The sequence below is a fragment of the Robiginitalea sediminis genome (assembly GCF_002198115.1).
GTDB lineage: Bacteria > Bacteroidota > Bacteroidia > Flavobacteriales > Flavobacteriaceae > Robiginitalea > Robiginitalea sediminis.
Genome location: NZ_NGNR01000005.1, coordinates 1 through 57,671, shown reverse-complemented (window position 1 = coordinate 57,671; position 57,671 = coordinate 1). Strand labels below are relative to the sequence as shown.

The following is a 57,671-nucleotide window of genomic DNA, read 5'->3' as shown; positions in this document are numbered from 1 at the left end:
CCAGGCCCTCGCCCTTAACCACGGCCTGCCGGTTGGTCACATAGCCTTTGATCAGGGAGCGTTTCAGGACGCTCTGGTTAAAGGTGGCAATGGTGTAGTTCTGCCCGTTGCGGCCTTCCTCGGCCTTGGTTTGCAGGTTCAGCAGCCCCACCCGCAGGCGTTTGCCCAGGTTTCCGCTCAGGCGGGCCCCGAAGACGATGGGCACGGGCATCCGGTCTTCGTCCAGCCCCATCCGCCGGGTAAAAATAGGCCGGGCCGGGGGTGTCCCGAAGCTGGTGAACAGATCGTTGTTTTCCAGGAAAAACGGCCTGCGTTCGGGGAAATTCAAACTGAAGCGGGTCAGGTTGGTCTGTTGCACATCCACATCTACCTGGGAGAAGTCCGGGTTTACGGTCAAATCCAGGTTCAGGGAGGAGGTAAGGGCCAGTTTGGCATCCACCCCCGCGTCGAATTCGGTGTCGGTGGCCGGGTCTGCCACTTCCTTGTCTTTGTAGAGGGAGGTGCGGATATAGGGGATTACCGAGACATTGGTCCCGGTTTTCTGGGGTGGGGCATCCCATTGCAGGGCCCCGGTATAGCCCAAATCCGTGAGGTCGAAATTCACGGGCAAGGGGGTCCAGCTGTGGTATTTGTTTTCCTTCAGGTCATTGCGGAAGAAGTTGATGCCCCAGGTTTGCAGCCCCGCCTCAAAGCGCAGGGTTTTGAACGGGATGGCCATTTCCACAATCCACCGGTCGTCCAGGCGAGTCACTTCGGAATACCAGCGGTTGTCCCAGCTGAAATTCAGCTGGCCAAAGCTGTTCTGGCTCAGCAGGTCCTCAGATTGCACGTTGTACGGGCTCACCCCGAAGAGGAAGCCGTTGGTGCGCCGGTTCACCGGGTCCAAAACCAGGGCAAAGGCATCCCCGTCAAAAAAGCGGCTGTCGCGTTTCAGGGTCTGCACCACATACTCCCCCGTATCGTAACAGACCGCCGAGAGGTAGAGGAATCGGTCGTCGTAAGTCAGGCGTACCTCCGTTTTCTTCCCGGCCGGGATCCCGTCGGTGGGGTACTTCTGCCAGAAATCCGTGGCTACGTCGGCTTCCTCCCAGGCGGCTTCCCCCAGCAACCCATCCATGACAATGGGGGAGGAGGCCCGGCGGATGCGCAGCTGGTGGGATTCGCGCATGTCCCCGGGTTGGGATTGCCCTTGCAGCAGGCCCGTGCAAAGCAGCATCCCCGCAAGGGCCGGGATGGTTCTTCTCAGGAGCATAACGGGTTAGTCGCTTTTTCGGGCATAGGCCGCCGTCCGGTCATCGGAAATGGGGCCTTCCCAGTTCATGCCAAATCCAAAATCATAGGTATTCCCCTCCGTGTCCACGTGGGGGTCCATGTCTAAGGGCACGTCCTCAAATTGTTTTTCCACCGTGGCCATATTGGCCGGCATTTGCAAGGGGAGGAGTCCAGAGGGGGCTACCTTCCCGCCGAGGATATCCAGGACGGCCTGGTCGGAGACGTCGAAATTGACCACCAGGCCCTGGATGTCCGCCTCAAATTCGGACACCACGGTAGGGTTCGATAGTTTCAGGATTACCAGCATGGGTTTGTTGCCCATGGCCTTGCGCGTATCCTGGATGAGTTTCAGGTCGGTATGGTTGTGGGCGGTGGTGCTTTTGCCCTTGTAGGAACGGTTCAGTACGTCCCCTTCCCGGGCATCGCCTGCCAGGGAGGGATCCCGGGCTTCTGTTGCGGTATAAGGGCCGTATTGGAGGGAAATCGGGAAAAACCCGTTGCCGCCTGCTTCGGCATCTTCCGCACTGTACCCTGCCGTGCGCCCGTTGATGGGGCTGGTTATTACTACAATGGCCACATCTGCATCTTCGGGGGTGCCGGTCACCTCAAAATACTTCGAGGCCAGTTCCGGTTTGATGGGGTCTTCCCACCGGCCGGGGATTTCCTGACCGAAAAAGCTCCGGGAGGGCGGTACATACCGCTGTGGGATGTATACCTTGGTGTTTTGGGCCAGGGGCAGGACATCCCCCTGGTTTTTCAAGAGGACTACGGAGCGCTGCTGGGCCTCGAAACCGGCCTGCATAAACTCCGGGTTGCCCACAATGGCTTCGGTTTCGGATACGTCCAGATAGGGGTTTTCAAAAAGGCCCACCTGGAAAATATTGGTCAGCAATCTGCGGGCCGAGGTTTGGAAGCGCTCCTTCATAAAGTCCTCCCCGTGTTCGGCCACGCCCATTTGGTAGGCTTCCAGCACGGGTCCTGCTGCGTTGTTGCCACCAAACTGGTCACCTCCTGCCATTAATACCCTGTAGTGGCGCTCGGCTTCTGAAAGGTGTTCTACACCCCAGGGGGTGCGGCCAAAGGCGGCCATTCCCTCCTCCGGGCGTGTAACCCCCCAATCGGTACATACCACGCCGTCATATCCGTATTTTCCCCTAAGTTGATCGGTGATGAAATACTTGCTGAAAGCATTGCCCACATTGTCGCCCCCGGGGTCCTGCCCAGTGGAGATAGTGTAATAGGGCATCACGGCTGCAGCGCGGCCGGTACCCCCTTCCAATTTAAAGGCCCCTTCGGTGAAGGGGATCATGTGCATGGCCAGGTTGTTGCCCGGGAAAACGGCAAACTTTCCGAAGCCGTAGTGGGCGTCGCGCCCGCCTTCCCCGGAGCCGCCTCCGGGCCAGTGTTTTACCATGGCATTGACCGATTCGTATCCCCAGCCCTGTCCGGTTTGTTTTTCTGCGCTGGAAGTCTGGAAGCCATCCACGTAGGCGCGGGCCATATCGGTGGCCATTTCAGGGGTTTCCCCGAAGGTGCCGCTAAAGCGGTACCACCGCGGGTCGGTGGCCAGGTCTACCTGGGGGGAGAGGGCTGTGGCCATACCCAGAGCCCGGTACTCTATAGAGGCAATCCGCCCGAATTCCCGGACCAGTTGCGGGTCGAAGCTGGCGGCCAGCCCTATGGCATTGGGCCATCGCGAGATGGCGCCTCCGGCCCCCAGGGTAAATTCCTCGTCCGATTCCGCCTCGTGCCGAGGGTCGGTACTGTTGTTGGCCGGGATGCCCAACCCCAGACCTTCAACCAGGGCCTGGGCGTTGTTGTTCCACCGGGCAGCCACGGCAGGGCTTTCCACGGAGGTCAGCAGGACATGGCGCAGGTTGTCTTCGGTCAGGAACTTTTTTTGTTGGTCGGTCAGGTCCGATGCCAGGACCCCGCTCTCTTCAAAGGATTTTCCCCCGTAGGTGTCTGCCCCGCGGAACCCGCCTCCGGGCAGGCGCTGGTGGGCGCTGTAGAGCATCAGTCCGGCAATCTGTTCTATGGACATTCGCGCGGCCAGGTCCGTGGCCCGCTCCCGGGCCGGGAGCCTCCAGTCCTCATAGGGGTCCAGGGCCCCGTTGCGGTTAAGATCCTTGAATGCCAGGCGGTCTACCGTTAGCAATTGGATGCCGGATGCCGGGGAGTATCCCAGGTTCTGGCCGCAGGGGTTGGTCACCAAAGTAAAATCCGCTTTGGCGGTTTCCTCCCATTTAGGCCCGCAACTGCTGAGCAAGACAAGGGCCAGGCCGGTGAGCAGCAGGGAACTGAATTGAATTGTAACTTTTTTCATGGTTCGGGAATTGGTTCGTTGTTTTCATTTTGGCTGTCCCCTGTGGCGCCGGGTGGCAAAGTGTTCCCCTCCCCGGTCTGGGAGTCCGGCTGGGCGGGAATACGCCATTCTGTGGGTTTGGGGGCGGGCACATGCCCTTCCGGAATGCTACGCAGGCCCAGGGCAGCATAAAAGGCGGCAACCGCCCCTGCCGAGGCGATGCCTTTTCCGATAAGATCTTTTCGTTTCAAAAGTGTTTTGCTTCTTGGGGGTTGGGAAGCTACGGGCGTATCCTTGAGACGCCCGCGGCAAGAAAAGGTTTAACGCAGGGCTACAATTGGTCCAGGTAGTCGTGGCTCAGGGGGAGTTCGGCTTCCGGGTTGGGGGCCATATCCTGTTCCACAAAATAGTGTTCCACCCCGGTCGCCAGGGCGGTTTCCACAATGCCCTCCAGGTCCAGCACCCCGGTGCCTGCCGGAGCCATATTGGGGAAAAGGGCCATCCACTCCTGGGGGGTGCCGCCGTCTCCTGCAAAGTGTTGCAGGGCCTTCATGTCTTTCAGGTGGAGCATCCGGTAGCGGCCCGCGTATTTTTTAAGGTATTCCAAGGGGTCTGCCTTCCCTGCCACCGTCCAGAAAATATCCATTTCCAAAAAGACGTTCTCGGGGTCTGTGTGCTCAACCAGCCATTCGAAGGGGATGGTGCCCTCCATGGGTTGCAGGCCATACCCGTGGTTGTGGTAGCCAAACCGGACCCCATGCCGCCGTGCCTCGGCCCCGATGGCGTTAAAGGTGTCGGCCATCCGTTTATAGTCGTCCAGGGTTTGGCGGCGCGCCTCGGGGATAGCCGGAAGCACCACATAGGATGCCCCCATTTTCTGGGCGGCAGCGCCCAACTCTGTCATCCGGGTTTCCAGGGTATCCAGGTCCGTATGCATAGAGGGGATGCGCAGCCCGGCCTGGTTGGCCCAGACCTTGAAGTCCTTGGGGTCCTGCCCGAAGAACCCACTTGCTGAGAACCCCAGGGCAGGGGCCAGGCTTTCCCATTGCGCTTTTACGGCTTCCACGGTAAACGGGTAGGGGCCGTAGAGTTCTATTTCGTCATACCCCATGGCAGCAAGCCGCTCCAGGGTTTGCTGCGGGGCCTCTTCCAGCCATTTGGGAATGGAAAAAAGCTGGATTCCGATGTTTTCGATCCGCCCCAAAGGGCTGCTTTTTACGGGGTCTGCCGCCAAAAGGCGGGGCAGGGTCATGGAGGCCAGGGCTCCGAGGGCTGTCTGTTGAATAAAAGTCTTTCGTTTCATCGGTAAAAAGGTAGTGAGGGGAAGGGGGAGAACTGTTACGGACTATTCTGTGCATATCGCCGGGCGATTGCCTCCAGGTTTTCTTCAAGTTCATGGGCATCCATCCACCGGCCCTGGCGCATCACGCCCCTCAGGTCCCTGATCGCGCCGGGGTCTTCCAGCGGATTGGAACCAAGCAGAATGCACTCGGCCTGTTTGCCGGCCTCCAGGGTGCCTATTTCACCTTCCAGGCCAAAGAACCGGGCGGGGTAGAGGGTGCCCATGCGCAGGATTTCCGCATGGGGGATGCCTGCGCGCTGCATCCCGGCTATTTCATGGTGGAGGGAGAAGCCTGGTACGTTAAATACCTGGGGGGCGTCGGACCCGAGCAGCAACCCGTATCCGTCCCGGTACAAGCGGTAGATGAGCTGCAGCCGAAGCCGGTCGAAGCGCTCCCACTTTTGTGGGTCCCACTGCGGGCTTTCCATATACTGGGCCTTGGTACTCGCCCACCCGTCCTTTATGGCCTGTGGCATGTAGCGCATTTCGGGCTGGGCCAGCAGGCTGTCGGCATCGGTGGGGGCAAACCAGCGTTCAAACAAGCTTTGGGTGGGGACCACCCAGACCTGCTTCTCCCGGGTAAGGGCCACCAGGCCGGCCAGGTTTGTGGTGTCGGCCAGGTCGGTGAAGTTAAAACCGAAAAACCCGTTCTGGTCCGGGGCTACGCCGTCAGATTCCGGGACCAACCCTTCCAGGTAGCCGTCTACATGGTCTATGGTGGCATAACCACTCTCCAGGGCATGGCGGATCCCCACCGCCACCGGCACGTGCCCGGCAAAGGGGATCCCGGCCTCCCGGGCTGTGGCAACCAGGGTGTCGAAGGCTACCCTGGGGATACCCGGGTGGATTTTCAGGAAATCATACCCCTCGGCTGCGTATTGGCTCACCAGGGTGCGGGCCGCTTCTGGTGTGGGCACGGTATTGCCGTTCAGGGACGGGCTGGAGGTGATGATTCTGGGGCTGTTGGCCGCACCGGATTCCGCTGCCTCCCGGAGTTCCAGGTGGGCCGGGTGGCCCAGCATACCCCGGATGGTGGTTACCCCGCCGGCCATGTATAAAAACAGGGCGTCCTGTATCCATTGGGGGTCTGCCGGGGGGGAAGGGATATGGGCGTGCATTTCGGTTAGCCCGGGCATGAGGTAGCCGCCCCCGCCATCGATGATGTTTCCATAGCCAGAAGTATCTGCAGCAAGCGGTTCAATCCGCGAGATGCGGCCGCTGTCTATGACCACCTGCTGCCCTTCCAGGATGCGGCCATTTTCCACATCCACCAGGTGGACATTGCGGATTAGCAGGTCCCCGCCTGCTTGTTCGGGGCTTGGGCCGCCTTGGCATCCCCCCAGCAGGAGGACCAGACAGCAAACGGAAAAGAAGGTTACGTGCTTCATGGGTTACGCGATTTCTGGCCTGCCCGGCAGCAGGCGATGATTTCCCCGATGCGTTTGTCCCGGGTCTGCTGCCGCTTGGCCTGGAAGAGCCAGTACAGGTAGCTTTTCATATAGGTCCGGCTCAGGGACTGAAAGAAGGCCAGGGCCTCGGGATACGGTTTAAAGGCAGCCAGGAGGTCGGGGGGGATATCGCCGTTTTCGACCCCGTCCAGGGCCGTCCAGGAACCGTCCTGCCGGGCCTCCTGCACCCGGGCCAGCCCGCTGGGGTGCATCCGTCCGGCTTGCTCCAGCTTCGCGATATACCGCTTGTTGACCCGGCTCCAGGCGCTTCCCGGTTTCCGCGGGCAGAAATACTGCTGCCGCTTGCCCCCGCCCAGGCTTTTCACCGTAGAATCGATCCACCCGAAACACAGGGCTTCCTGCACGGCCTCTTCCCAGCGCATACTGGGCTTGGGGTGGTCTATTTTGTAGAAGATCAGGTACACCCCGGAGCGCTGCTCATGGTATTGCTCCAGCCATCCCCTCCAGGGGTCGGCATGCGAAAAATAAAGGGTTTCCAGATCCAATTTGTTTCAAATAAAACGGGGACTCTTAAAATTACGATAAAGTTCCGGGGAATTTGGAGCGGAATACGTGTAAATTGTACATTTAGCACTTCCGAACAAACAAACGCAAACGATTTCCTTAGATGAAAGCCATTCGAATTGTCCTGTTGGCCCTCCTGGTTGGGGCCTTTGCTGTTTCTTGTGACAAGAAGCGCCCCGGACCGCCCAAGGTTCTGGTGTTCAGTAAAACCATGGCATTCCGCCATGCCTCCATCCCGGCCGGAATAGAAGCCATTAAGGGGCTGGGGGCCCAAAACGGGTTCGAGGTAGATACAACCGAAAATGCAGACCGCTTTACCGAAGAGAATTTGAGGCAGTACAGCGCCGTGATTTTTCTCTCCACCACGGGGGATGTCCTCAATGCGGCCCAGGAGGCTGCCTTTGAGCGTTACATCCAGGCTGGGGGTGGCTATGTGGGAATCCACGCCGCCACCGACACCGAATACGATTGGGGCTGGTACGGCAAGTTAGCAGGGGCTTATTTCCAGAGTCACCCTGCAGGCACACCGGAGGCCGATTTTATCGTGGAGGATATGAACCACCCGGCCACTTCCTTTTTCCAGGATTCCGTATGGCACCGCACCGATGAGATGTACAATTTCAAGAACATGAACCCGGAGGTGAATGTGCTGCTTACCATAGATGAAAGCACGTACGAAGGCGGGGAGAACGGGGATTACCACCCCATGGCCTGGTACCACGAGTACGACGGGGGCCGCGCCTTTTACACCGCCCTGGGGCATACCGATGCCAGCTTTTCCGAGGACTTGTACCTGAAGCACCTGCTGGGGGGCATCCAGTATGCCATCGGGGAGAATCTGGAGCTGGATTACGCCAGGGCGCATTCCCAGATCCCGCCGGAGGCCAACCGCTTTGCCAAGGTACAACTCATCCAGGGCGAGTTCTTCGAGCCCACCGAAATGGCCATCCTCCCGGGGGAGGATATCCTCATTTCTCAGCGCCGGGGGGAAATCATGTTCTATGAGCAGGCCACCGGCGAGTTGAGACAAGTGGCCTTTCTGGATGTCTACCACAAGACCCTGCATACCCCCGGAGTCAATGCGGAAGAAGGGGTAATGGGCCTTCAGAAGGACCCGGATTACGCCAACAACCACTGGATCTATGTGTATTATGCGCCCACGGGCGATGAAGAGGTCAACCGCCTTTCGCGTTTTAAATTCGAAAACGGCATCTTCGACCTGGATAGCGAACAGGTCATCCTCGACGTGAAAAGTGACCGGGAGATCTGTTGTCATACCGGGGGCTCCATTGCCTTCGGGGGCGACGGCCTGCTTTACCTTTCCACCGGGGATAATTCCACCCCTTTTAACCAGGCAGACGTACCGTATGTGAACAGCGGGTTTGCCCCCCTGAACGACCTGCCCGGAAGCGAGCAGTATGATGCCCGTCGTTCCTCCGGTAACACGAACGACCTGAGGGGAAAAATCCTCCGTATCCGCGTAAACGAGGACGGCTCCTACGATATCCCGGAAGGCAACCTCTTCCCGGTGGGTACCGAAGGTGCCCGCCCGGAAATCTATACTATGGGCCACCGCAACCCGTACCGGATTTCGGTAGACCCTAAAAACGGCTACGTCTACTGGGGCGATGTAGGGCCGGACTCCCGGGCCGACAGCCTCCAAACCCGCGGCCCGAGGGGGTACGACGAAATCAACCAGGCGCGGCAGGCCGGCAACTTTGGGTGGCCGCTGTTTATCGCCAACAACAAGCCGTATGTGGACTACGACTATGCCACCGGACAGAGCGGGGAGGCTTTCGACCCGGAACGACCCATCAACGATTCCCGCAACAACACGGGGCTTCGGGAACTCCCGCCCGCCCAGCCCGCTATGGTGTACTACCACTACGAGGCCAGTGCGGAATTTCCCCAGGTAGCCTCGGGAGGGCGTAATGCCATGGCAGGCCCGGCCTATTACAAAGACCTTTACAACGGGGAAGGATCCCTGCCGGACTATTACGACGGCAAGGTCCTGGTCTACGACTGGATGCGCGGCTGGATGAAGGCGGTACACCTCTTTGAGGACGGGACCTTCAACAAGATGGAGCCCTTTGCAGAAGATATCAAACTGTACAACCTCATAGATATGGAGGTGGCCCCGTCCGGGCGTATCTACCTCTTGGAATACGGGACCGGCTGGTTTACCAAAAACGACAACAGCGGGCTGAGCTATATCGAGTTTAACGGGGGCAACCGCCCGCCCATGCTCGAGGGCCTGGAAGTGGACCTGACCTCCGGGCAGGCCCCCCTTACCATTAACGCAACCCTCAAGGCCGAGGACCTGGAAGGGGATGCTATGCGCTATCTCTGGCGGATAGGCGAGGCCGACAGCGTGGTCACCGACACCCCCTCCCTGGAATACACCTTCCAGCAGACCGGGGAATTCGAACTTACAGCCCAGGCCATGGATGCCGACGGGATGATTTCCGAAGCAGCCCGGGAGACCTTTTTCGTGGGCAACAGCAGGCCCGAGGTCCGCATCTCCCTGGAAGGCGGCAACGAGTCGTTCTTTATCCCCGGCGTTCCTGTGAAATACAACGTGTCTGTCATGGACGAAGGGCAGGAAGTGGCCCTGGAAGAGGGCAGCTACTACATTTCGGTCGATTACCGGGAAGGGATGGACGACAGTTCCCGCAACTTCGGGCACCTGCAGGCCACTGCGGCCATTACCGGGAAGGCGCTTACCCAGAGCCTGGACTGCAAGTCCTGCCACAAGGAGCAGGAGGCTTCCATTGGCCCGCCCTATATGCAGGTCTCCGAAAAATACCAGGAAGGCCGCCGCAACACCAATATCCGCTACCTGACGGAGAAGATCCAGCAGGGCGGCAGCGGGGTCTGGGGCGAAGTGGTGATGCCCGCCCACCCCGATGTCAGCACGGAGGAAGCGCGGCAAATCGCCACCTACATTCTCTCCCTGGCCGATACCCGCGAGCGGGCGCCATCGCTCCCGCCTTCGGGAACCATACTTCCGGATGCTTCCCAGGCAGCCAACACCATGATCCTGACGGCCACCTATACCGACCAGGGTTCCAACGGCATAAAAGCCCTTACCGGCGCAGCCTCCATCGCGATGACAGGGAATAGTATTTCCCCCAAAGACGATATGGAGATGGAAGGGATGCAGGCCATGTCCTTCGGGGCCATGGACCTGGCCCTGCTCAATGCGGGGGAAGGGTACCTGAAACTGGAAAACTACGACCTTACAGGGGTTAATATGCTCTTGCTGATGGCAGGCTGGCAAGCCCCACCCACCGCAGGGGCCGATTTTGAGATCCGCCTGGGCAGCCCGGAAGGGGAGGTCATTGGCTCGGGGGCTTTAACGACGCCCCAGGCCGGGCAGGGGACAGGTATCCCCGTGGTCTTCTCCAAGCCCCAGCAGGGCCGGCAGACCCTGTACCTGACCTACAAGCGGCACGAGAGCGAAGATCCCGGGTTGGTAGCTCTGGTGGGCATCCAGTTCCAGTAGGAAAACAAAAACCGAAGCATAGAAAAGGGGTGCCACCGGCGCCCCTTTTTTGTTTTAGTAGTTGTAAAGACTATTCCGGTATAGGCCCGTATACGGCATCCCGGAAATTCTTGTGCAACCCTATGGGGTCGTAGGGGAAGAGTTGGACGAAGAGCACCGCTGCCAGGTCGTTGGCCGGGTCTACCCAGAACAGCGTACTGGCGGCCCCATCCCAGAAGAATTCCCCAACTACCCCGTTGTTTTCGGAGGCCGAGGCCGGGGGTGCCACCCGCACGGCAAAGTCAATCCCGAAGCCCACCTGCCCCTTGCTCGGCAGCCAGGAACGCTCCTGTACGCTGTCCGGAAGGTGGTTGGTGGCCATAAGGGCCACGGTTTCGGGCCGGAGTACCTGTACCCCGTCCAGGCTGCCCTTACCCAGGAGCATCCGGGCAAAACGCATATAGTCGTCCAGGGTGGAGGAAAGGCCCCACCCGCCCCGCTGCAGGGGCCAGGCCTGGAAATGTTCAATTTTGGAAAGGCTGTCCGGCAACTGGGTCAGCGCTCCGTCCTCCTCCAGGCGGTACATGGCCGAGAACCGGTTGCGGTCGTTTTCCGGGACTATCCTCCGGGTATGGGTCATGCCCAGGGGGTCCAGGACCTGCCGGCGCAGGTAGTCATCAAAGGGTATCCCGGAGAGGCGCTCGGTCAGGAAGGCCTGCATATCCACGCTGGGGCCGTATTCCCATTGGGTACCCGGGTGGAACCAAAGCGGGATGGACGCAAAAGCCGCGGCCATCTCCTCCAGGGTTTTCCCCCGGTCCAGGGGGGCCGCCTCAGCCAGGGCCTCGCTCAGGCCCGGGATGTCCGGACGGTTGGGAAAGCCTGCGGTATGGCGGGTGAGGTCGCGGATGGTGATAGGGCTGCGAGCCGGCTCGGTTTGCATCCGTCCTTCGCTGTCTATCCCGGTGTACACCTTCATCGCTGCGAATTCCGGGGCATATTGGGCAAGCGGGTCGTCCAGGGCAAAGGCCCCGTCTTCGTAAAGGGTCATCAGGGCAGTGCCGGTAAGGGGTTTGGTCATGGAATAGATCTGCACGATAGTGTTTCGGGCCATCGGGATGCTGTCGGCCCGGTTGGCATAGCCATAGGCCCCGAAATAGGCCTCTTCCCCTTTTTCGAAGATGAGGGCGGAAATCCCTGCCACTTGCCCGCTGGCCACGGTGGCCTGCAGGAGGGAATCCACACGACCCAGGGCTTGGGGTGCCATTACCCGGGGGCTCTCGGGGGGTGTTTCTGTTCGGCACGAAAGGGCCATCAGTGCCACTATCGGAAGGAGGTGTGTTTTTTTCATCTTACAGGGGGTTCAGGTCAGGGGGTTACTGCTGTAGTAGTGATGTAGAAGTTCGGATCGAATTCCAGGGAGGCCCCTTCAGCCAGGGCTTCGGTTTTCCATTGGGAGGAGGGGAATAGCCATTGGGACTGCCCGTCCACAAAAACCCGGATGGGCATATCAAAACCCTCCACGGTGTCTGTATACCGGAAATGAAGTTTTCCCCCTTCCCTGCGGTACTCCAGGTTGGGGATCAGAACCGTGCGCAGGTACTGGTCAAAAAAGGACGAGAGGTCTTTTCCGGTCTTCTCGCTGAGGTAGTTTTCTATCTGCTGGGTGGTAACCGTCTGATGGTAGAAATCGGTATTGAGCCCCCTGAGGATGCTGCGCCAGAGCCCATCGTCCTCTAGCAATTGCCGTAAGGTATGCAGCATGTTGGCCCCTTTGTAGTACATATCCCCGGAGCCTTCCTGGTTCACCCCATAGGTCCCGATCACCGGGCGGTCGTTCTGGATATTGCGGCGCGTCCCGATAACGTATTCCGAGGCGGCCTGGTTGCCAAAGTGGTAATCCAGGTAGAGGTTTTCGCTGTAGGCGGTAAAGCCCTCGTGGATCCACATATCTGCAGCGTCCCGATAGGTAATGTTGTTGGCAAACCACTCATGGCCCGCTTCGTGGATGATAATAAAATCGAACTTCAGGCCCCAGCCGCTTCCGGAGAGGTCGTACCCCCGGTACCCGTTCTGGTACCCGTTGCCGTAAGTCACCGAGCTCTGGTGTTCCATCCCCAGGTAGGGGACTTCCACCAGTTTAAAGCTGTCCTCGTAAAACGGATAGGGGCCAAACCAGTGTTCAAAGGCCTCCAGCATCAGGGTTGTTTGTTTGAACTGTTCCCGGGCTTTTTCCAGGTTTTCCCGCAGGACGTAGTAATCCAGATCCAGCGGCCCCTTTTCCCCGGCGTAGGTCTCCCCGAAATGCACATAATCCCCGATGTTCACATTTACCCCGTAGTTGTTGATGGGGTTGGAGACAAACCAGTGGAAGGTCCGCGTGCTGTCCCCTTCCTCGATCCTAAGCAACCGCCCGTTGGAGACTTCAAAAAGAGGTTTAGGGACGGTTACCCGGATGGCCATGGAGTCTACCTCGTCGTACATATGGTCTTTATTGGGCCACCAGGCACTGGCGCCCAGCCCCTGGCAGGAGGTGGCCACAAAAGGCAGCCCCTTGCTGTCCTGCTTCCAGGAAAAGCCCCCGTCCCAGGGTGCGCGTACCGCCTCCCGGGGCGTACCCGAGTACCGGACCACCACCTCCCGGTAGGAGCCCGGCTGCTGGTCGGAGGCCAGGGCGATGAAGTGGGCATTCCCCTCGTGCTGCACCTCCAGGGGTTGCCCGTCCTGCCAGGCCGCTTCCAGCACTAACGGGGCTTGGAGGTCTACCTGCATCCGCCTGGCGGGTTCCAGTACGGTGTACCCGATGGTGTTGCTGCCCGAGATAAACCGGGCGCTCGGGTCCACTTCCAGACTCAGGTCATAATAGGTGAGGTCCCACCAGCTGCGTTCCGGGGTAATGCTCCCGCGCAGGGTATCCTGTCGGGTGAACCCCTCCTGGGCCGTAAGGTGAAGCCCGGCCAGGAAGCAAAGGGCCAGGGAATAAAGCGTTCTGCGAGTCATAGAATTGTATTAGCATTTGATGAATTACCGGAAAACGCCTGTAGGAAAGCGTACCGGACTTTCGTGCCCGTCGGCGCCTACGGCTGCTACCCCAAAGAAGAAATTATCGATAACGATCCCTTCCAGGGTGGTTTCCGTAGCGCCGGTTACGTAGCGGAAATGGTCCCAGGTGGGGGAGGTGGTATCCCTCCAGTACACCTTGTAACCCACGGCACCGGGAACGGCCTCCCACCGCAACCGGGCAGCCGGTTCCACCACCCCTCCGATTTCCACCTTCTCAGGAGCCGGAGGACCCGAGGCCAGGCTGGCCAGGGCAATGGCGTTGACAGCGGTTAGTTTGGCCGTATATCCGAAATCCACATATTCCAGCAGGTCCCCATAGCGGATGCCGTCTTCCACGCGGATATCCTGGTGTTGCTGGGTATAGTTCTCATGGGCTTCCATAATCCGGACCCCGGCAAACCCCAGGTCGTTAAAGGGCCTGTGGTGACCGCCCCTTCCGAAACGGTCCAGGCGATAGATCAGCATGGGGTTCATCTCCGGCATGTAGGTCCGGGTGGTCCGGTAGATATACCGCGCCAACTGGCGGGAAATACCATCGACCTCCCCTCCGTAAAACCGTCGTGCGCGCCGTTCCCTTTCGGTTTCCGTTGGGGGTACGGGTTCGGAGAAAATCCGGAAATCCCGGTTGGAGACCACCCCGTCTACCCCGCGGGTGTTCCCGATCATATCGTTGTTCAGGACCCCGACAAGGTTCCAGCCTTGTTCCTGGGCATAGGCCGCAAGGCCGCGCCCCCCGAAGAGCCCCTGTTCTTCCCCGGACAGCCCCGCATATACGATGCTTCCCGGAAATTTGTGCCGGGAAAGCACGCGGGCGGCTTCCAATACCCCGGCCATCCCGCTGGCATTGTCATTTGCCCCCGGGGAATCGGAGGTGAAATCGTTGGCATCGCTCACCCGGGAGTCGATATCCCCGCTCATCATCACATAGCGGTCCGGGTAACGGGTACCCCTTTGAATGGCCACCACGTTCACCACCCAGACATCCCTGGGGATGCGGTTGTTTTCCCCGGCCTTGACCAGGTTGCGCTGGTAGAAAACCTCCAGGCACCCGCCGCAGGAGGCAGATATCCGGTCGAATTCCGCTTTGATCCAGCGCCGGGCCGCGCCAATACCCCGGGTTTGCGACACGGTGTCGCTAAGGGTGTGGCGGGTACCAAATCCGGCCAGGGTTCCGATATCGGCCTGCAGCCGCTCCACCGAGACGGCATCTATGATATCGTACAAGCGGGTATCGGTTTGTGCGCCCAGGGTGGTGGCCGCAAAAAGACAGAGTGTAAAAAAGGTATTTTTCATTAATCTATGGGGGTAAATTTTCGTTCAAACCATTTGGAGTGCGCATAGCATAGGGGACCCAGGAGGGCATACACAAAGCCGGGAAGCCCGTACTCCAGCCCTGCGCCGAGAAAGGAAAGCAAAACAGATGCCAGTCCCATCAGCACATAGATAAAAAAATGCCGGGCATAGAACAGCAGGGTCATACCGCGGTCCAGCCCGCGTTCTTTCTTAAAGGCCCTGAAGTACATCAGGCTGTAGCAGAGGAAAATCAAGGCAAAGCCTATGCTGTACAGCTGGAAAAGGTCCGCCAGGCCCTGCCGGGTAAGGCCCTCCTCCCCAAGCCAGGATTTGACCAGGGATTTCAGGGGGAAGACATAGTACAGCACTACAAAGAGCAGAAGGCTGTTAAAGGTAATGATCCAGTAATCCACATAGCCGGAGCGCCGGAAATAGTTATAATGGACCACCCAAAGGGCAACCAGTACAAAAAAGCTTACCCCGAAGGCCACCAGGTCTGCCCACTGGGAAAGCAGTACCCGGACCCCGCTGTTCAGGTCGAAACTCACGACCATAAGGGTGGCGGCAAAAGCGAAGACGCCGTCGCTGAAGGCCTGCAGGCGGCTGCCGTGGTGAGGCACATTCATGGGGCTTCCGGTTTTTGGGCGACCATGGCCAGGTATCCCCCGTTCTCGCGAACGGCCAGGCGGGTGATGCGTCCCACCTCCCCGCCAAAGCGGTGCCAGGGTTGCCAGGTGGAATCGGTACCGGGCCGCAGGCGCAGCAATTCATTGGTGCCCCCGCAGATCAGGGACCCGTCCGGCAGCCATGCGATATCCTGTACCCCTTCCGGCAGGGGGACAATCCGCTCCGTAGCCCCGGAATTCGGGTCCATGGATCTGAGCCAGGTCTGCCCGTCTTCCACACTACTATAACTCACCAGGGGGCTTCCCGGGATCCGGGCGAGACTCCTGCCTACGCCTTTCTGGTAGGTATAGGCGCTTTGGTCCGAAGGCCGCGCGACCACCAGGTCCATGCCGTCCTCCCGCAAGACCGTGCATACCAGAAGGTCGGGGCCGGTCCACACCTGGTAGCCAATCTTCAGCTCTTCCATAACCACCTGCTGCCCGCCATTCTGGTAGCGGTAGAGGCGTTGCAGGCCGGTGGTGTCGAGCCGGATGGCCGCAACGGCATCGGAGTCCGGTATGGGCATGGGCGAATATTCACCGCCCCCGGGGGTGTCTGAAAGCCATTGCAGGCTGCCGGTAATGAAGTTATACCGTGCGATATCGGTCTGTCCGTTGCGGGTGCGGGCGTATAAGAGTTCCGGGCTGTCCGCCAGGAAAAAGGGCTGGTTGTCGTACCCGGGATTCCCGCTGATATTGGTGGCCTCCTGCAGGACATAGCGCCCGTCTTCCCGGGCCAGCCGGGCCAGGAACACCTCGGTATCGGGTTGTGCCCACAGGTGCCCCAGACTCCCTGAAAACAGGATTGTGGCCAGGAATATACTGCGGGTATAGGGCAGGATGCCGGACAACGGGCTCATAGAAGGTTAAAGTAGCACTTTCCCATGGGTTATCCAAGGCGTAAAAACGGTTCAGATTTCAGCGAATCGCCGGAGCAGCTCCCGCACGGCCCCTATGCCGTCCACATAGTATTTTGCATGGGTTTTCATCCGGCCGACCTTTACCGTCACGGCCGTTTCGGGCAGTTCCTGGAACATGAATTCGTCTGTCCAGTCGTCCCCGATGGCAAAAACGAAGTCGTAGGGTTTGCGGCCGATCATCCGCATGGCCGCACGGCCCTTGTTTACATTGCTGCTTTTGATTTCCATGACTTTGTTCCCATTGAGTACGCTTAAATCGTCGTTGGCGATCAGGGAGGTCAGCACGGTGTTCAGCTCGGAGGCCCGTTTTTGCCCGAAATCCGGGTCGGTATTGCGGTAATGCCAGGCCAGGGAATAGTTCTTGTCCTCGATAAAACTGCCGGGGGTCCGGTCCACAAAGGATTCCAGGACGGGCCGTATCTTATCCATCCAGGTGTTTTTGACATTTTCCAGCATGCTGAATTCCCTTCCTTTCTCCGAAATCCACACCCCGTGCTCCACAATCATGGAATACCTCCGGTCCGAAAACCACCGGCCGAAGGTGTCTTTGTCCCTCCCGCTGATCAGGAAGAAATCCGTGCGGCTCTGTTGGGCCAATTCATCCAGGAGGGCGTAGAGTTCCTCGTCCGGGGTTGCCTTTTGCGGATCGGTTCGGAAGCCTGCCAGGGTGCCGTCGTAGTCCAGGAACAAAATCCGGCTGCCGGCCTCCCGGTAGGCGCGCATCAGGTCCTCGGTCTTGTCCACACTAAGTTTCAGGGCTACGTGGGAGAAATCGGTGCTCTTCTGGGTTTTCAGGGAATCCACAAAATCATTCGCCCATTTCTCCACATTATAGCGTTCCAGCCGTTTCTGCATGGGGGCGTTGCGGGCGCGCTGCTCCTCCAGGGGCATGTTGATGGCCTGGTATAAGGCTTCGGCAATCTGCTCGAAATTGTTGGGGTTGATCAGTAAGGCCTCGTGCATCTCATTGGCAGACCCCGCCATCTCGCTGAGGATCAGGACCCCGCTTTGGTCGGTTCGCGTGGCGATATACTCCTTGGCCACCAGGTTCATCCCGTCGCGGATGGGGGTTAGCCAGGCAATATCGCAGGAAGTGTACAAATCTATCAGGCTTTCGAAAGGCAGAGAGCGGTAGAAGTACCAGATCGGGGTCCAGCTCACCGTAGACCACTCCCCATTGATGCGGCCGACCAGTTCGTCGATCTCCTTTTTCAGGCGCTGGTATTGGGGGACCTTGGAACGGGAGGGCACTGCGAGGATGATCAGGCGCACCTTCTCCCTGTACTGGGGGTATTTCTTCAGGAAATACTCGAAGGCTTTCAGTCGCTGGGCAATCCCCTTGGTGTAGTCCAGCCTGTCTATGGAGAGGAAATACTTGGCATTGGGAGTGGAGGCCTTGTGCTCGTTCAGGCGTCGTTGCAGGTCGGATTCCTTTCCTTTCCCCAGGCGGTTATGGTCCTGTGCGGCCTGGTGGAATTTGGCGTAATCGATCCCCATGGGGAAGGAATCGACCTTCACTGCCCGCCCTTCCAGGTAAATTTCGTTAAAGCTCACCTCCAGACCCAGCAGGCGGCGCACCGAACTGAGGAAGTGCCGCTCGTAGTCGTAGGTGTGGAACCCGATCAGGTCCGACCCCAGCAACCCTTGCAGGATCTCACGCCTCCAGGGGAGGGTCCGGAAAATCTCATAGGAGGGGAAGGGGATATGCAGAAAAAACCCAATGGTGAGGCCCGGCTGTCTTTCGCGCAGCATCTGGGGGACCAGCATCAGCTGGTAGTCGTGTACCCACACCAGGTCTTCCGGCCCGGCCTCTTCCAGGATTGCCTCGGCAAATTTGCGGTTTACCTCCACATAGGTTTCCCAATTGGCCAGTTCAAATTCCGCATATTCGGTGAAGTAGTGGTACAGGGGCCAGATCGTCCGGTTGCTGAAGCCAAAGTAGAACCCCTCCACCTGCTGGTGGGTGAGGGAGACCTTGCGGCAGCCATGCCCGGCCAGGGCAGAGTCGATTTCGGGTTCCAGCCCGTCCGGAATCTCCTCCCGCGTAAGTCCGCTCCACCCGATCCAGAGACTTTCCCCATCGGAGTGGACCGACTTCATGCCGGTTGCCAGCCCTCCTACAGAAGGGGTAGCTTCCAGCTTTCCATTGCTGATTTGCAATTGTACGGGTAGTCGGTTTGAGATTATGATAGTTTTGGGCATGGAATGCGCGATTTTGATGGAGTTTTGGTTCCTTTTTCTCTAAATTTCGTCAAATTGTGGCGGTTTACCCAAGAAAAGCCGCATTTTTAAAGAAAACGCACCCTATGGACAACCTGGATTACGGAATAATTGGAAACTGCCGGTCTGCGGCGCTGATCTCGAAAAACGGCTCCCTGGACTGGTGCTGCCTGCCGGAGTTCGACTCCTCCTCAGTCTTTGCGCGTCTGCTGGATGAGAAAAACGGCGGGCGTTTCGAAATCCTCACCGATGATTCCTACACTATAACCCAGCGGTACAAGCGGGATACGGCCCTGCTCATCACCCGTTATTGCAACGGGAAGGATACCTTCGAAGTCCGGGATTTTATGCCCAGGTATCGCAAACCCAACGGCAGCTACCATGCCCCGCCCGAGATTGTGCGGTATATCCGTCTGGTGCAGGGAGAACCCGTCTTCCGGGTCGGGTACGACCCCCGGTTGGAGTATGCCCAGGGGGTTACCGAAAACTACGTGAAGCACGGGTTTGTGGTAAGCCTCAACCAGGGCAGGCAGTACGATACGGTTTTCCTCTACACCTCCTTCAACAAAAACGCTGTTATGGAGGGCCGGGAGATCGTACTGAAGAAGCATGGTTTTTTCCTGGTCACCTATAACGAGAAACTCTACAAGCCCACCACCAAAAGGATGTATACCGAGATGGAGCGCACCAAGGTATACTGGCTTAACTGGAGTAGCCGGACACCGGACTACAAGGCGTACAACAAATGGATCCACCGTTCGGCCATAACCCTCAAGCTCCTGAGCTACGAGCGCTCCGGGGCCGTGCTGGCCGCAGCCACCACCTCCCTGCCTGAGACCATTGGGGAGGTGCGCAACTGGGACTACCGCTTCTGCTGGATCCGCGATGCCTCCATGGTCGTGAAGGTCGTCTCGGAACTCGGGCACAAGAACGTGGCCCGCCGGTACCTGCAGTTCATTGTAGACCTGATTCCGGATAAGGACGAGAAGCTGCAAATCATGTACGGCATCAACAAGGAAAAAAAGCTGAGTGAGTATACCCTGGACCACCTTGAAGGGTATAAGGGATCCAAGCCGGTCCGGGTGGGGAATGCCGCCTACAAACAACGCCAGAACGACATCTACGGCATCCTGATGGATGTGGTTTATACCCAGCTGGTGCGGTTTCCCAATGACATCGAACATGGGGAGGAACTCTGGGGCATCACCAAGGGCATTGTCTGGATCGTCCAGAAACACTGGAAGGAGCCCGACAAGGGCATCTGGGAATTCCGAACCGAGGACCGGCACTTCACCTTCTCCAAAGTCCTCTGCTGGGTGGCCATCGACCGGGCTATCAAAATTGCCCGGATCTTCAACAAATACCGGAAGCTGGAGCGGTGGACGGCCCTGGAGCAGGAAATCAAGAACGATATCCTGGCCAATGCCTGGAACGATGAGGTACAGGCCTTTACCCAATCCTATGGTTCCCCCCACATGGATGCCTCCGTCCTGCTCATGGAAAGCTATGGGTTTATCCATGCCAGGGACCCGCGCTTTGTGAGTACCGTCAGGGCCATTGAGAAGGAACTGAGCAACGACGGACTGCTGTATCGGTATAAAAACGAGGATGATTTTGGCCTGCCCACATCTTCGTTCACCATCTGTACCTTCTGGTTCATCAACTCCCTGTTCAAGATCGGGGAGGAAGAACGGGCGCGGGAACTCTTTGAACAGCTCCTTTCCTACAGCAACCACCTGGGCCTGTTCAGCGAGGATATCGATTTTAAGAGCAAACGGCTGCTGGGCAACTTCCCTCAGGCCTATTCCCACCTGGCCCTTATAGAATGCGCCGTAAACTTTTCCCAGAAAGACCGCACGGAGAAGATGCTGGAGTCCATGAAGAACTAAGAAGTGGCCAGGTACCTGCCGTGGGGCCTGACTTCAGAAGCATTCCGGTTAATCCTCGGCAAAATAATACCCTGTGTGGGTCGTGGTGCTGCCGAAGCGTAGGGCTGATCGATGGGCCTTTTTCCCTTAGTGCCGTACTGCTGGTATTATGCACCGCGCGTGGTTAATTTATCGGGTGGGGGGAGGGGGGCGGCCCCCTTTCGAATCCCCGGGTTTTCCTTCCCGTTTCCCCCGTAATTCCGTACCTTTATTAGGTTAACCAAAACCGATTTTTAAACCATGAAAAACCTTCGTTTTGCGAGCCTGGTTCTCGGGCTTGCCCTCCTGGCATCCTGCCGGCAGGAACCCCAGACAGAAGCCATTGCAACGGACGCCGAGACGTCCTTCGAATACGTTGTAGACCAGTTTGCAGACCTGCGGATCCTGCGTTACCGCGTCCCCGGGTTCGAGGAACTCACCCTGAAGGAAAAACAATTGGTGTACTATCTGGTCCAGGCCGGCCTATCCGGGCGCGATATCATGTGGGACCAGAACTACCGCCATAACCTGGCCATCCGCAAGGCCCTGGAACAGGTTTATACCCAATACGAGGGAGATCGCCAGGACCCCCAGTGGGAAGCCTTTGAGACCTACCTGAAACGGGTGTGGTTCTCCAATGGTATCCACCACCATTATTCCAACGATAAAATCCCGGCCGGCTTCTCCCCGGAATACCTTCGGGAGGTCTTGACAGCAACGGGCGCAGTGCTCGAGGGCGAGGCCTTTGAGGTCATCTTTAACGAGGCAGACAGCAAGAAGGTCAACAAGAAAAAAGGGACAGACAATACCCTGGCATCGGCTGTGAACTTCTACGGCCCGGATATTACCGATGCGGAGGTGGAGGCCTATTACAGCGCTGCGGACAAAGGTCCTGAAGGCCGCCCGATTGAAATCGGCCTCAATACGCGCCTGGTCCGCGAAGGCGGGAAACTCACCGAGCAGGTATACAAGGTGGACGGCCTCTACGGCCCTGCCATTGCCGAGATTATCGGCTGGCTGGAAAAGGCCCGTGGGGTTGCGGAGAACCCCCAGCAGGCCCGGACTCTGGAGTTGCTTATCGACTATTACCGCACCGGGAGCCTGGATACCTGGGACGAATACGCCATTGCCTGGGTGAATTCCACCGAGGGGAATATCGACTGGATTAACGGGTTCATAGAGGTGTACAACGACCCGAAAGGGTACAAGGGATCCTATGAGACCATTGTCCAGATCAAAGATTTCGAAATGAGCCGCCAGATGGCGGTACTATCCGAAAACGCCCAATGGTTCGAAGATCAGAGCCCCCTGATGGAGGAGCACAAAAAAGACAACGTGGTTGGGGTTTCCTATAAAACCGTCATCGTTGCCGGGGAAGCCGGGGATGCCTCCCCCAGCACACCTATTGGGGTAAACCTGCCCAACAACAACTGGATCCGGGTAGAACACGGCAGCAAGTCCGTTTCCCTGGGCAACATCATCGATGCCTACAACCAGGCCGGGGGTACCGGCCGCCTGAGGGAATTTGCCCACGATTCCACCGAGGTGGAATTGGAAATGGCCTATGGGGAACTTGGGGATAAACTGCATACCGCCCTGCACGAGGTGGTGGGGCATGCTTCGGGCCAGATCAACCCCGGGGTTGGCCAACCCAAGGAAACGTTGAAGAATTACCGCTCTACCATTGAGGAAGGCCGGGCAGACCTGGTGGCCCTGTACTACCTGATGGATCCCAAATTGCAGGAACTGGGCCTGGTGGACGACTACCGCAAGGTGGGCATGGCCGCCTATGACGGCTATATCCGCAACGGGTTGATGACCCAGCTCATCCGGATCGAACTCGGGGATGACATCGAGGAGGACCACATGGTAAACCGCCAGTGGGTTTCCGCCTGGGTGTTCGAGAAAGGCCAGCCGGAAGGGGTAATCGAAAAGGTGGAGCGCGATGGGAAGACCTATTTTGAAATCCGCGACTACGACCGCCTCAGGGAACTCTTCGGGAACCTGCTCCGGGAAACCCAGCGCATCAAGTCCGAGGGCGATTATACGGCCGCCCAAGAGTTGGTGGAAGGTTATGGGGTAAAGGTAGACCAACAACTGCATGCCCAGGTACTGGAGCGCAATGCCCGGTTTACCTCGGCACCTTACAGCGGATTTGTGAACCCGGTTTATGAGTTGGTTACCGACCCCGCCACCGGGGAGGTTACCGACGTGGTCCTGACCCAGCCAGCATCGTTCGAAGCCCAGATGCTCGATTACGCGGCGCGTTTCAGTTTCCTGACAGGGGAATAGCCTTCGCTATCCCCTCAATATGATCCAGAAGGGAACGGATATCCGAGATCCCGGTTAAGGGGTTCATCAGGCTGGTCCTCAGGTAGGACCGGCCCGATACACGGGTCTGAACTATGTAGTACGTGCCCGCTTCCAGAAGGTGTTGGCGGATGGCTCCATTGAGCTGGTCCGCTGTGGTATCGTCCATCCCGGGGGCCAGGTAGCGGAAGCACAGGATATTGGATTGGGGCAGGCAGGCCAGTTCCCATCCGGGCCTGCTTCGGATCAGTTCCGAAGCTTCGCGGGCCAGGTCGTATTGGCGCTCCAGGTAGGCGGTAAAGAGCTCTTCCCCATACGTCTTCCACACTGCGAACCAACTGAATATGCCTGTTAATTTGGTGCATTCAAACGTGCGTTTGGCCCCATTGTACCAATCTTCCTCCTCGCTTTCCGAGAGGAGGTAATCGGCTTGCTGGGAGAAGGTATTGTACGAATCGGCTCCATTGCGGAAGAGCAGGGCAGTGGTCAGAACGGGCATGCCCATCATTTTATGGCCGTCGATCACCAGGGAATCGGCCCCGGCCACCCCATCCATCAGGTGTTTATAGCGTTCCGAAAGGATGGCGGCCCCGCCATGGGCCCCGTCTATATGGAACCAGAGGTTGTGCTGCCTGCAGAAGGCAGCCAGCGGTTCCAGTGGGTCGTAACTGCCGGTTGCCGTACAGGGGGCGCTTCCGACCAGCGCAATGGGCTCCAGGCCTTTTTTAATGGCCTGGTCATAGGCCTGCTGCAAATACGCGGGGTCCATGCGGTAATTGGTGTCCACAGGGATCTGGATGACCCCCTCAGCGCCCATCCCCATAATCCGCGCTGCGCGGTCAATGCAGTAATGGGCGGCCTCGCTTACCAGGACGGCCTGTTTGGACGTGTATCCTTTATTCCAGACGTCCTCCCGGCCGCGCGAACGACGTGCCGCAAGCAAGGCGGTCAGGTTTGCCAGGGTACCTCCACTGGTCAGAAAGCCCCGTGCCTCCGGCCCAAAACCAGCCTTCCGGCACAACCAGTCTGTAAGCAGCCGCTCCATGGCGGTAGGGGCCATCCCCATTTCGTATATGGCCATCCCGTTATTCAGAACGCCCCCCACCAAAGCCGCCAGGGAAGCCAGGGGGATGGGAGGGGCTACCTGGTGCCCCATATACCTGGGGTGCTGGACCTTGGTGGTGCGTTCCAGGATACGTTCAAACAGGTCCTTAGGGTCTCCCTTTTCCAGGTACGCCTGCCACAGATCCCATTCCTTATCGGGATGCTGGTAGTGCAACACAGGCACTTGACCTTTCCTGGCCTCCTGCAGGTAACGGGCCAGTTGGTCTATAAGGGCATGCCCCGCCTCGCGGAACCGGGCCGGGTCGTAAGCCGTTTTGAGGATGTCTTCTGCCATGGCCTAAATGTAGGCGCTATGCCGCTGCCGGGCAAGACGTATAAACGAAAACCGCCTCCCGTGGGGGAGGCGGCTTCTCACTTCTGTTTCCAGTAGTGCATCTGAATTAGTCAAAGGTGTACCCGCCGGCTTCGGCCACCGCGTCGGCAATTTGCTCGCGCAGGGCCCCAACCTTGGGTGGGTTGTGGTATTTGGTAAAGCGTTTGAGACCCATCAGCATCATCCGCTGCTCGTCGCCTTCGGCAAAGGAAAGGATGGCCTCCTTGGCTTTGCTGATAGTGATCTCTGTGGCCTCATACAGGTTCAGGCGCGCCATGGCGATTTGCGTTTTCTGGGCTTCTTCCCCAAAGCGCTTGGCATTCTTCTCGGCGCGCAGTACCGCAGATTCGGCCATATAGATCTGGATGAGGATGTCTGCTGCCGCCATCAGGAGTTGCTGGTGCTGCTCCAGGTCGGTACCGTAGGTTTGCACGGCCTTACCGGCTACCATCAGGAAGACTTTTTTCAGGCGGGCCACCAGATCTTTTTCCTCAGAAAGGAGGGCAGAAAAATCGGGGGTGTCGAAGGATGGGATACCCATAAGTTCCTCGCCCACGGCTGTGGCCGGTCCCAGCAGGTCCACATGGCCCTTCATCGCTTTCTTGATGAGCATGCCCACGGAAAGCATGCGGTTGATTTCATTCGTACCTTCATAGATCCGTGCGATACGGGCATCTCTCCAGGCCGATTCCATAGGAGTATCTGCACTAAAGCCCATCCCCCCGAAGATCTGAATCCCCTCATCGGTGGTTTGCTGCACGTCTTCCGAAACGGCAACCTTCAGGATGGAGCATTCAATGGCGTATTCCTCAACGCCCTTGAGTTCCGCCTCCGGATGGCTGTTGCCCGCGGCTACGCGTAAGGCAATCCGGTCTTCGATATTTTTGGCAGCCCGGTAGGAGGCAGACTCCCCCACATAGGCATTGGTAGCCATGGTCGCAATCTTGGCTTTGATGGCCCCGAAGTTGATAATGGGGGTCTTGAACTGCTGGCGTTCCTTGGCATAGGTGACGGCTTCGTTGGTCACCCGGCGTTGGGCCTCCAGGCACGCAGCCGCGAGTTTAATCCGACCCACGTTCAGGGCGTTCATGGCAATTTTAAAGCCATTGCCGCGCTCGGAGAGCATGTTTTCTACCGGCACCTTGGTCTCGTTGAAGAAGACCTGGCGGGTAGAGGAGGAGTGGATCCCGAGTTTCTTCTCTTCCTCCCCGAGGCTGATCCCGTTTTCCGGGTCGTTTTCCACAATAAACCCGGTAATGTACTTGTCGTCTTCTATCCGGGCGAATACGATGAACAGGTTGCAGAATCCGGCATTGGAAATCCACATTTTCTGGCCGGAAATCTTGTAGTGGGTCCCGTCTTCGGAGAGAACGGCTTTGGTTTTTCCGGAGTTGGCATCAGAACCGGCCCCCGGTTCGGTAAGGCAGTAGGCCCCGAACCATTCGCCGCTGGCCAGTTTAGGCACGTATTTCTGTTTTTGCTCCTCGGTTCCGTACAGGGTAATGGGAAGAGTCCCGATACCCGTATGGGCCCCGAAGGCGGTACTGAAGGAGCCTGTGGCCCCGGAGATGTAGTCGCACACCAGCATGGTATCCACAAAGCCCATCCCCATGCCCCCATAGGCTTCCGGGACGGCAATACTGAGAAAGCCCATTTCCCCGGCCTTTTGCATGCACTCCTGGGTATAGGCGTAGTCTTTTTGTTCAAACCGCTCCCAATGGGCCCAGAGTTCGCGGTCTACAAATTCCTTGGTGCTCTCGCGCATCATGCGCTGTTCCTCGCTGAGATCTTCCAGGGTGAAGACCTCCTCGCAGGGCGTTTCCTTTACAATGAACTGCCCGCCGCGCAGGAGTTCTTTCTCTTTGGTTTCTGTGCTCATGGTGTGTCGTTCAATTTTCTTTAAATGTATCAGGCCAGGAATTCGTAAATCCCTGCGGCGCCCTGCCCGGTGCCCACGCACATGGTTACCATGCCGTATTTGCCGGACATCTTGCGCTGGCGCATTTCGTCGAAGAGTTGGACGGAGAGTTTGGCTCCGGTACACCCCAGGGGGTGACCCAGGGCTATGGCCCCGCCGTTTACGTTTACAATTTCAGGGTCCAGGCCCAGTTCCCGGATAACGGCCAGGGATTGGGAAGCAAAGGCCTCGTTGAGTTCAATGAGCCCTACGTCCTTTTGCTGGAGGCCAGCCAGTTTCAGGGCTTTCGGGATGGCCTTTACAGGCCCGATACCCATAATGCGGGGTTCCACCCCTACTGCGGCGTAGTTCACCAGCCGGGCCACGGGCTCCAGGTTGAGTTCTTTCACCAGTTCCTCGCTCATGACCAGGGCAAAGGCCGCCCCGTCACTCATCTGGGAGGCGTTCCCTGCCGTAACACTACCCCCCGCGGCAAAAACCGGACGCAGGCGCCCGAGGGCTTCCAGGTTGGTATCGGCCCGTGGTCCCTCATCTGCCGAGACCGTGTAGGATTCTGTGGTCTTCTTCCCGTTTTTTACATAGGTGTGCTCTACGGTAATGGGGACAATCTGCGATTGGAACTTGTTTTCGGCCTGTGCTTTCAGAGCCTTCTGGTGGGACGCATAGGCAAAGGCGTCCTGGTCTTCTCGGGAGACCTTGTATTGCTGGGCCACAGCCTCAGCCGTAAGCCCCATGCCCCAGTAATAGTCCTCATGCCCGGCCTTGGCCAGCCCGTAGTCGGGTACAGGTTTGTATCCACCCATGGGGATGTAGCTCATACTTTCCGCTCCCCCGGCGATGATACAATCGGCCATCCCGGCCTGTATCTTGGCCGAAGCCATCGCAATGGTCTCCAGGCCGGAGGCGCAGTAGCGGTTCACCGTTACCCCTGGCACATCCTCAATTCCAAGCCCCATAAGGGAGATTAATCGGGCCATATTGAGGCCCTGTTCGGCTTCGGGCATCGCATTGCCCACAATCACGTCGTCTATCCTGGATTTTTCCAGGGCAGGGACCTGTTCCATGAGGTAGGCGATGGTTTCCGCGGCCAGTTCATCCGGGCGTTTAAACCGGAAGGTACCCCTTGGCGCCTTACCTACGGCAGTGCGGTATGCTTTTACGATATAGGCTGTTCTCATGCTTTGTTTCCTTTTACCATTTTCAAATTTTCAAATCGGCACATGTTCATTTTCTTAGTTTCTGAGTGGTTTGCCCACTTTTAACATGTGCTGGATCCGCTCCAGGGTTTTGCGCTCGGTACAGAGGGATAGGAAGGCTTCGCGTTCCAGTTCCAGCAGGTACTGCTCACTTACATAGCTGGCTTCCGAGAGGTCGCCCCCGGCCATAACCCAGGCCAGTTTGTTGGCTATTTTCTTGTCGTGCTCGGAAATGTAGTGCCCGGCATGCATGGAATCCGTACCCACCAGGAACATCCCCAGGGCTTGTTTGCCGAGGACTTTTACGTCCGTGCGTTCCACCGGCCGGGTGTAGCCCCGGTCCGCCATTAGGGCAGCATAGGCTTTTGCTGTGGCCAGCTGTCGGTCTTTATTCACCACCACGATATCTTTTCCCTTTTGCAGGATGCCGGTATCGAAGGCCTCATAGGCCGAGGTGGATACCTTGGCCATCCCGATGGTGAGGAAATATTCCCGCAGGACATTGAGCTCCACGTCGTTCTTGCGGAAGCTGTCCGAGGCCCTCAGGGCCATTTCCTTGGAACCGCCCCCTCCGGGGATTACCCCAACGCCGAACTCCACCAGGCCAATATAGGTTTCGGCCGCGGCCACCACCATATCGGCGTGCAGGCTCAGCTCGCATCCGCCGCCCAGGCACATCCCGTGCGGGGCTGCCACAACGGGGATGGAGGAATAGCGCATCCGCATCATGGTATCCTGGAAATACTTGATGGCCATATTCAACTCGTCGTACTCTTGTTCCACGGCCATCATAAAGATCATGCCGATATTGGCGCCTACTGAAAAGTTGGCCGCCTGGTTGCCCACCACCAGGCCGCGGTGGTTCGCCTCTGCCAGGTCTACAGCCTTGTTCAGGCCGGCAAGTACATCCCCGCCAATGGTGTTCATCTTGGAGCGGAACTCGATATTGAGGATGCCGTCTCCCAGGTCCTCGACCACCACCCCGCTGTTTTTGAAGACCTCGTTGGATTTGCGGATGTTGTCCAGGATGATAAAAGCCTCCTGTCCGGGTACTTTCTGGTGGGACTTCTCCGGGATGTCGTAGAAATAGGTGGCTCCATCGCGTACCTGGTAGAAGGATGCCGCCCCGGCAGCCTTCATTTCGCCGACCCAGGGTGCCACCTGTTGCCCGGCTTCCTCCGCCATGGCAATCCCCTTGTCCAGGCCCACCGCATCCCAGATCTGGAATGGCCCGTGTTCCCAGCCAAAACCGGCTTTCATGGCATCGTCTATCTTATACAGGGCGTCGGTGATTTCCGGGATACGGTGGGAGACATAGGCAAACAGGGCCCCGAAACTCTGCCGGTAGAAGGCACCTGCCTTGTCCTTGCCCGCAGTTAGTACCGCAAAACGGTCAATGACATTGTCGATGGTTTTGGTTTGCTCCAGGGTGGCAAACTGGGCCCGTTTTTTGGAGCGGTACTCCAGGGTACCCAGGTCCAGGCTCAGGATTTCGCTGGAGCCATCGTCTTTCTTTACTTTCTTATAAAACCCCTGCCCGGACTTGCTTCCCAGCCAGCCATTTTCCATAAGGCTGCTGATAAAGTCGGGTAATTGGAACAAACTGTGACGCTCGTCATCGGGGCAGTTTTCCCGGATACCGTTGGCTACGTGTACCAGGGTATCCAGCCCTACCACGTCCACCGTGCGGAAGGTGGCAGACTTGGGCCGCCCGATAACCGGGCCGGTGAGTTTATCTACTTCCTCCACAGTCAGGTCCATTTCCTTAACCGCATGGAAGAGGCTCATAATGCTGAAAATCCCGATGCGGTTCCCGATAAAGGCCGGGGTATCCTGGGCCACCACCGAAGTCTTTCCCAGGAAGCGCTCCCCGTACTCCCTGAGGAATTCCAGGATCTCCGGCTGGGTATCCGGGCCCGGAATGATTTCGAAGAGTTTCAGGTAACGGGCCGGGTTGAAAAAGTGGGTGCCGCAGAAGTGTGCCCGGAAATCGGCACTTCGGCCCTCGGCCATAAAGCGGATGGGGATCCCGGAGGTATTGGAGGTAATCAGGGTCCCCGGTTTGCGGTGTGCGTCCAGCTTTTCAAAAACCTGTTTCTTAATATCCAGGCGCTCGACCACCACCTCTATGATCCAGTCGGCTTCGGCTACGCGGTGGATGTCATCCTCCAGGTTCCCGGTTTCGATCCGCCGGGCAAAGTCCTGGTGGTAGATGGGGGAGGGTTTGCTTTTCAGGGCTTTAGCAAGGGATTCGTCTACCAGCCGGTTGCGGACCCTCTTGTCTTCCAGGGTAAGCCCTTTGGCTTTTTCGGCATCGGTCAGTTCCCTGGGCACGATGTCCAGCAGCAGTACCCGCACTCCAATATTGGCGAAGTGACAGGCAATGCCACTACCCATTATTCCGGATCCGATAACCGCTACCTGTTGGATATGTCTGTTCATAGTCTTATTGCATTGGTATTATTGGGAGGGGGATACCGGGGCATCCGCCTTATTGGTGTAGATCTTCTTTTCGGCAATCAGGTGGGTAATGGTCTGGGTCACTCTGAAAAAGGCGGCTAAATCTGCCGCGCTGACATGGCGCCCCACCACTTCGTTAAACCGGAGGACTACCCGTTTGGAGTCTTCCCGCATCTGTAAACCAAAGGCTGTCAGGTGGATCAGAACTCCTCGGCCATCTTCCGGGTTGGGCCGTCTCTCGATAAGCCCTTTCTGTTCCATGCTCTTCAGGATACGCGAAAGGCTGGTGGCTTCCATGCCCATTTTAGGGCCCAGGGCTGTTGAAGGTGTCCCTTTTTTAGGGTCGATGCTCAGCAGGCAGAACCCTATAGCCATGGTGCCATCGAAGGTCTTGGCCTCCTCATTGTACATGCGGGCTACGGCCTGCCAGGTGGCCCTCAGGGCATAATCGATGGTTATTTCTTTCATAGGGGGCTTAACGCTGATCCCAAATATATAAAAATTTATTATGCGTGCATAATAAATAAGAAAAAAAAGCCCCGGGGTTCGTCCCGGGGCGTTCAGGTTTACCGCTCTTCGTAATGCCCGTAAATATCTTCATACAGATCCTTATACAGGGAGCGGATGATTTTCCGCCTCAGTTTCATGGTCGGGGTGAGGTGCCCGCCGTCTACCGACCAGATATCAGGCGTGAGCCGGAATTGCTTGATCTTTTCCCATTTCCCGAACTGCTCGTTGGCCTGGTTCACCTCTTCTGAGATACGCTCTACCACCCTCGGGTCACGGATCATTTCGGCGGGAGAACCCGCCGGGATCTCGTGGCGCTTGGCCCATTCAAAAAGGAATTCGAAGTTGGGCTGGATAAGCGCCGCCGGCATTTTTTCGCCCTCTCCAAGGACCATGACCTGCTCGATAAAGCGGGATTGCTTCAGGCGGTTTTCAAGCAGCTGGGGTGCTACGTATTTCCCACCGGAGGTTTTGAACATCTCTTTTTTGCGGTCTGTGATGCGCAGGAAGCCTTCATGATCCAGTTCCCCGATATCCCCCGTATGGAAATAACCGTTTTGGATGACCTCCGCGGTTTTCTCCGGGTCTTTGTAGTAGCCCACCATCACGTTGGGGCCCTTGCACAGGATTTCCCCATCTTCGGCTATTACCACATCCACACCTTTAATGACTTTCCCTACCGAGCCGATTTTCCAGCCGCGGTTGCGCTGGTCGTTCACGGAGATCACGGGAGAGGTTTCCGTAAGCCCGTACCCCTCCATAACCGGGATACCCGCCGCCGCGAAAACCCGGGCCAGACGGCTTTGCAGGGCCGCACTACCGGAAACCATCGTTTCCAGGTTACCGCCCAGGCCTTCGTGCCATTTGCTGAAGATCAGTTTACGGGCCAGTTTCAGGCGGGTTTCATACCACCAGCCGTTGGCCCCGTAGGGTTCGTATTGCAGCCCCAGTTTTACGGCCCAGAAAAACAGGGCTTTCTTGACCCCGCTCAGGGCGGCCCCTTTGGCAATGATGCGGTCGTATACCTTTTCCAGAAGCCTCGGCACCACCGTCATGACATTGGGTTTTACCTCCTTCAGGTTATCGCTTATGGTTTCCAGGCTTTCCGCAAAATACACGCTGATGCCGCAGTATTGGTAGAGATACAGGATCATCCGCTCGAAAATGTGGCAGACCGGGAGGAAGCTCAGGGCCGTACCTCCATATTCGAAGGGGACCCGTTCCTTACTGGCCAGCACATTGCTCACCACATTGTTGTGGGTAAGCATCACCCCTTTGGGCCTGCCGGTAGTCCCCGAGGTATAAATAAGGGTGGCCAGGTCTTCCGGGGTTACCGCTGCCCTGCGCGCTTCAAAGGCTTCCTGGTTTCCGGTGTCTTCCCCGTCCTTCAGGAGTTCCTTCCAGTTGCGGCAGCCGGGAATTTCGTCGAAGCTGTAGACTTCCTTCAGGCTGGGCACCTGATCCTTAACAGCCATCACCTTGTCGTACACTTCCTGGCAGGAAACAAAACAGTACACCGATTCGGAGTGGTTCAGGATATAGGCGTAGTCTTCCTCCGAAATAGTGGGGTATATGGGCACGTTTTGGGCCCCGACCTGCAGGATGCCGGTATCGGTAACACTCCATTCCGTGCGGTTGGTCATGGAGATCATCGCAATTTTATCGTTGGCCTGGACCCCGAGGCGGAGCAGGGCACGACTCATCCGGTCTGCCTGTTCCAGGTATTGCTCGGAGGATACGGACTTCCACTCTCCGTCGTATTTGGTTACCATGGCCGCGTCCAGCCTGCAGTGTTGGGCCTGGTATCGGGGGATGTCGAAAAGACGGGTAATGTTTTGCATATTGGATTACTCTAGGGTATGCGCAAAATAACAAAAGGGGGTGGTTTATAAAAAGATTATCAATCCTACCCCTGTTTTTTTACGAATTTAGTATTTGACACCGGCCGTATTTGTGCTCGCAAGGCGGTTTCAGGCCGCGGCGGTATTTTGGTTTCGGGCGGGGGGGAGGGGGGACCCACCCCAAGCCTAATCCGCTTTCAGAAACCGGTCGAAAAAGTCTGCTGCAGCCAGATAGGCCCGCAGCCAGCTCTCCGTGCGCAGAAACCCGTGAACTTCATCCGGAAATACCAGTACCTCGCTATACACCCCCAGGGCATCCAGCCGGTTCTTCAGGTCTATAGACTGCCCGATCATCACATTCCGGTCGTCATCCCCGCTAATGATTAAGACAGGCGACTTCCAGTACTGTAACTCGGAGATCGGGGAGGAATGATAGGCCTTATTCATATCTGCCGACCCCAGGCCCCACCCGCCTCCGGGTGAGAAGTCCCTGCCCCTCCAGGCCCAGTCGTGGACCCCGTGGAGGTCTACCCCGGCTTTAAAAAGGTCGGAGTTCCTGGCCAGACCCATCGCAGTCAGGTACCCGCCGTAGGAACCGCCCCACAGCCCTATGCGGTTGGCATCTACCGCAGGGTGCGCCTGGAGGTAGGCCGCGCCCGCCAAGATATCCCGGTATTCCGATGCCCCGCGGGGGCCTTGTTGGTCCGCCCTCCTGAAATCCCTGCCATACCCGATCCCAGCCCGGAAGTTGACCGAGAGGACCACGTAGCCTCGGGCCGCCATGAATTGGTTCATGCTGTAGGCATTGGCGTAATAGCCGCTGTAGTGGTACCCCAGCAGCATTTGCCGGATAGGCCCGCCGTGCATAAAGATCACCGCTGGGTGTTTCTTCTTACCCGGGTTGGGGGGCAGGAACAACTGTCCGTGGATGGTAAGCCCGTCCTGGGAAGTAAAGGTTACAGCCTGGGGCTCCTGCAGCTGTGCCTTAGGGAAATCCCCCGGCAAGGGTTCCAGGATTTTCCGGTTGTTTCCCTTCTGCAGCACGGCGGTGGTAGGCGCATTAAAGCGGCCTTCCCTGAAGGCCAGAGCCCCGTTGGCCAGGGCTACTGGGTGGGTCTGGATCCCGCTCCGGTCTGTCAGGATTTCTGAGGCCCCTGTATCAAGCTTGGTGGCCCAGATATGCCTCCGGTTCAGGTCGGTGCAATTGCTGGTGTAGTAGAGGCTCTTGAGGTCTTTGCTCAGGGTACTGTTTTCTACCTCGCAAGCCCCCGGGGTAAGGTCGGTAAGGCCCGAACCATCGGGGTTTACGGCATAGATATGGAGCCATCCTTCGTGCTCGGAGTAAAAAAGGATCCTCCCTTTCTGCGGCCACCTCAGCGGTGCATTGGGGTAGTATTGGGCAAAGCCCCCATCGTCCGATGGAGATGCCCAGATACTGCGCGCCTTGCCGGAAGCCAGGTCGGCCACCCAGACTTCAAAGGGATTGCCGCCCATCAGGTTGCGCAACTGGTCCTTTCCATTTCCGGGACTCCGGATAAAAGCGATGCTATTCCCGTCCGGGGACCAGGCCGGGTGGCTGTCTATCGAAAGACCAGGGGCAACCCAATGGACGCTCTTGTTCTCCCGGTCGAAGTAGCCGATAAAACTGTGGTCCTTCCTCGGGCTGACAAATGCAATCCTGCCGCCATCTGGCGAAAATGCCAGGCTCCCTGCCCCGCTTCGCACTTCGAACAGGACTTCAGCCTTTGGGTTTTCATGGCCTATATCCGGGATCTGGTATACCCGGTTGCCACTGGAGTAAAGCAGTGCCTTCCCTCCGGGCCCCAGGGTACTGTTGCCCGTAGCGGCCAGGGTGTCCAGTCGGAGGTCCTTCAGGTGCAGGCGCAGGAGTTGCACTTCCGGGGTGTTGGGGAGGCTCGCAGGGTTAGCGGGGTACCCCTCCCGGTTGTTCCCGTTGCCCCTGTGAAAGAGCAGGAAGTCTTCTGTGATCCCGGCCAGGGAAATTCCCAGGCCATCGTCCGCAGAAAAGCGGGTAAGTGTCTTTATTTCGCCGGATTTCAAATCGGTATAGCCGATATTCCGCACCCCGTTGCGGTTGGTTACCCAGGCCAGGGCATCCCCGTTTTCGGAGCCCATGATACTTTCTACATAAGGTCCGGTAAGGAGGGATTCCAGGCTGGGTTGCGCGTGGAGGGCAGCGGGCATCATCAAAAGCATGACAAAGGCCCGCAGGAGGCGGCAGGGTTGCATAGGGTTGGTTTTAGTGGCCGCAGAAGGCGGCGTGTTTCCCTAAAGGTAGGAAATCCGATCGTACACCTAATCCCCGGTTTAGCGATAGAATTGTTCCGGCGGTACCTGCAGGGCGGTCAGCTCGACGGTATGCCCGTCCGGGTCCTGGGTGTAAAGGGATCGGAAGTGGATATGGTCCTGAACCGAAAAGTCCAGGCCCAGTCCGCGGTAATGGGCGACCGCTGCATCGAAGGCATCCGGCCCCACCTGGAAGGCAAAATGGTCTATACGGATCCCCGGGGGTTGCAGGTTACCCTCTCGGTCCCTGGGAAAAAGCGCTACCCCGGAGGTCCCGGCCAGCAGGAAAATGGGAAAGGCACCCCATTCGGGTACATCATACCGCTCCAACCCCAGGACTTCCTGGTACCATGCGGCGGATACCTCAAGATCGGCTACCCGTATGGCCACGTGGTCCAGGAAATCGATCTTGAAAGGCGGCTTCTCCATAAGGCCTTGGAATTAATGGCTTTCAATCCACTCCCGGGCGTTTACAAAGGCCTGGAGCCAAGGGGATACGGCATCGTCCCGGTCCGGGTAATGCGCCCAGTTCCAGGGAAAGATAGAGCGCTCTATATGCGGCATGGTCACCAGGTGCCTGCCGCTGTCATCGCAAAGCATGGCAGCCCCGTAATCACTGCCATTCGGGTTGGATGGATAGCCTTCATACCCATAGGTGGCCACGATGTTGTAGCGCTCCGATGCATAGGGAAGGTGGAATTTGCCTTCTCCGTGGGATATCCAGACCCCAAGGGAAGTCCCTTCCAGCCCGGAAAGCATAACCGAACGGTTTTTCCCGATGCGCACGGAGGTAAACGCGCTCTCGTGTTTATGGGAGTCGTTGTAGGTCATCTTGCCGTGGTCCTCGTGGTCCGGGTGGATGAGTTCCAATTCCATAAAGAGCTGGCAGCCATTGCAAATCCCTACCGATAGGGTATCTGGGCGGGAAAAGAAACGGTGCAGGGCCCGGTTGGCTTTTTCATTGTATTTAAAAGCGCCGGCCCAGCCCTTGGCGCTTCCCAGCACGTCGGAATTCGAGAACCCGCCTACGGCGCCCACAAAGCGGATATCTTCGAGGGTTTCCCGCCCGCTGATCAGGTCCGTCATGTGGACGTCCTTCACGTCGAAGCCGGCCAGGAATAGTGCATGGGCCATTTCCCGCTCCGAATTGCTTCCTTTTTCCCGGAGGATGGCAGCCTTAGGACGGGACCCGGTGGCACCCACCTTAGGGAGTTTCCCCTTGAACTTTTTCGGGAACTCGTAGACCAGGGGTTGCTGGGCATAATTTTCGAAACGGGCGCGTGCCAACCCATTGGCAGTCTGTTTTTCGTCCAGCAGATAAGAGGTCTTATACCAGGTATCCCGCAGGGCTGCCACATCCAACGCCATGCTTTCGCGGTGGTTGCGGATCTTCAGGGTTGCCTGGGGCTGCACCGACCCGATCCGGGAGAAGCGGACACCTGCCGCTTCCCAGGCTTTCTCAACAGAGGCGTCCCGGGCCTGTACCACGACTCCTGCATTTTCTGCGAACAACAGGCGGAGGGTATCGGTTTCCCCCAGGTCGCTGAGGTCCAGGTCCGCACCCAGGTCAAGGTCTGCAAAACACATTTCGAGCAGGGTAGTCACCAGCCCGCCCGATGCCACATCGTGCCCGGCCAGGATCTCCCCTTTGCGGATGGACGCTTGAAGGGTATTGAAAGCTTTTGCAAAATAGGCGGGGTCCTTCACATCCGGGGCGGTCTGGCCTACCCGGCCCAGGACCTGGGCGAGGCTTGACCCCCCCAGCTGGAAACTGTCCGAAGACAACCCCAGGTAGTACAACGGGCCACCCTGTTTCTTCAGCACGGGCTCCACCACCTGTTTCAGGTCCGAACAGTGCCCGGCGGCCGAGATAATGACGGTTCCCGGGGCCAGTACATCCCGGTCTGCGTATTTCTGTTTCATAGACAGGGAATCCTTCCCGGTCGGGATGTTGATGCCCAGCGCAATGGCAAAATCCGAAGCGGCCTGTACCGCTTCGTAGAGGCGCGCATCCTCCCCGGGGTTGTTGCATGGCCACATCCAGTTGGCCGAGAGGGATACGCAGCGCAGGCCTTTTTCCAGTGGTGCCCACACCAGGTTGGTCAGGGCCTCAGCGATACTGTTACGGCTGCCGGCCCCTGCGTGGATAAGGGCCGAAACCGGGCTGTGGCCAATAGAGGTGGCCAGGCCTTCTTTCCCTTTAAAATCCAGGGCCATAACCCCGCAGTTGTTCAGCGGGAGTTGCAGGGGTCCTGCGCATTGCTGCTTGGCTACCCTTCCGCCTACGCAGCGGTCTACCTTGTTGGTGAGCCAGTCCTTGCAGGCCACGGCTTCCAGCTGCAGTACGGCCTCCAGGTAGTGGTGGAAGCGGGCCGGTTCGTATTCGGCCTCGGCATAGCGGCGCTTTAGCTGCCGGTCTTCCATGATGGTTTTGGGCGAACTTCCGAACATGTCGGCCAGGGCCAGATCCATCGGTTTTTCCGTCTCGGAGGCAAAACTGAACCGATGGTCTCCGGTTACGGTTCCCACTTCGTACAGGGGCGCCCGCTCCCGCTCGGCAATCCGGCGCAGCAGGTCTACATCCTCCGGGGACATCACCAGCCCCATGCGCTCCTGGGATTCATTGCCGATAATTTCCTTTGCGGACAGGGTTGGGTCGCCTACGGGAAGGCGGTCCAGGCGGATTTCCCCTCCGGTATCCTCCACCAGTTCCGAAAGACAGTTCAGGTGCCCTCCGGCGCCATGGTCGTGTATGGATACAATGGGGTTGTGGTCACGTTCTGCCAGGGCCCTGATGGCGTTGGCGACGCGTTTCTGCATTTCCGGGTTGGAGCGCTGAACGGCATTGAGTTCTATGGCCGTACTGAAGGCACCGGTGTCGGCGCTGGAAACGGCTGCACCCCCCATACCAATGCGGTAGTTGTCCCCGCCCATCACCAGGATGCTGTCTCCGGTCCTGGGGGTGTCTTTTTTAGCCTGTTCTGCCTTGCCATACCCGATTCCTCCGGCCAGCATGATAACCTTGTCGAAGGCCTGCACCTGCTTGTCTTCCTCGTGTTCGAAGGTAAAGACCGATCCGCAGATAAGGGGCTGCCCGAATTTATTGCCAAAATCGGATGCCCCGTTTGAGGCCTTAATGAGGATATCCATAGGGGTCTGGTACAGCCAGGGGCGCTCCGGCACAAACTGCTCCCAGGCCCTTCCGGCTTCCAGGCGGGAGTACGCAGTCATATAGACTGCTGTCCCGGCCAGGGGGATGGCTCCTTTGCCGCCCGCCAGGCGGTCCCGGATTTCCCCCCCGGACCCCGTTGCGGCACCGTTAAAGGGCTCCACCGTGGTGGGGAAGTTGTGGGTTTCGGCCTTCAGGGACAGGACCGATTCAAAGTCCGTTTCCTGATAGTAATCCGGCTTATCGGCAGACCGGGGTGCAAATTGCACCACCTGAGGGCCCTTCACAAAAGCTACGTTGTCTTTGTAGGCCGATACGATATCGTTCGGGTTTTCCCGCGCCGTTTTTTTGATCAGCGCAAACAGGGAGTCCGGCATTTCCCTGTGGTCTATCACAAAGGTCCCGTTAAAGATTTTATGCCGGCAGTGTTCCGAATTCACCTGGCTGAATCCAAAGACCTCCGAATCGGTCAGCGGACGCCCCAGCCGCTCGCTCAGGCGTTCGAGGTACTGCACTTCCTCCGCGCTCAGGGCGAGGCCTTCCGAGGCATTGTACCCGCCTATATCGGTAATTTCCCGTATCGGGTCGGGTTCGTGTTCGATGTGGAAGATCTCCTGGTGCAGGCGGGGGTATTTCTCACTGAGCATGGGGTCGAAATCCCGGTAATCTTCGGAGACCCGCCTGAAGGATTCGATCCGTACCACGCCTTCAATTCCCATATTCTGGGTGATTTCCGTGGCGTTGGTGCTCCACGGGGTTACCATGGCGGCGCGGGGTCCAACAAAAAAGGCGTCAACAGACGCCGCATCGATTTTCGGACGGTTGCCGAAAAGCCAGGTGAGTTTGAGGATGTCTTCCGAGCCGAGCGTGCCCTCGTGCTCCAGGGCATATACTTGAGAATCGGAATCCCCGAAAAAATGAATCATAAACCTCGGGTGAGTTAGACCTTGCTGATTAAGGCACAAAGGTACCATTTTTCACGGCACGCCGCAGCCCTATTAATTAACAATCCCCGGGTGGAATTGTTGATTACCCTTCCCGTTCCAGCAAGGCCATATAAAAGCCATCGTACCCGGATCGGGAGGCGTAAACCGATTCCTCCGAAACCAACCGGAAACCTTTTCCCTCCTCAGATTCCAGAAAGGCCGCAACCTGGTCCTGATTCTCTGCAGGCAGGATGGAACAGGTGGCATACACCAGTTTCCCGCCGGGTTTAAGCAGCCGGCTGTACTGCGTCAGCAGTTTTTGCTGGGTCTGGGTAACCTCCTGCAGGAACTCCGGACGAATTTTCCACTTGGCGTCCGGGTTGCGCCTCAGCACTCCCAGACCTGTACAAGGGGCGTCTACCAGGACCCGGTCTGCGGAACCCGCCAGGCGCTTGAGGGTTTTACCCGAGCCCAGTTCCCGGGTTTCGATATTGAAGGCCCCGGCCCTGCGCGCCCTCTTTTTGAGTTCCTGTAGCTTATTTACGTAAATGTCCAGGGCCAGCAGTTGCCCCTTGTTTTCCATCTGGGCAGCCAGGTGCAGGGTCTTTCCGCCGGCACCGGCGCACCCGTCTACCACGCGCATCCCCGGCCGGGCATCCAGCAAGGGGGCTACCTTTTGGGAAGAGGCGTCCTGGACCTCGAACCACCCGTCCTGAAAGGCCTGGGATTGGAATACATTGGCCCTGGATTCCAGTTGCAGGGCGTCCGGGTACCCTTCCACGGGTTGGGTGGCAAAGCCTTCTGCCTGCAGGGCCCGGGCCAGGGAATCCCGGTTTGTTTTGAGGGTATTGACGCGTAACACTACGGCTGCCGGGTCATTCAGGGCGTGAATTTCTTCTTCCCATAAGGGTTCCCCCAGGGCTTCTGCCCCCAGGGCGTCCAGCCAGTCGGGGATGGATTCCCGGATTTTCCGGTCGGTTTTCAGGGTGTCATATGCGCCGCGGATTCTGCGTACGGGCGTATCGGCAAAGGCGGGCCAGGGTGGCAACTGGTGTCCCTTGAGCACGGCCCAAACTGCGAACATGCGCGTCAGGTCTTCCCGGGTAAAGGGCTGCTTAACCCCCGCTATTTCCCCGTACAACCTTTTGTAGCGGACCATTTCGTAGAGGGTCTCCGCAATAAAACCGCGGTCGCGGCTACCCCAGCGGCGGTCGCGCTTCAGGAGCTTTTCAATGACTTTGTCGGCATACTGCCCCTGGTTGAAGATCAGGTCGGCCCCGTCCAGGACGGCGGCCACAAGGTTTTGGTGAAATCGCATGGCCCGGCAAAGGTATCGTTTTGATTCAAATAACGGTATCTTTAGGCCAAACCCTTCCCTGTGAGAACCCTACTGATCCTGGGCGCTGTATTCCTGGCTTTTACGGCCTGTAACCGCCCCACCTCCCATGCCTATACCCGTGTTTCGGTCCATGAACTTTACCGGGATTCGGTTTCCATCCGCGCACTTGACCTGCTGCCAGGGGCCCTGGCCATGGCGGGCAGCGATGGTTTTTTTGCCAGTATGGACCTGGCTACCCACAAACTGGTTTCCCGCAGGCAGGAGTACCAGGGTACCTTCCCGGAATTCCGGGCGGTAGCCCATACCGCCTCGGATTTTTTCATGCTTTCGGTGGGGTCCCCGGCCCTGCTCTACAAGACGGGGGACCAGGGGCAGATGGAACTGGTCTACCGGGAGGAGGGCGAAGGGGTCTTTTACGATGCCATGGCCTTCTGGGACGATACAGACGGCATCGCCGTTGGCGATGCCATGGACGGTTGCCTGAGCATGATCCTGACCCGAAATGGGGGCCAGGATTGGGAGAAAGTCCCGTGCAGCCTGCTTCCCCCGGCCCTGGAAGGGGAGGGAGCCTTTGCGGCCAGCAATACCAATATCGCCATCGTGGGGGAGCATTGCTGGGTTGTTACTTCCCGGGCGCGCATCTTGTATTCGCCGGACCGCGGGAAGTCCTGGGAAGTCTTCCAGACCCCGGCCCTTGCAGGTTCCCCTTCTCAGGGACTTTACAGCCTGGACTTCTTCGATGCGGATACCGGTTTTGCCCTCGGGGGCGATTATACGGTACCCGCCGGAAACACGGGAAATAAGGTGGCAACCTCGGATGGTGGCAGGTCCTGGGCCCTGATGGCAGACGGGGCGCTGCCCGGGTATAAGAGTTGTGTGCGCTATGTCCCGGGTTCCGGGGGGCGGGACCTGGTGGCCGTAGGGTTCACCGGCATAGACTATTCGCAGGATGGGGGGAGCACCTGGAAGACGCTAAGCGAAGAGGGGTTCTATACCCTGAAGTTTCTGAATGATTCGGTGGCCTATGCCGCCGGTAGGGAGCGGGTAGCCCGCCTTGTATTTAAAACCCCCTGAGGCCGTTTCAGGGCATTTGTCCGCCCCGTTTGCGGTATTCCCGAAGCAGCCTGCGGCGGAAATCGTGTTCGGCCCGGAACAATTTCAGGGTTTTGGAGGCGGAGAGTGTGGAAGCCAGCTTGCGGTAGAAGCGGTTATCCAGGTCTTCCTGTTCGCGTTCCAGTTGCAGGTAGCGGTCCAGAATGGCCTGAGCCTCGGCTTCGCTGAAGGCGTTATCGGAAGCTATCCGGTTGCGGATTTCCTCCCGTTCTCGGTTGCGAAGTACTTCCTTTTCTTTTTCATATTCGTTGTACAGGGGCCAGAATACCTTGGCCTCGGCCGGGCTGAGTTCCAGTCGTTCAGTAAAGAAAGCCACCTGCAGGGCTTTGATTTTTTCACGGCTTTCCGCGTCCTGGGCCGTAACGATGGGGCTACCGGCCAGGAGCAGGGTTATCAGGGCCAGGATCCAGCCCCGGCTAGTCTTCGTTCCAATAATATGCATCATCGTCTTCCATGTTTTGATCCAGGTAATCGAGGATATGCTCTTCACCCGGAACCGATTCGAGCAGCGTTCCCACGGCAATGTGCTCCAGGGGCAGGCTTTCGGCAAGTTCATAGGCGCTAAGGTCGTCGTACCCGCTTTCCAGGTACTGTTCAATTTCCATGCCGGCCAGGTCTTCAAAGCTCGGGGCCTCTGTCTGTTGCGCCGGCCAGAAGACCAGGGTGAGGGCTATGGCAGCAGCAGCTGCGGCAACCCAGGAGGTATAGGACCACAGGGACCGGACCTTGCCTTTCGGGGCAGAAAGGCGGCGGGAAAGGCGGTCCGGGAAGGCCTCAAAGTAGCCTTCGGGTACGGCAAAACCTTCCTTTTCCGGAAGGACGAGCCCCGGGCCTTCCTGAAGGCGTTTCTCCAGGCGGTTCGCAAACCCGTCGAAGTAACCTTCCGGCAGGGTAAATCCGCTATGTTCCTTTTTTGCTTTCATCCCAGTCTTAGACTATCGCTAATCTAAAAGGTTTAATATCCAATATTTTATACGCAGATCAGGCATTTACGGTTTTCAGGTAGTGCTCTATTTTTTTCACAGCATGGTGGTAGGAGGCTTTCAGGGCGCCTACCGATGTTTCCAGGACTTCGGACATCTGTTCGTACTTCATCTCCTCGAAATATTTAAGGTTAAAAACCAACCGCTGTTTTTCCGGGAGCTCGGCCAGGGCCCGCTGAAGCGCCCGCTGGGCGGAGTCCCCATCAAAATAGGGGTCTGCTTCGAGGCGGGAAACCATATAGTCCTGCATGGCCTCGCTGTCTACCGCCTGCATCTTGGCATTTTTACGCAAAAAACTAAGGGCTTCGTTGGTGGCAATCCGGTACATCCAGGAATACAGCTGGCTGTCCCCCTTGAATTGCCCGATGTGCTTAAAAACCTTGATAAAGGTGTTCTGAAGTACGTCGTCCGCATCGTCGTGCACCAATACGATTCGCCGGATATGCCAATACAGCCGCTCCTGGTACTGCACCACCAGTTTGCGGAAGGCAGCATCCCGCGTGGCGGGGTCCTGCAGCTGCGCGATCAGTACGACTTCGCTAGACATATCCATCGAGGGTTTAGACCCGGGGCGCCTCAAAAGGTTTAACCGGGTTTCGACAACCGGTCCGTTTACCCGGCCAGTTGCTGCATTTCCACCAGTTTGCGGTAGGCCCCTTTGTGGGCCAGCAACTCCGCATGTGTACCGGATTCCACTATCTCTCCTTTCTGCATCACGACGATCAGGTCGGCATTCTGGATGGTACTCAGACGGTGGGCGATGACCAGGGAGGTGCGCCCCTGCATCATGTTTTCAAGGGCCTGTTGCACCAGGCGCTCGCTTTCGGTATCCAGGGCGGAGGTGGCTTCGTCCAGGATCATGATAGGCGGGTTTTTCAACACAGCCCGGGCAATACTGAGGCGTTGTTTCTGTCCCCCGCTGAGCTTGTTTCCCCCATCGCCGATAACCGTGTCGTATCCCTGGGGGAGTTCGCTGATGAATTCGTGGGCGTTTGCCACCCGGGCTGCACCTTCTACCGCTTCGGCAGTGGCCCCCGGGTTGCCCAGAAGGATGTTGTTGCGCACGGTATCGTTAAACAAAATGGAGTCCTGGGTAACCAGCCCAAGCAACTGGCGCAACGAAGCCTTGGTGACCTGTCGGATGTCCTGTCCGTCTATGGAGATCCGCCCTTCGGTAACATCGTAGAAACGCGTTACCAGGCTGGCTATGGTGCTTTTTCCGCTGCCGGATTGGCCCACCAGGGCCACGGTTTTCCCCTTGGGGATGGTCAGGCTGAAGTTTTTCAGTACGGGTTCCTCCTCATAACGGAAGCCCACGGACTCCAGGCGGAGTTCCTTGTCGAACCCACCCAGTTCCCGCCCGTCTTCCGGATCCAGGATGGGGTTGGGCGTTTCCAGGATCTCCAGGACCCTGTCTGCTGCTGCATTACCCTTCTTTACCCCGTAGGAGGCCTTGCTTATGGCCTTGGCAGGGGTCAGGATATTATAGGCCAGCCCCATATAGGCAATGAAGGAGGAGGCATCCAGGCTGCCTTCCACCAGTACCATCCGCCCCCCGAACCACAACAGCACGCCAATGACCAGGATCCCCAGGAATTCCCCAACCGGGGAAGCCAGGTTCTGACGGTTGAGCAGGCTGTTGGAGAACCGGAAAAACCGGGTGGTGGACGCTTTAAAATGCCGGGTAAAGGTCCCCTCGGCATTAAAGGCTTTAATGACTTTAAGCCCGCCCAGGGTTTCCTCCACAATGGAAAGCAGGGCCCCCTGTTCGCGCTGTACCCGGTCCGATTTCTTTTTCAGGGATTTTCCGATGCGGGAGATCAGGAACCCCGCCACCGGGATGAAAATAAAGACGAAAAGGGTGAGTTTTACGCTTATTACGAACATGGCCAGGATGGTGAACAGGATCGTAAGGGGCTCCCGTACGATCAGTTCCAGGATGGAAAGGAAGGAGTGCTGTATTTCCAGCACATCCGACGATATCCGGGCAATGACGTCCCCTTTGCGCTTTTCCGTGTAAAAGGACACAGGCAGGGCCACAATTTTCTCGTACAGGGCGTTGCGCAGGTCCTTCAGCACCCCGTTGCGCAGGAAGGTGATAAAGTACATGGCCAGGTAGTTGAAGATATTCTTCAGCAGGAACAGCACCAGGACCAGGCCGATGACCCACGAGAGGGCCAGCATTTTATCGTCTGCGGCCACTTCCCCCATCTTAAAATACAGGGAGTCTTTCACATAGGATTCCAGTTGCCCTATTCCGGAATATACCGGGGGTTGGGTAATGGGCTCGGTTTGTTGGAAGAGTACCTCCAGCATTGGGATCAGCGCCACAAATGAGAGGGCACTGAACAGCGCATAGAGGATGTTGAACAGGATATTGAGGGCACCAAACCGGCGGTAGGGGCCAGCAAAACGCAGGATTTTGCGGAAGTACTTCATCAATCCAGGTTAAGTTGGCCCAGGATGCGGTCTATTTTAGCCTCCAGCCGCGCCTTTTCAGCCTCATATCCGGCCGGCGAGGCCAGAGGAGCATTCACGCTCACATAGAACTTGATCTTGGGTTCCGTACCGCTGGGCCTCGCTGCCAGTCGCGTACCATCCTCGGTGGTGTAGATCAGCACATTGCTCTTGGGCAGGTCTATGGGCGTACGATTGCCGGTGCGGGTATCCAGAGACACTGAATCCCCGTAGTCGTCTATCCGGATAATGGGGGAGCCATCCAGGGCTTTTACCGGGTTCTCTTTGAAATCGGTCATCATCCGGCCGATTTCCGCAGCCCCGTCCATCCCTTTCTTGGTCAGGGATACCAGGCGCTCCCGGTAACAGCCGAAGTCTGCGTAACACTGAAGAAGTTCCTTGTAGAAACTGCTGCCGGCCGCCTTGGCCGAGGCAGCGATTTCGCAGGCGAGCAGGGTAGAGGTCACGGCGTCCTTGTCCCGGACAAAATCGCCCACCATAAAACCGAAACTTTCTTCCCCTCCCCCAAGGAAGTGTTGGTTGGGGAAATCCACGATCATCTTCGCAATCCATTTAAAACCGGTAAGGGAGGTTTTGCACTCCACCCCGTAGGCGGCAGCCATGGCCGGCATCATGGGGGTGGAAACGATGGTGGAAGCCACGAATTCGTTTCCTGCAAACCCTTGGGCCTTCTGGCGGTCCAGCAGGTATCGGGTCATCAGGACCATCGTTTGGTTCCCGTTGAGCAATTCCAGCTTTCCGTCCTCGTTGCGTACCGCGATCCCCAGCCGGTCGCTGTCCGGATCGGTCCCTACTACCATGTCGGCTCCAATAGCCTCCCCTTTGGCCAGGGCGAGAGCCAGGGCTTCCGGCTCTTCAGGATTCGGAGATTTTACAGTGGGGAAGGCACCATCCGGCGCTGCCTGCTCCTCAATAACCGTTACATTGGCATACCCCGCCCGCCGGAGCACTTCCGGGATGGCCGTAATGGAGGTACCGTGGAGGGAGGTAAATACAATGGAAAAATTATCCCTGCCCTGAGCCCCGATGCTCCCGTTGGCCACACTGGCCGCTATAAAGGCCTCGTCAACCTCCTGATCTATGAGGGTAATAAGTTCCGGGTTCGGGCTGAAGCGGATATCCGGGTAATCTAACCGGTTGATCTCATCTATGATGGCCCCGTCGTGGGGCGGTACAATCTGCCCGCCATCGGTCCAGTATACCTTATAGCCGTTGTATTCAGGCGGGTTGTGGGAGGCGGTGAGGACCACCCCCGCGTGACACCCCAGGTGGCGCACGGCGAAGGAAAGTTCCGGGGTGGTGCGGAGTTCCGAAAACAGGTACACCCGGATGCCGTTGGCGGAAAAAACCTCTGCCACGGTACTGGCCAGAGACTGGCTGTTGTGGCGGCAATCGTAGGCGATAACCACCTTAAGCCCGTCTTCCCCATAGGTCTTTTTCAGGTACTGGCTTAGCCCCTGGGTGCTTTTCCCCAGGGTATATTTATTGATCCGGTTGGTCCCGGTGCCCATTATACCGCGCATCCCGCCGGTCCCGAATTCCAGGTTCTTGTAAAACCGGTCTTTCAGTTCGTCCGGGTTGTGGTCTATCAGGTCCTGAATTTCCCGTTTCACGGCAGGGTCGAAAAAGTCGCTGAGCCAGGTTCTGGCGGTAGCCAGGATAGCAGAATCGGAAGGCATGGGCAGTGCGTTTTGTGCAAAAGTACGTTTCCTGCCCGAAATAGCATTCCGGGATATCCAAAAATGAGGTAGAAGGTCGATGCCTGAAGGGCCTTCCCGTTATTTTGAGTATCTTTCGAAGCTATGGAAAAAAAGGCTTCCCGTCTTCCGGCGCTATTCCTTTTGGGCTTTTTGCTGCTCCCCTTTTACGGGGTCCTGGGGCAGAAGGAAGCAGCCATCTGGTATTTCGGGAACAATGCCGGCCTGGATTTCCGCTCGGGCTCCCCCGTCCCGCTTCTGGATGGGCAGCTCAATACCATCGAGGGCTGCGAGAGCTTTTCAGACGGGCAGGGTAACCTGCTGTTTTATACCGACGGAAAAACCGTTTGGAACCGGCGGCATGTCCCCATGCCCAACGGGGAGGAGCTGCGCAGCAGTTTCTCCACCAGCCAGGCGGCGCTGGTGGTCCCACAGCCCGGCGCTCCCAGCCGCTATTATGTATTCACCCCGGACGATGCCCTGGTTTACCGACTGAATGCAGGTGCGGGGAGTACCAACGGCTTTAACTATTCGATCATAGATATGCAGGCCGCCGGCGGCCTTGGGGATGTCGTGGTTAAAAACCAGGACCTGCTGGAAAGCGCCTCGGAAAACGTGACCGGGATCCGGAATTTCCAGGGGGATTTCTATTGGGTCCTGACGCATTACCAGGACCGGTTCTACGCCTACCGGGTAGACGCAGGCGGATTGGACCCCCAGCCGGTAGTCTCCAGGCTGGGCCCGGATATAGACGATCCGGAGAATTTCCGGGGAACCCTTAAAATTGCGCCAGACGGGAGCCGGGTGGCCATTTCCCACACCGTCCTGGAACCGGGGTACCAAGGGGTCCTGATGCTCTATGACTTCGACATGGCCACAGGCCGCCTATCCAACCCCATCCCTATGCCGGCCACCCACCTGTATTACGGGGTGGAATTTTCGCCGGATTCCTCCAAGCTCTACGCCAGTAGCATTGAAATCCTCCCTGGCGAGAACCCCGGGGAAAAGGTCCTGGGGCAGCCGGAAATCCTCCAATTCGACCTGGATGCCCCTTCTCCTGCGGCTTCCGTATTTACAGTTCACCGCTTTGAGCGCACCCTGCCCGGTTGGGTTTCAGGTGCCTTGCAACTGGGGATAGACAAGAAGATATACCATTCCATTCCCGGGGGGGCGCTTTCGGTGATCCGGTCCCCCGACAAGGCGGGCATCAATTGCGATTTCAGGGCTTTTCAGGTACTCCTGGGGGGGAGGGATGCCTCCTATGGCCTGCCGCCCTACATCCAGTCTTTTTTTGAGACCATTGTGGAAATCGAACAATTCTGCGAGGGTGCTCCCACCCAGTTCCGAATCCCGGAACCGGTAGGGATCCGTTCGGTAACCTGGGATTTTGGAGACCCGGCCAGCGGGGGCAGCAACACCTCAACCCTGCTGAACCCGGAACACCAGTTCTCGACCTACGGGGTGTTTGAGGTTCGGTTGGTAGTGGAGTATGAAACCGGGGCCACCCGCGACTTTGTGGAGTTTGTGGAGATCGCCCAGCGCCCGGACCTGGTTTCGGAAGTAACCCTGGTGCAATGCGATATAGACGGGCAGGACGACGGGTTGGCCACTTATAACCTCCGGGAGGCCATCGAGCTCTTCCGCAATGGCAATCCGGACATAAGCGCTTTTTTCTTTGAGACCCGGGCCGACGCCGAGGCCAACCAGAACCATTTGGAGCCAGAGGGGTTCCGCAATACGGTTCCCGGGCAGGTGGTGTATGCCCGTGCCTTCGAAAACCCGGATTGCTCTGCCATCATTGAAGTCCGCCTGGAAACCCGGTGGCAGGAAACCTATGGGGAAGCCATCCGGGTACCTGTGTGCCTGGACAAGGCCCCCACCCTGGCCGTGGAGTTCGATCCCGTACAGCTTTACGCCTATCTGGAGGCGATGTTCCCCCTTGCCGAAGTGGGGGTCTATGCCTCCGAGGAGGACGCCCTGATGGACCTCAGACGCCTGGCGCCGGGGCCGTATTTCCTGGGCCCGCTCGATGCGCCGAGGTTCTGGTTCCGAACGGAACTGCAGGGGGGGTGCGAGCAGCTCGGGATCCTGGACCTGGATTTTATCCTGCCCCCGGAGGCAGACCTGGAAGGCGAAGCGCAGCTTTGTAACGGGGCTGCCTTGCTTACGGCGGCAGAAGGTTTTGATGCCTACCTGTGGGATGACGGCTCTGACACCCCTCAGCGCCTAGCAAACGCCCCGGGGACCTACACCGTACAGCTTTTTCGCGGCCCGTGTGCCTGGACCCAGGTGTTTACCGTCTCCGAGCCCGACCGGTTCCAGGTAGACCAGGTCGCTATCTCGGATTTCCAACCCAGAAACCGCGTGGAGGTAGACGCCCGGCCAGGCCCAGACCCCCTGAGGTATTCCCTGGACGATGGGGTCACCTTTCAGGATTCCCCCCGCTTCGACGGGGTTTTGCCGGGGGTGTACGACCTGTTGGTTACCGACGGCTGCCAGGAGTACCGACAGGAACTTGTGGTCGGGGGGGTACCTGCTTTTTTCAGTCCCAACGGGGATGGATACAACGATGTGTGGCAACTCTACGATCCGCAGGCCTACGCCGGGTACAGGCTGGAAGTTTTCGATCGATATGGCAACCTGGTGACTGTCTTAGGCGCCGACCGGCCCGGATGGGATGGGAGCAAGGCGGGGCGCGACCTTCCGTCCTCAGATTACTGGTACCGCCTACAACTCCCTGAAGGCAGGGTTATTCAGGGGCATTTTGCCCTGATCCGCTGAGGTTTACCTGTTCCCAGATCGTGTACCGGTTTCCCCCTTTGCGGCTGCGCAGGATCATCTCCCCGAGGAAGCCCGCCAGGAAGAACTGAATCCCCATAATCATTGCGGCCAGGGCAATAAAGAACTGGGGCCGTTCGGTGAGCAGGCGGCCCGTGGGGTTGATAAAGAGTTTGTCTATACCCAGGTAGAGGGAAAAGCCAAACCCAATGATGAACATCAGTACGCCAAGGGCCCCGAACAGGTGCATGGGGCGCTTGCCGAATTTCGAGACAAACCAGATGGTGATCAGGTCCAGCAGGCCGTTGATAAAGCGCTCGGCCCCGAATTTCGTCTTCCCGTATTTCCGGGCCTGGTGTTGGACCACTTGTTCGCCAATATAGCGGAAGCCGGCATTTTTGACCAGTACCGGGATATAGCGGTGCATTTCCCCGGATACCTCGATTTGTTCGATTACCTCCCTGCGGAAGGCCTTGAGGCCGCAATTGAAATCGTGGAGTTTAACGCCGGAGGTCTTGCGGGCAGCCCAATTGAAAAGCTTGGAGGGGAGGTTTTTCATCAGGACCGAATCGTACCGCTTTTTCTTCCACCCGGAGACCATCTGGAAGCCATCCTCCTCAATTTTCCGGACCATTTCCGGGATTTCCTCCGGGTTGTCCTGCAGGTCGGCATCCATGGTAACCACAATTTGCCCGCTAACCGCACGGAAGCCGGCATGAAGGGCCTGGGATTTCCCGAAATTCTTCAGAAAGCGGATGCCCCGTACCTGGGGGTTGGCGGCGCCCAGGGCCTGGATTATCTCCCAGCTCCCATCGGTACTGCCGTCGTCAATAAAGAGGATTTCATAAACAAAACGATTGGATTGCATCACAGACACAATCCAATCGTGGAGTTCTTTCAGGGATTCCTCTTCGTTCAGTAAGGGGATGACAATGGACAGGTGCATACCAGTACTTGGAGTTCCGCCCAAATGTACAATTTCTGAAACAATCAGGCCGCCTCCGACTTGCGGAAGATCAGCCCCCCGACCAATCCGATGACCAGCCCGATAAGGACATTGACGATGAGGATCATGGGGTAGGAAATCCACCAGAATTTAAGCCCCATCTCCTTGCCTTGCTGGATTTGTTCCGAGGTGAGGTTTTGTTGCTCGGCGGCTTCGGCCATCCTCAGGTCCATGACCTTGGAGGCAAATTCCGGATCCAGGACATTGGAGAGGAAAATCAGATAAACAATGGCGATAATACCGGAAATCAGCGCCACCCCGGCGCCTATTTTAAGACCTTGCCCTATGGACAGCAGGCCGTTATTGGCTTTTTTAAAGGCTGAGATGCCCCAGAAGGTGACTCCTACAGCCAGGACCAGTCCGATAACATTGTTGAGGGAGCTCTGGGCGGTATGCGCATCCGCAAAGAAGAGCATGAGCTGGAAGGCCACACTGAGGCCCCCGAGGATGAGTCCGTAGTTTAAGGCGTACTTTCCGGTTTTGGGTTGGTTTGAATCCATTTCTGTTTGTTTTAAAGTTCAGTCGGTTATGGGTTGCACATGTGCCCCATTTGTTACAGGGAAGTTAAAAAAAATACCAGAGAATTTTAAGGGTTGCTTTCCGTGGATTTAAAAATAATTTATTTAAATTTGCAGCCTGAAAAATCTCAGGAATTCAAACGCAGCATACGATGAAAAAAGATATTCATCCCGATAATTACAGGCTGGTAGCCTTCAAGGACATGTCCAACGACGATGTCTTTATCACCAAGTCTACAGCAGAGACCAAGGAAACCCTTGAAGTGGACGGGGTAGAATATCCGTTGGTTAAGCTGGAAATTTCGCGTACTTCCCACCCGTTTTATACCGGGAAAGCCAAACTCGTGGATACCGCTGGTCGTATCGACAAGTTTAAGAGCAAGTACAAGAAATTCGAAAAGAAATAAGAAGGGAACATTCTCCCTCAAGGAAAGCAGCGCTGCAGGCGCTGCTTTTTTTTTGCCTTTTCGACCACGGAGCCAGAAAGGCGTTTAAGCGCAATCCCGGCTGCCTGCCTTTTTTTACCTTTGCATCAAAAACCGGCCATGCACTACATCCTCTTTGACGGAGACCGTCGGACAGCCTTGTTGCCTTTTACCTTTACCCGCCCGGTAGCGGCCATCCGGATGGGGATCCTGACCCTTGCAGAGAAATGGGAACACGAGCTGAATACCCCGGTCAGTTATATGACGGAAGCGTATCTGAGTGGTAAATTCCCCATGGATGCCGGGGCCGACAACCTGATGCTTTGCGGTTCCGTGTTCCCGGAACCGGGCCTTGTGGAAGCCACCCATGCCCTGCAACCCGGGGAGGCCCTCTGGGGCGGGGAGGTGCTGTTGGCCTACCGGAACCCGGAGCCCATTTCCCCCCTGGAGGCGGAGGAACTCCCCAGGAAGGCCTATACCCAGGGGTTTACCCAGTTGCGCAACACCTGGGAGATTTTTTCTGAGAACGCACGGGAACTCGAGGCCGATTTTCAGCGTCTGACCCGCGGTCGGACCTCCCAGCCCATCCCCGAATCCAACCGGGTGATCCGGGAAGACCGTATTTTCCTGGAACCGGGGGCCCGGGTGGAATTCAGTATCCTGAACGCTACAGAAGGCCCCATTTACCTGGGGCGGGATTCTGAGGTCATGGAGGGGAATATGATCCGGGGCGGCTTTGCCCTGTGTGAGAAGGCCGTGGTAAAAATGGGGGCCAAGATATACGGACCCACCACGGTAGGCCCATACGGTAAAGTTTGCGGGGAGGTGAGCAATTCCGTCATTTTCGGGTATTCCAGCAAAGGGCACGATGGGTACCTGGGGAATTCGGTATTGGGGGAGTGGTGCAACATCGGGGCAGATTCCAATAACTCCAACCTGAAAAACAACTACGCCAAGGTCAAACTCTGGAATTACGCCTCCGGAAGGTTCGAGGACACCGGACTTCAATTTTGCGGCCTGATGATGGGAGACCACAGTAAAACGGCCATCAACACCATGTTCAATACAGGAACCGTAATCGGGGTCAATTGCAACATTTACACCCCGGGCTTTCCCAGGAATTTTGTGCCGAGTTTCAGCTGGGGCGGGGCCAAGGGTTTTACCACCTACCAGCCGGTTCGTGCCTTCGAGGCGGCCAAGGTTATGATGGCGCGGCGAGAGGTGTCTTTCACCGAGGAGGATGCGAAAATCCTCCAGCAGGTCTTTGAGGATACCGCCCGCTGGCGCAACTACTGAGCCCCATTTTGAGCCTTTCCGGAATTCCGTACCTTTGCGGCCCCTGTAATCCAGAATACAAATGTCCAAAACGGTAGCCTTCCATACCCTGGGGTGCAAACTGAACTTTGCCGAGACCTCGACCATTGCCCGCAGCCTGGCCGATGTGGGTTTTGCGCGGGTGGAATTCCCGGAGGCAGCGGATTTGTACGTAATCAATACCTGTTCGGTTACCGACAACGCAGACAAGCGCTGCCGGCATGCCGTACGGCAGGCCCGCCGGGCCAACCCGGAAGGGTTTATCGCTATAGTGGGCTGTTATGCCCAATTGCAGCCCGAGGAAATTGCGGCCATCCATGGGGTGGACCTGGTCCTGGGGGCCTCCGAAAAATTTAATCTTCCGGATTACCTGGGCGACCTTTCCAAAAAGCCTGCCGGGCAGGTACATTCCTGCGAGATCGAACAGGCCGATTTCTACGTGGGCAGCTATGCCATCGGGGACCGGACCCGGGCCTTTTTAAAGGTACAGGATGGCTGCGACTACAAATGCACCTATTGTACCATCCCCCTGGCCCGCGGAATCTCCCGAAGCGCCACCCTCCGGCAAGTCCTGGATCAGGCCCGAGAGATTGCGGCACAGGGCATACGGGAAATTGTTCTGACCGGGGTCAACATCGGGGATTACGGCAAAGGGGAATTCGGGAATAAGAAACACGAGCATACTTTCCTGGAACTCGTACGGGAACTGGACCAGGTGCCCGGCATTGAACGGGTGCGGATATCCTCCATAGAACCCAACCTCCTGCAGAACGAAACCATCGATTTTGTGGCGGGCAGCAAGCATTTTGTGCCCCATTTCCACATCCCCCTCCAAAGCGGGAGCAACGAGATCCTCAAGCGGATGCGCCGGCGCTACCTGCGGGAACTCTATGCGGAACGGGTAGACCGCATCAGACGCACCATGCCGGATGCCTGTATAGGGGTGGATGTCATTGTGGGCTTCCCCGGGGAAACCGAAGCCCTGTTCCGGGAAACCTACGATTTTTTACACGGGCTGGATATCTCCTACCTCCATGTCTTCACCTATTCGGAGCGCCCGGATACCCCGGCAGCGGAAATGGATGGGGTTGTGGCTATGGAACAGCGGCGTCGCCGCAGTCAGATGCTCCGCAGCCTTTCGGAAAAGAAACGCCGGCAGTTCTACCAGGACCAACTCGGGACCGAGCGGACGGTCCTGTTGGAAGCCGAGAACCGAAAAGGCTATATACAGGGCTACACAGAGAATTATGTCAAGGTTAAGGCCCCGTGGAACCCCGCCCTGGCCGGGACCGTTCACCGGATTCGCCTGGACCGTATCGACCCGGACGGGATGGTGCGCTTTTCCTTTTCTTCGGCCGACGTAACGGCATAAAAAATCCCGGCACTAAGGCCGGGATAGTTTTTTGCATTGCAGCGCTCAGATTCGGATACCCACCGGGAGCATTTCTTTGTATTGCCTGTTTTTGCGCAGGAATCCGGCAATTTGAGGACTGGTGGGAACCACCCGAAGGTTTTGTTCCTGAATCAAGTGGAGGACGCCCTTGATAAACTCTTCTTTGAACCCTTCCTTTGTGATTTCAGCGGGGATGACCAGTTTGGTCAGAAATACTTTGCGCTCCTGGGAGGAGTATTCGATCTTGGCCAGATGCCCGTCTACGCGCGTCTCGAATTGCCGCAGAAAACTGTTGTCCTTAATTGCCAGTTGGTTCATATAGTTTGATTTAAATTTGGTATCAGACAAAAAAATTACGTTCCGGGTGTGGACGTAATTTGCAGGGGTTTTCGCTGAGGGGTTACACAATTCCCAATTCGAATTCCGCCAGCTTTCAAAATTAGTAAAAAAAATGCTAAAATCCTAAGGTTTAGCGCGTTTTGAATAACCCGATGCCGGATAGAATTCCTGTTTACCTGATGCCGGGCATGGCCGCAAGCCCAGACATCTTCGAACACCTTTCCCTCCCCCCGGATCAGTTTGAGGTGGTGCGCCTCGAATGGTTTCTCCCGGAGCCCGGAATGTCCCTCGAATCGTATGCCCGGAAAATGGCCCAAAAGGTAACCCACAAAGCCCCGGTGCTGGTCGGGGTTTCCTTCGGGGGGTATCTGGTCCAGGAGATGGCCGAAATGGTTGGGGCCCGGAAGGTCATCATCATTTCCAGTATCAAGCATAAGGGCGAAATGCCCAGGCGGCTGTTGGTGGCCCGGCATACCCGTCTCCATAAGTTGCTGCCCACCAGCCTGGTGACCAATGTGGAAGTCCTGGCGCGTTACGCGTTCGGCGATACGGTTATCAAAAGGCTGGAACTCTATGAGCGCTACCTCTCCATCAGGGACAAGCGTTATCTGGACTGGGCCCTGGATACCATCGTGCACTGGGAAAGGAGCCAGCCGGTACCCGGCCTGGTCCATATTCATGGCGACGCAGACGCGGTCTTCCCCATTGGTCATATCGGACCCTGTATCCGGGTGGCCGGTGGCACCCATACCATGATCATCCACCGCTTCCGCTGGTTTAATGAGCACCTGCCTGCAATTATTTTGCAGGATCGGGGTTCTATTTAATACCTTTGAGGTTAAACCGTTAAACCCTATCCCAATGCGATTCCTGAAGAATGCCCTGATGCTGATCGGGGTTTTGAGTGTCCTGAGTACCCTGGTCTTTGCCGTACAGCTGCAAATGGACCCGGAGCCTGAATCGGAAGCGCCCCTGGCCCAGGCCCCGGACTCCTCCAACCTGAGGGTCAATCCGTCCTACCGGATCTCGGCCATCGATATCCCACAAGACCTGAATTTCGCAGGGGAGACGGTCCCCCAGGAAGACCCCGAGGTCATGGAACGCATAGACCGGGAATTCCTGGTAAATACCTACTGGCAATCTAATGCCCTGCTCCTGATGAAGCGGGCGCACAAGTACTTTCCCGTAATAGAACCCATCCTGGCCAAGAACGGGGTCCCGGACGATTTCAAATACCTGGCTGTGGCCGAAAGCGGGCTGCAGAACGTGGTTTCACCCGCCGGAGCTACAGGGTTCTGGCAGATCATGAAAGCCACGGGAAGGGAATACGGACTGGAGGTGAACGACAATGTGGACGAGCGCTACCATTTGGAGAAGGCCACCGAGGTGGCCTGCCGTTACCTGAAGAAATACAAAGAGAAGTACGGTAGCTGGACCCTGGCTGCCGCGGCCTACAATACGGGAACCGGCTCAATAGACCGGTATATGGGGATTCAGAAGGCCGGCGGCTATTACGAATTGCTGCTGGGGGAGGAGACCGGGCGATACGTGTTCCGAATCCTTGCCATAAAGGAAATCCTCTCGGACCCGGCCAAGTACGGTTTTTTGCTGGAACAGGAAGACTATTATACCGAAGTCCCCACCTTCCAGGTGGAAGTGGACACCCCGGTGGCGGATTTCGCTGCCTTTGCCCGGCAATACGAGATCAACTACAAGCTCCTGAAGCGACACAATCCCTGGCTCCGGGAGCCCCACCTGAACAACGCTTCGGGTAAAAAGTACCAGATTGCCATCCCGCATAAAGGATATTACAAGGTAGGGCCCTGACCCCGTAACCGAAGATGGCGGCCATGGAGACATTGCTGAATCCGTTTTCACTTACCGTTGGGCTCTCGGGGCTCATCTTCCTTATTTCCGGATACGTGCTTAAACGCAGACCGCCCAGGGAAATAAACTGGTTTTACGGGTACCGCACCTCGGCTTCCATGCGGAGCCAGGAACGCTGGGATTTTGCCCAGCGGGAGAGTGCCGTTGCCGGGATGCAGGTTGGCGGTGCCATGGTTATACTGTCTCTGCCTGCCATGTGGTTCTGGCCCCCTTCCTTCCTGCAGTTGTATCTGGGTATTCTGGTCCTGGTCCTCGGGGTGGTTTACCTGTTCTGGAAAGTTCAGACCGGGCTTCGCAAGCGCTTTGGCCCTTAAATTGTCATACGCATTATGGAAATAAACCCGCAGACCCGCACCCTTGTCCTCCCGGACAGCCTCAAGACACAATACACCGTCCTGATTTTTGTATTGGCCGTGACCCTCTCCAATGCCGTTATATTCACCCTCCTTAGGAAGGATGACCTCCCGGAACTCGTACCCCTTCGGGTTACAGCACAAAGGATACAATTCTGCGGTATCTTCCAGCGGTAATTCCGTGGCACAGCGGTGGAAGTTTGGTGGGAAAGAATATGATGAAAGCCTCGATCTGGATACCTATGACTTTGGAGCGAGAAACTATGATCCATCTTTGGCCAGATGGAGTGTGATAGATGCTCTAGCTGATCATGACAACCAAATAAATAAATCACCATACGCATACTCATGGAACAACCCCGTTTTTTATACTGATCCCGATGGGAATTGTCCCGATTGTCCTTGGTATCTCAACGATACACCTAGCGGGAAGGGGAAGGTTTTAACATTGGGATTGCACAATATAGAGCTCCCTACTTTCGAAAGAAATGAGGGCAAGGGTAATTTTCTAGGAAACGTTGTCAAGTCTGCTTGGAACAGTTTAGCAGGTACCTGGAACTCAGGCATGGAAGGTGCTAATATGGGGGACTTAACGAGCGAAGGACTTGGTCAAACCGCTGAAATGGCTGATAGAGTAATTGAGGGTGAAGCGACACAAGAAGATTTTGAAAATATTGCCGCCGCTGGAATATTGACGGTCGTTAAAGGAAAAACTGGTTCTGGAAAAGGAAAAATATCCGAAGCCGGTGTTACAGGTCATACAAAACACGGTCTAAACCAATCAATAAATAGAAATGGAGGCCGAGGGGTTAGTGCAGCAGCCAAGGCGGATGCCATTGTCAATCCGAAATCTAAGACATCGCAAAGCGGTGGTAGAACTCGTTATAAAGGTCAGAATGCCACGGTAATTGTGAACTCCGATGGTAAAATCATAACCACCTACGGTAAGTCACGTTCTAGCACCAGTATGCCTCAAGGTAGGCCTCAGGGCGGTGGAAAAGCCCAGAGGAGAAATATAAAGGCAACAGGTGCAAGCTATAATCCGAATCAAATTGAATAATTGTATGAAGTTCACACTGAGTAAAAAAGACTTTGAATTAATTCTGCAGGTTATGGAAGCATTGCCTGATGGCTTGAACTATATTGATAATAATGATCTTCAAATTACTCTCGAAGCTGATAAGGAAACTCTAGATTCTCTTTTGGATGAACTCTCAAATATTTTAGCAGAAAAAGGCTTTGATGAAGATGAAAATGTTAATCCAACAGGATTAAGAATAGAGAGGATTATAGATTCGGTTTCTAAGGAATTCTACAATTAGAATCAGCAATTTCATTGGTATTAACCACAGCGAAGGTTGTGGTTATTCTTAAGGCAAAATTTAAGCACTGGGATGGTTCTGAAGGCTTCCCTGTTTTTGAAGACTTACCCCTTTTGAAGGCTTCCCTGTTTTTCGGACAGTTTAAAAATCAACTATTTTTAGATCATGAAGAAGAGCAGATTCACAGAAACGCAGATTGTTTCCATGCTT

The 57,671-nt window shown here is 57.1% G+C and carries 44 protein-coding genes (1 of these 44 running past the window's edge); 14 read left to right on the top strand and 30 right to left on the bottom strand.

Annotation, left to right across the window (positions count from 1 at the left end; genetic code table 11):
* The 6 genes from CA832_RS14410 to CA832_RS14385 all read right to left on the bottom strand — a co-directional run.
* Positions 1 to 1,252: the 5' portion of a DUF5916 domain-containing protein gene (locus tag CA832_RS14410; protein WP_088342349.1), read on the bottom strand. It extends 974 nt beyond the left edge of the window; the window shows 1,252 of its 2,226 coding nt (coding positions 1-1,252); it begins with the start codon at positions 1,250 to 1,252; its stop codon lies off the left edge, out of view.
* A 6-nt stretch (positions 1,253 to 1,258) separates the two neighbouring features.
* Positions 1,259 to 3,598 carry a glycoside hydrolase family 3 protein gene (locus CA832_RS14405; RefSeq protein WP_088342348.1) on the bottom strand — a complete coding sequence of 780 codons (2,340 nt, stop codon included), beginning with the start codon at positions 3,596 to 3,598 and terminating at the stop codon, positions 1,259 to 1,261.
* Positions 3,595 to 3,828 (bottom strand): hypothetical protein, encoded by a 234-nt coding sequence (locus CA832_RS14400; RefSeq protein ID WP_088342347.1) that lies wholly within the window; start codon positions 3,826 to 3,828, stop codon positions 3,595 to 3,597. Before CA832_RS14400 ends, CA832_RS14405 begins: the two co-directional genes overlap by 4 nt.
* Before the next feature lie 80 nt (positions 3,829 to 3,908).
* The gene (locus tag CA832_RS14395) at positions 3,909 to 4,880 is read right to left on the bottom strand and encodes a sugar phosphate isomerase/epimerase family protein (RefSeq protein ID WP_088342346.1); all 972 of its coding nucleotides are present in this window, start codon (positions 4,878 to 4,880) and stop codon (positions 3,909 to 3,911) included.
* Positions 4,881 to 4,915: 35 nt separating this feature from the next.
* On the bottom strand, positions 4,916 to 6,307 hold the full coding sequence (locus tag CA832_RS14390) for an amidohydrolase family protein (RefSeq protein ID WP_088342345.1): 1,392 nt from the start codon (positions 6,305 to 6,307) through the stop codon (positions 4,916 to 4,918).
* Positions 6,304 to 6,873 carry a YdeI/OmpD-associated family protein gene (locus CA832_RS14385; protein WP_088342344.1) on the bottom strand — a complete coding sequence of 190 codons (570 nt, stop codon included), beginning with the start codon at positions 6,871 to 6,873 and terminating at the stop codon, positions 6,304 to 6,306. The genes CA832_RS14390 and CA832_RS14385 overlap by 4 nt, the downstream gene beginning before the upstream one ends.
* Positions 6,874 to 6,995: 122 nt before the next feature.
* Here CA832_RS14385 and CA832_RS14380 point away from each other — a divergent pair, with 122 nt between their 5' ends.
* Positions 6,996 to 10,397 carry a ThuA domain-containing protein gene (locus CA832_RS14380; protein ID WP_088342343.1) on the top strand — a complete coding sequence of 1,134 codons (3,402 nt, stop codon included), beginning with the start codon at positions 6,996 to 6,998 and terminating at the stop codon, positions 10,395 to 10,397.
* A gap of 70 nt (positions 10,398 to 10,467) precedes the next feature.
* Here the strand turns inward: CA832_RS14380 and CA832_RS14375 are convergent, their stop codons facing one another.
* Genes CA832_RS14375 through CA832_RS14350 form a run of 6 tightly spaced genes read right to left on the bottom strand, consistent with a single transcriptional unit; the run spans position 10,468 to position 18,519 of the window.
* Complete coding sequence (locus CA832_RS14375) at positions 10,468 to 11,727, bottom strand: serine hydrolase domain-containing protein (protein ID WP_088342342.1); 1,260 nt, start codon at positions 11,725 to 11,727, stop codon at positions 10,468 to 10,470.
* 17 nt (positions 11,728 to 11,744) lie between these two features.
* Positions 11,745 to 13,376, bottom strand: coding sequence for a M1 family metallopeptidase (locus tag CA832_RS14370; protein ID WP_088342341.1), 1,632 nt, complete (start codon positions 13,374 to 13,376; stop codon positions 11,745 to 11,747).
* A gap of 24 nt (positions 13,377 to 13,400) precedes the next feature.
* Complete coding sequence (locus tag CA832_RS14365; RefSeq protein ID WP_088342340.1) at positions 13,401 to 14,732, bottom strand: M28 family metallopeptidase; 1,332 nt, start codon at positions 14,730 to 14,732, stop codon at positions 13,401 to 13,403.
* Positions 14,732 to 15,358 (bottom strand): TMEM175 family protein, encoded by a 627-nt coding sequence (locus CA832_RS14360; RefSeq protein ID WP_088342339.1) that lies wholly within the window; start codon positions 15,356 to 15,358, stop codon positions 14,732 to 14,734. Before CA832_RS14360 ends, CA832_RS14365 begins: the two co-directional genes overlap by 1 nt.
* Positions 15,355 to 16,257: a TolB family protein gene (locus CA832_RS14355; protein WP_143542404.1), complete on the bottom strand. Its 903-nt coding sequence runs from the start codon at positions 16,255 to 16,257 to the stop codon at positions 15,355 to 15,357. Before CA832_RS14355 ends, CA832_RS14360 begins: the two co-directional genes overlap by 4 nt.
* 51 nt (positions 16,258 to 16,308) lie before the next feature.
* Positions 16,309 to 18,519 (bottom strand): bifunctional alpha,alpha-trehalose-phosphate synthase (UDP-forming)/trehalose-phosphatase, encoded by a 2,211-nt coding sequence (locus tag CA832_RS14350; protein ID WP_088342337.1) that lies wholly within the window; start codon positions 18,517 to 18,519, stop codon positions 16,309 to 16,311.
* 104 nt (positions 18,520 to 18,623) lie between these two features.
* Between CA832_RS14350 and CA832_RS14345 the strand changes: the two genes are divergently transcribed.
* Together CA832_RS14345 and CA832_RS14340 are read left to right on the top strand one after the other, a co-directional pair.
* Complete coding sequence (locus tag CA832_RS14345; protein ID WP_088342336.1) at positions 18,624 to 20,426, top strand: glycoside hydrolase family 15 protein; 1,803 nt, start codon at positions 18,624 to 18,626, stop codon at positions 20,424 to 20,426.
* A 279-nt stretch (positions 20,427 to 20,705) separates the two neighbouring features.
* Positions 20,706 to 22,736 carry a dipeptidyl-peptidase 3 family protein gene (locus CA832_RS14340; protein ID WP_088342335.1) on the top strand — a complete coding sequence of 677 codons (2,031 nt, stop codon included), beginning with the start codon at positions 20,706 to 20,708 and terminating at the stop codon, positions 22,734 to 22,736.
* On the opposite strand, the gene CA832_RS14335 is transcribed toward CA832_RS14340, so the two are convergent.
* The 10 genes from CA832_RS14335 to CA832_RS14290 all read right to left on the bottom strand — a co-directional run bounded on the left by CA832_RS14335 (position 22,714) and on the right by CA832_RS14290 (position 39,834).
* Positions 22,714 to 24,153, bottom strand: a complete 1,440-nt coding sequence (locus CA832_RS14335; protein WP_088342334.1) for a pyridoxal phosphate-dependent decarboxylase family protein — start codon at positions 24,151 to 24,153, stop codon at positions 22,714 to 22,716. The two genes, CA832_RS14340 and CA832_RS14335, sit on opposite strands and share 23 nt — an antisense overlap.
* Before the next feature lie 106 nt (positions 24,154 to 24,259).
* Positions 24,260 to 26,071, bottom strand: a complete 1,812-nt coding sequence (locus CA832_RS14330) for an acyl-CoA dehydrogenase family protein (protein WP_088342333.1) — start codon at positions 26,069 to 26,071, stop codon at positions 24,260 to 24,262.
* Between the two features lie 29 nt (positions 26,072 to 26,100).
* Positions 26,101 to 27,288: an acetyl-CoA C-acyltransferase gene (locus CA832_RS14325; protein WP_088342332.1), complete on the bottom strand. Its 1,188-nt coding sequence runs from the start codon at positions 27,286 to 27,288 to the stop codon at positions 26,101 to 26,103.
* A gap of 54 nt (positions 27,289 to 27,342) precedes the next feature.
* Positions 27,343 to 29,748: a 3-hydroxyacyl-CoA dehydrogenase/enoyl-CoA hydratase family protein gene (locus CA832_RS14320; protein WP_088342331.1), complete on the bottom strand. Its 2,406-nt coding sequence runs from the start codon at positions 29,746 to 29,748 to the stop codon at positions 27,343 to 27,345.
* Positions 29,749 to 29,766: 18 nt separating this feature from the next.
* The gene (locus tag CA832_RS14315) at positions 29,767 to 30,234 is read right to left on the bottom strand and encodes a MarR family winged helix-turn-helix transcriptional regulator (RefSeq protein WP_088342330.1); all 468 of its coding nucleotides are present in this window, start codon (positions 30,232 to 30,234) and stop codon (positions 29,767 to 29,769) included.
* A gap of 98 nt (positions 30,235 to 30,332) precedes the next feature.
* Complete coding sequence (locus CA832_RS14310) at positions 30,333 to 32,114, bottom strand: AMP-dependent synthetase/ligase (protein WP_088342329.1); 1,782 nt, start codon at positions 32,112 to 32,114, stop codon at positions 30,333 to 30,335.
* Positions 32,115 to 32,300: 186 nt separating this feature from the next.
* A complete protein-coding gene (locus CA832_RS14305; protein ID WP_088342328.1) occupies positions 32,301 to 34,364 on the bottom strand; it encodes a S9 family peptidase in 2,064 nt (687 codons plus the stop codon).
* A 78-nt stretch (positions 34,365 to 34,442) separates the two neighbouring features.
* Positions 34,443 to 34,850, bottom strand: coding sequence for a VOC family protein (locus tag CA832_RS14300; protein WP_088342327.1), 408 nt, complete (start codon positions 34,848 to 34,850; stop codon positions 34,443 to 34,445).
* A gap of 12 nt (positions 34,851 to 34,862) precedes the next feature.
* A complete protein-coding gene (purL, locus tag CA832_RS14295; protein WP_088342326.1) occupies positions 34,863 to 38,516 on the bottom strand; it encodes a phosphoribosylformylglycinamidine synthase in 3,654 nt (1,217 codons plus the stop codon).
* A gap of 103 nt (positions 38,517 to 38,619) precedes the next feature.
* Positions 38,620 to 39,834, bottom strand: a complete 1,215-nt coding sequence (locus CA832_RS14290; RefSeq protein ID WP_088342325.1) for an RsmB/NOP family class I SAM-dependent RNA methyltransferase — start codon at positions 39,832 to 39,834, stop codon at positions 38,620 to 38,622.
* Positions 39,835 to 39,894: 60 nt separating this feature from the next.
* Between CA832_RS14290 and CA832_RS14285 the strand changes: the two genes are divergently transcribed.
* Positions 39,895 to 40,929 (top strand): WD40/YVTN/BNR-like repeat-containing protein, encoded by a 1,035-nt coding sequence (locus CA832_RS14285; RefSeq protein WP_198944494.1) that lies wholly within the window; start codon positions 39,895 to 39,897, stop codon positions 40,927 to 40,929.
* A gap of 7 nt (positions 40,930 to 40,936) precedes the next feature.
* On the opposite strand, the gene CA832_RS14280 is transcribed toward CA832_RS14285, so the two are convergent.
* The 5 genes from CA832_RS14280 to CA832_RS14260 all read right to left on the bottom strand — a co-directional run bounded on the left by CA832_RS14280 (position 40,937) and on the right by CA832_RS14260 (position 46,108).
* Positions 40,937 to 41,413, bottom strand: coding sequence for a hypothetical protein (locus CA832_RS14280; RefSeq protein ID WP_143542403.1), 477 nt, complete (start codon positions 41,411 to 41,413; stop codon positions 40,937 to 40,939).
* A complete protein-coding gene (locus CA832_RS14275) occupies positions 41,385 to 41,891 on the bottom strand; it encodes a hypothetical protein (RefSeq protein ID WP_088342323.1) in 507 nt (168 codons plus the stop codon). The genes CA832_RS14280 and CA832_RS14275 overlap by 29 nt, the downstream gene beginning before the upstream one ends.
* Positions 41,892 to 41,949: 58 nt before the next feature.
* The gene (locus tag CA832_RS14270; protein ID WP_088342368.1) at positions 41,950 to 42,498 is read right to left on the bottom strand and encodes an RNA polymerase sigma factor; all 549 of its coding nucleotides are present in this window, start codon (positions 42,496 to 42,498) and stop codon (positions 41,950 to 41,952) included.
* A 65-nt stretch (positions 42,499 to 42,563) separates the two neighbouring features.
* Positions 42,564 to 44,390 carry an ABC transporter ATP-binding protein gene (locus CA832_RS14265; RefSeq protein WP_088342322.1) on the bottom strand — a complete coding sequence of 609 codons (1,827 nt, stop codon included), beginning with the start codon at positions 44,388 to 44,390 and terminating at the stop codon, positions 42,564 to 42,566.
* Positions 44,390 to 46,108 (bottom strand): phospho-sugar mutase, encoded by a 1,719-nt coding sequence (locus CA832_RS14260; protein WP_088342321.1) that lies wholly within the window; start codon positions 46,106 to 46,108, stop codon positions 44,390 to 44,392. Before CA832_RS14260 ends, CA832_RS14265 begins: the two co-directional genes overlap by 1 nt.
* A 123-nt stretch (positions 46,109 to 46,231) precedes the next feature.
* Between CA832_RS14260 and CA832_RS14255 the strand changes: the two genes are divergently transcribed.
* Entirely contained in the window at positions 46,232 to 48,907 is a 2,676-nt protein-coding gene (locus tag CA832_RS14255; protein ID WP_088342320.1) for a T9SS type B sorting domain-containing protein, read from the top strand.
* Here CA832_RS14255 and CA832_RS14250 read toward each other — a convergent pair.
* Both CA832_RS14250 and CA832_RS14245 read right to left on the bottom strand, forming a co-directional pair.
* A complete protein-coding gene (locus CA832_RS14250; protein ID WP_088342319.1) occupies positions 48,876 to 49,850 on the bottom strand; it encodes a glycosyltransferase family 2 protein in 975 nt (324 codons plus the stop codon). The two genes, CA832_RS14255 and CA832_RS14250, sit on opposite strands and share 32 nt — an antisense overlap.
* Before the next feature lie 44 nt (positions 49,851 to 49,894).
* A complete protein-coding gene (locus tag CA832_RS14245) occupies positions 49,895 to 50,410 on the bottom strand; it encodes a DUF4199 domain-containing protein (protein WP_088342318.1) in 516 nt (171 codons plus the stop codon).
* 170 nt (positions 50,411 to 50,580) lie between these two features.
* Here CA832_RS14245 and CA832_RS14240 point away from each other — a divergent pair, with 170 nt between their 5' ends.
* The 3 genes from CA832_RS14240 (at position 50,581) to mtaB (ending at position 53,539) form a co-directional block, all read left to right on the top strand.
* The gene (locus tag CA832_RS14240) at positions 50,581 to 50,835 is read left to right on the top strand and encodes a type B 50S ribosomal protein L31 (protein WP_088342317.1); all 255 of its coding nucleotides are present in this window, start codon (positions 50,581 to 50,583) and stop codon (positions 50,833 to 50,835) included.
* A gap of 138 nt (positions 50,836 to 50,973) precedes the next feature.
* Positions 50,974 to 52,149: a GlmU family protein gene (locus CA832_RS14235; protein WP_088342316.1), complete on the top strand. Its 1,176-nt coding sequence runs from the start codon at positions 50,974 to 50,976 to the stop codon at positions 52,147 to 52,149.
* A 61-nt stretch (positions 52,150 to 52,210) separates the two neighbouring features.
* On the top strand, positions 52,211 to 53,539 hold the full coding sequence (mtaB, locus tag CA832_RS14230) for a tRNA (N(6)-L-threonylcarbamoyladenosine(37)-C(2))-methylthiotransferase MtaB (protein ID WP_088342315.1): 1,329 nt from the start codon (positions 52,211 to 52,213) through the stop codon (positions 53,537 to 53,539).
* Between the two features lie 45 nt (positions 53,540 to 53,584).
* Here the strand turns inward: mtaB and CA832_RS14225 are convergent, their stop codons facing one another.
* A complete protein-coding gene (locus tag CA832_RS14225) occupies positions 53,585 to 53,878 on the bottom strand; it encodes a GNAT family N-acetyltransferase (RefSeq protein WP_088342314.1) in 294 nt (97 codons plus the stop codon).
* A 173-nt stretch (positions 53,879 to 54,051) separates the two neighbouring features.
* Between CA832_RS14225 and CA832_RS14220 the strand changes: the two genes are divergently transcribed.
* From CA832_RS14220 to CA832_RS14200, 6 genes are read left to right on the top strand one after another with little or no spacing between them, the layout of a single operon-like run.
* Positions 54,052 to 54,726, top strand: coding sequence for an alpha/beta fold hydrolase (locus tag CA832_RS14220; protein ID WP_088342313.1), 675 nt, complete (start codon positions 54,052 to 54,054; stop codon positions 54,724 to 54,726).
* 34 nt (positions 54,727 to 54,760) lie between these two features.
* Positions 54,761 to 55,726: a lytic transglycosylase domain-containing protein gene (locus CA832_RS14215; protein ID WP_088342312.1), complete on the top strand. Its 966-nt coding sequence runs from the start codon at positions 54,761 to 54,763 to the stop codon at positions 55,724 to 55,726.
* A 23-nt stretch (positions 55,727 to 55,749) separates the two neighbouring features.
* Positions 55,750 to 56,100, top strand: coding sequence for an SdpI family protein (locus tag CA832_RS14210; RefSeq protein WP_158211944.1), 351 nt, complete (start codon positions 55,750 to 55,752; stop codon positions 56,098 to 56,100).
* 15 nt (positions 56,101 to 56,115) lie between these two features.
* Positions 56,116 to 56,316: a hypothetical protein gene (locus tag CA832_RS15060; RefSeq protein ID WP_158211943.1), complete on the top strand. Its 201-nt coding sequence runs from the start codon at positions 56,116 to 56,118 to the stop codon at positions 56,314 to 56,316.
* A gap of 4 nt (positions 56,317 to 56,320) precedes the next feature.
* Positions 56,321 to 57,199: an RHS repeat-associated core domain-containing protein gene (locus tag CA832_RS14205; protein ID WP_158211942.1), complete on the top strand. Its 879-nt coding sequence runs from the start codon at positions 56,321 to 56,323 to the stop codon at positions 57,197 to 57,199.
* 4 nt (positions 57,200 to 57,203) lie between these two features.
* Positions 57,204 to 57,461 (top strand): hypothetical protein, encoded by a 258-nt coding sequence (locus tag CA832_RS14200; protein WP_088342309.1) that lies wholly within the window; start codon positions 57,204 to 57,206, stop codon positions 57,459 to 57,461.
* Positions 57,462 to 57,671: the final 210 nt, after the last annotated feature.

Coding starts and splice junctions, on each gene's coding strand:
- CA832_RS14380 (WP_088342343.1), top strand. CDS start 6,996: ATGAAAGCCATTCGAATTGTCCTGTTGGCCCTCCTGGTTGGGGCCTTT.
- CA832_RS14395 (WP_088342346.1), bottom strand. CDS start 4,880: ATGAAACGAAAGACTTTTATTCAACAGACAGCCCTCGGAGCCCTGGCC.
- CA832_RS14260 (WP_088342321.1), bottom strand. CDS start 46,108: ATGCCTTCCGATTCTGCTATCCTGGCTACCGCCAGAACCTGGCTCAGC.
- CA832_RS14315 (WP_088342330.1), bottom strand. CDS start 30,234: ATGAAAGAAATAACCATCGATTATGCCCTGAGGGCCACCTGGCAGGCC.
- CA832_RS14350 (WP_088342337.1), bottom strand. CDS start 18,519: ATGCCCAAAACTATCATAATCTCAAACCGACTACCCGTACAATTGCAA.
- CA832_RS14360 (WP_088342339.1), bottom strand. CDS start 15,358: ATGAATGTGCCTCACCACGGCAGCCGCCTGCAGGCCTTCAGCGACGGC.
- CA832_RS14255 (WP_088342320.1), top strand. CDS start 46,232: ATGGAAAAAAAGGCTTCCCGTCTTCCGGCGCTATTCCTTTTGGGCTTT.
- CA832_RS14270 (WP_088342368.1), bottom strand. CDS start 42,498: ATGTCTAGCGAAGTCGTACTGATCGCGCAGCTGCAGGACCCCGCCACG.
- CA832_RS14310 (WP_088342329.1), bottom strand. CDS start 32,114: ATGCAAAACATTACCCGTCTTTTCGACATCCCCCGATACCAGGCCCAA.
- CA832_RS14220 (WP_088342313.1), top strand. CDS start 54,052: ATGCCGGATAGAATTCCTGTTTACCTGATGCCGGGCATGGCCGCAAGC.
- CA832_RS14215 (WP_088342312.1), top strand. CDS start 54,761: ATGCGATTCCTGAAGAATGCCCTGATGCTGATCGGGGTTTTGAGTGTC.
- CA832_RS14325 (WP_088342332.1), bottom strand. CDS start 27,288: ATGAGAACAGCCTATATCGTAAAAGCATACCGCACTGCCGTAGGTAAG.
- CA832_RS14335 (WP_088342334.1), bottom strand. CDS start 24,153: ATGGCAGAAGACATCCTCAAAACGGCTTACGACCCGGCCCGGTTCCGC.
- CA832_RS14265 (WP_088342322.1), bottom strand. CDS start 44,390: ATGAAGTACTTCCGCAAAATCCTGCGTTTTGCTGGCCCCTACCGCCGG.
- CA832_RS14355 (WP_143542404.1), bottom strand. CDS start 16,257: ATGAGCCCGTTGTCCGGCATCCTGCCCTATACCCGCAGTATATTCCTG.
- CA832_RS14370 (WP_088342341.1), bottom strand. CDS start 13,376: ATGACTCGCAGAACGCTTTATTCCCTGGCCCTTTGCTTCCTGGCCGGG.
- purL (WP_088342326.1), bottom strand. CDS start 38,516: ATGATTCATTTTTTCGGGGATTCCGATTCTCAAGTATATGCCCTGGAG.
- mtaB (WP_088342315.1), top strand. CDS start 52,211: ATGTCCAAAACGGTAGCCTTCCATACCCTGGGGTGCAAACTGAACTTT.
- CA832_RS14365 (WP_088342340.1), bottom strand. CDS start 14,732: ATGAAAAATACCTTTTTTACACTCTGTCTTTTTGCGGCCACCACCCTG.
- CA832_RS14245 (WP_088342318.1), bottom strand. CDS start 50,410: ATGGATTCAAACCAACCCAAAACCGGAAAGTACGCCTTAAACTACGGA.
- CA832_RS14330 (WP_088342333.1), bottom strand. CDS start 26,071: ATGAGCACAGAAACCAAAGAGAAAGAACTCCTGCGCGGCGGGCAGTTC.
- CA832_RS14300 (WP_088342327.1), bottom strand. CDS start 34,850: ATGGAGAAGCCGCCTTTCAAGATCGATTTCCTGGACCACGTGGCCATA.
- CA832_RS14210 (WP_158211944.1), top strand. CDS start 55,750: ATGGAGACATTGCTGAATCCGTTTTCACTTACCGTTGGGCTCTCGGGG.
- CA832_RS14390 (WP_088342345.1), bottom strand. CDS start 6,307: ATGAAGCACGTAACCTTCTTTTCCGTTTGCTGTCTGGTCCTCCTGCTG.
- CA832_RS14200 (WP_088342309.1), top strand. CDS start 57,204: ATGAAGTTCACACTGAGTAAAAAAGACTTTGAATTAATTCTGCAGGTT.
- CA832_RS14280 (WP_143542403.1), bottom strand. CDS start 41,413: ATGATGCATATTATTGGAACGAAGACTAGCCGGGGCTGGATCCTGGCC.
- CA832_RS15060 (WP_158211943.1), top strand. CDS start 56,116: ATGGAAATAAACCCGCAGACCCGCACCCTTGTCCTCCCGGACAGCCTC.
- CA832_RS14305 (WP_088342328.1), bottom strand. CDS start 34,364: ATGCAACCCTGCCGCCTCCTGCGGGCCTTTGTCATGCTTTTGATGATG.
- CA832_RS14290 (WP_088342325.1), bottom strand. CDS start 39,834: ATGCGATTTCACCAAAACCTTGTGGCCGCCGTCCTGGACGGGGCCGAC.
- CA832_RS14235 (WP_088342316.1), top strand. CDS start 50,974: ATGCACTACATCCTCTTTGACGGAGACCGTCGGACAGCCTTGTTGCCT.
- CA832_RS14275 (WP_088342323.1), bottom strand. CDS start 41,891: ATGAAAGCAAAAAAGGAACATAGCGGATTTACCCTGCCGGAAGGTTAC.
- CA832_RS14240 (WP_088342317.1), top strand. CDS start 50,581: ATGAAAAAAGATATTCATCCCGATAATTACAGGCTGGTAGCCTTCAAG.
- CA832_RS14405 (WP_088342348.1), bottom strand. CDS start 3,598: ATGAAAAAAGTTACAATTCAATTCAGTTCCCTGCTGCTCACCGGCCTG.
- CA832_RS14250 (WP_088342319.1), bottom strand. CDS start 49,850: ATGCACCTGTCCATTGTCATCCCCTTACTGAACGAAGAGGAATCCCTG.
- CA832_RS14340 (WP_088342335.1), top strand. CDS start 20,706: ATGAAAAACCTTCGTTTTGCGAGCCTGGTTCTCGGGCTTGCCCTCCTG.
- CA832_RS14345 (WP_088342336.1), top strand. CDS start 18,624: ATGGACAACCTGGATTACGGAATAATTGGAAACTGCCGGTCTGCGGCG.
- CA832_RS14375 (WP_088342342.1), bottom strand. CDS start 11,727: ATGAAAAAAACACACCTCCTTCCGATAGTGGCACTGATGGCCCTTTCG.
- CA832_RS14225 (WP_088342314.1), bottom strand. CDS start 53,878: ATGAACCAACTGGCAATTAAGGACAACAGTTTTCTGCGGCAATTCGAG.
- CA832_RS14320 (WP_088342331.1), bottom strand. CDS start 29,748: ATGAACAGACATATCCAACAGGTAGCGGTTATCGGATCCGGAATAATG.